Source organism: Clostridium sp. AM54-37XD (genome assembly GCF_003478225.1).
GTDB lineage: Bacteria > Bacillota > Clostridia > Lachnospirales > Lachnospiraceae > Coprococcus > Coprococcus ammoniilyticus.
This window is the reverse complement of sequence record NZ_QUEV01000012.1, coordinates 1-57,671: the sequence shown is the minus strand read 5'-3', so window position 1 is coordinate 57,671 and position 57,671 is coordinate 1. Positions and strand designations below refer to the sequence as shown.

The window sequence follows — 57,671 nt, the reverse complement described above, 5'->3', positions numbered from 1 at the left end:
CTTATGGAACTGATCGCAGATATTCCGGGTGGAGAAGGCTTCTATTACTGGGAGCCTGCATGGATTCCGGTTCCGGGATGTGGTTGGGCGACAGAAGCAGCACTCGCGTATACCGGAGAAAAAGGACCGGGAGGAAATGAGTGGGCGAATCAGGCATTATTCGATTATGATGGAAATGCCCTGCCTGCCCTTGCTGTGATCCGTGATTTTAACAGACTAAACTGTAAATGAAAAAAATATCAATTACGCAGTGGCAAGAAAACTGATATGACAGGTATGGAAAATCCATGATTTCTGTTGTGGATTTAAATATAATAAAAGGCTGAATGCTTTGTACATTTTTGTGCAAGACATTCAGCCTTTTGTTCTTTGGTGCTGCCTTTAGCGTCCGCTATTTTTGCTGCCGGTTGTTGTTCGGTTTGGCTTGGTATTATCCACAGCTTTCGTTTTGCTGTTTGCAGTAACCTTTTCGGCAGTCTTTGCCTTACTGATTGCAGTAACTTTCTCGGTACTCTTTGCTTTCTCGGCAGTTTTTGCTTTCTGTGCATTCTGCTTCAATGTTTGTTCCTGAACGGAATGCATATCATCAATCAGATGCTCGATACATTTCTTCTTAACATAGACATCGACGGACAACATAGATACCATACACATATCATGAAGATAAGCGTCTGTTTCCGGATCATACATATCGGATGCCTTATCATAGGTAGATAAAATGCTCTTGATAATATCGTTATAGTTATCAATCTCATAATTGAATAATTTGCGGTAGACCTCTTCGATATTGACCGGGGACTCGCCGTTATAGCAGTCGTTGTTATTCATCGGGGCAAGAAGTGTCTGGATATCAGTGATACTTACAAAGTTCTTGAGGTAGTAAATATACAACAGCATGATCAGATGATCCTTGGAGTAACGCTTCTTGTCAGGGGGCGGGAGAAGGTTGTTTTTCGTATAATTGTTGATCATGGTCTTCGTCATGGTCTTGTCTTCTTCGCTTCGCTTATTAGCGTTCAGCTTATCCTCCATAAAGGTTGTTAGCTGATCCATATATAGATCAATCTCGGGTATATCATCCGGATCAATGTAACTTAGAGAAGTTGCGATCTGTAATAATTTTTTTCTGCGAGTAATATTTTTATTCATTAGAATCTCTCCCAAACGTAACCAAATCTGTATGAATTCTATAGGAAAGTCCTGTTTTCATGTAAATGATATGAAATACAGGACTTTATAACCTTAGTATTCTATTATATAGGAATAAAAACCACAACACAAGCGTTTTGCCAGAATTTTTATAAATTACGAATTATATTGGAATCTGTATACCTGCACGATACCGGTATTTTAGTACAGGTAAAAGTCATATAAGACAAGACTTCATTATGCGTTGCCGTCATCATTGTCGGTATCCGGCTGTGGCAGGATTTCAAGAAGAACTCTGGATACACGTTTTTTATCCAGTTTTGTGACTTTACAGGAGATTGCTCCGTCGGATGCAGTATCACCGACCGAAGGAAGGTGATCTAATAACTGAATGATATAGCCACCGATGGAATCGTAATCTTCGGATTCAATATCCAGATCCAGAGCATCATTTAAGTCATCGAGCTTGATGCCACCATCGATGCTGTAGTGTGTATCATCTATTTTTACGATATTATTATGTTCTGCATCATCGTATTCATCCTTGATATCACCGATGATCTCTTCAATCAGATCCTCCATGGAGATCAGACCGACGCTGACACCGTATTCATCCAGAACGATACCGATGGAGTTAGAACTGGATTTCATATTGGTCAGAAGATCATTTGTCTTCTGAAATTCATACACATAGAGTGGTTCACGAATGATCTTTGCAACATCAAAATTGTTGATATCATGAGTTGCTTTATAAAAAAATAAATCTTTTACATGCAGAATACCGATGACATTATCACGGGAATCCTTATAAACAGGAAGTCTGGTGTAAGGAACCTCCATATATTGCTTCAGCAGTTCATCATAAGAAGCAGTAACAGGAACCATGGTCACATCGGCACGGGGAATCATAATATCACGTACACGGGAATCTCCGAAGTCCACTACATTTGTGATCATTTCCTTTTCTTTGTTCTCAATAACACCTTCTTCCTCGCTGACATTTACCATAGTGATCAGCTCGTCTTCGGTGATGGATTTGGCGCTTCCGTTTGTATCCATTCGTAAGATCCAGAAAATAACATGAGAGATCTTGTTTATGATGAACACAAATGGGGTAAAGATATATACCAGAAACCGTACGACGTCCACATAAAGTATTGACATTTTAACACTGTTATTTTGGGCAAGCGTTTTTGGTGTGATTTCACCAAATAACAGGATCAAGATGGTGAGAATTCCGGTTGCAATTCCGACTGCCTTGCTTCCGAATAAATTAGTGGTAAGTGTTGTTGCAAGAGCGGAAGCTGAAATATTCACGATGTTATTACCTATTAATATTGTGCTGATCAGTTTGTCACTGTTAGAGATCAGCTTAAGAACTCTGGTAGCACGTTTGTTCCCATTGTCAGCCATTGAGCGCAGGGTGAATTTATTGACGGTCGTAAGAGCTGTTTCGGCAGAAGAAAAGAATGCCGACAACAGGATCAATAGAATAATTGTAAATAACTGGATAATTGTACTGGGGTGCAAAAAAGATCATCTCCTAAAAATATTTTTGCTTTTGATTGTACAGAATAGAGGAAATCTTGTCAAGAACAGAACGGCTAAGAAATGATGACTTTACATAAACATTACACTATCCGGTAATGTTCGGAATAAATGACAGATAAGATGCAGATACTAATGCATGTAGATGATAATAGACAGTTATGCAGATATCATTGCCTGATGTTGTTGGTGCATGACCGGATCTATGAAATCTGCGAGAAAGACTGACAAATGTCAAGGAGGTAAGAACGATGAGAAGTTCAACAGAAACCTATCATGAGGTAGCAGAACGTTGTAGTGCTTATGAAAAGACATGCCATTGCAACAGCATGACCAACAAAGCGGATGGTGAAAAGAGTTGCTTAAACTGTTCCCATTTCAGCAAGGACGAACATTGTAAATTAGATCTTTATGATCCGATTGTAAAGAATCTGAAATAACAGGAAAACAGAACTGAAGGGTTCACCCCTGACCGGTCAGCCGGAAAAGACTTAGAAAATGAGCCTTTTCCGGCTTTTTCAGGCACATACGTTCTTTTCATAATTGACACATATTCAACTAATTGATATACTTTTAGATTAGAAAAATGGAAAGGTATGTGTATCGATGATAAGTGCAAATAACGTAACATTAAGATTTGGAAAGAAAGCTTTATTTGAAGATGTAAATATTAAATTTGTACCGGGTAACTGCTACGGACTGATCGGAGCAAACGGAGCCGGTAAATCAACCTTTTTGAAGATCCTTTCAGGAGAGATCGAACCATCAAAGGGCGATGTCACAATGGATGAGGGTGAGCGTCTGTCTGTATTACAGCAGGATCATTACAAGTTCGATGAATACACAGTACTCGATACTGTTATCATGGGAAACAAGCGTCTGTATGAGATTATGAAAGAAAAAGATGCGATCTATGCAAAAGAAGATTTTACAGATGAAGATGGTATCCGTGCTTCTGAACTTGAGGGTGAATTCGCGGATATGAACGGATGGGAAGCAGAATCCGATGCGGAGACCTTGTTAAATGGTCTGGGTGTAGACACAGAATATCATTATATGATGATGAAAGATCTGGATGGTGGACTGAAGGTTAAGGCACTGCTTGCGCAGGCGTTATTTGGCAATCCCGACGTTCTCCTTCTCGATGAGCCTACGAACCACCTGGATATGGATGCGATTGCATGGTTGGAGGAATTCCTGATCAACTTTGAGAATACCGTTATCGTGGTATCCCATGACCGTTATTTCTTGAATAAGGTATGTACTCAGATCGCCGATATCGATTATGCAAAGATCCAGTTATATGCCGGTAACTATGATTTCTGGTATGAGTCCAGTCAGTTGATGATCAAGCAGATGAAAGAAGCGAATAAGAAGAAGGAAGAGAAGATCAAGGAATTACAGGAATTCATTCAGAGATTCTCGGCAAATGCTTCCAAGTCCAAGCAGGCAACTTCCAGAAAGAGAGCACTGGAAAAGATCGAACTGGATGATATCAAGCCATCCAGCCGTAAATACCCATATATTGATTTCCGTCCAAAGAGAGAGATTGGAAATGAAGTATTGACTGTATCACATATCTCAAAGACGGTAGAGGGCGAGAAACTGTTAGATGATGTATCATTCACAGTAGGACATGATGATAAGATTGCATTTGTCGGACCAAATACAAAGGCAACGACAATGCTGTTCAAGATTCTTGCAGGAGAAGAAAAGCCGGATGAGGGAAGTTTTAAGTGGGGGGTTACAACTTCACAGGGCTATTTTCCGAAGGACAATACAAAGGAATTCGATAATGACCTGATCATCGTAGATTGGCTGACACAGTATTCGGAAGAAAAGGATGCAACTTATGTACGAGGCTTCCTTGGAAGAATGTTATTTGCCGGTGACGATGGTGTCAAGAAAGTAAAGGTTCTGTCCGGTGGAGAAAAGGTTCGTTGCATGTTATCCAAACTAATGATCATGGCTCCAAACTGCCTGATCTTAGATGAGCCTACAAACCATCTGGATATGGAATCTATTACAGCATTGAATAATGGACTGATCAAGTTCCCTGGTGTTATTCTGTTCTCGTCACAGGATCATCAGTTCGTACAGACAACAGCAAACCGTATTATCGAACTTACCAATACAGGTCTGATCGATAAGCAGACAACATATGATGAATATCTGGCAAATGATGAGCTTGCAAGAAAACGTCAGATCATGAACATGGATGTTGATGGAGAAGATTAAGACAGAGATTAAGATGGCAGACAGGGGATGTTTCATATGAAGATGAGATTAGAAAAGCCTGAGATTGCAAAGCGGGCAGGCGAAGAAGGAAAGATTTATTCGTTTGGCAAGGAAATATGGCGGTTTATCCTGGTATTCCTGGTCGGAAGCTTTATTGCAGGTTTGATTCCTGCAATATATGAAATGTACCTGTTCCTGTCAGATATGGAAATGTTTGACCAACTGCAGCGACTGTTCTTAAACGGAGATTCATCTTTTTCGGATATGATGGAACTGGCAACCAATATGACAGACGGAATGTATATACTTACATTATTCTGTACACTGATCCTGATCATTTCTGTTCTGATCTATTGTAATAAGATAGAAAAGCGTTCCTATTATTCTATGGGACTTGTTAAGAAAGATGGAGCAAAGCATTATGTACAGGGCTTGCTTATTGGCGCGGTATCCTTTTCTCTTTGCGTACTTGCAGGTGCTGCTCTTGGATTTATAAATATTAAGGGATGGAATCAGAACTGCAATCTGCTGATCGTGCTTTTGTATTTTATCGGATTTTTGGTACAGGGCTTCAGTGAGGAGATCGCATTCCGAGGATATTTTATGATAAGCCTGATGAAACGAAGCTCGGCAGTAAAAGCTGTTCTTGTGAATTCACTGGCATTTGCATTCTGCCATATGTTGAATCCGGGACTTACGATTCTGGCATTCCTCAACCTGCTGCTGATCGGAATATTCCTGTCACTGTATGTGATAAAAACAAATGACATCTGGGGTGCAGCGGGCTACCACAGCATGTGGAATTTTGTGCAGGGAACCTTTTATGGAATCTCTGTCAGCGGAACCAACGTAGGAAGTGCTGTTCTTTCCTCTGAAATCAAACCGGAAAATATATTCCTGACGGGCGGTAAATTCGGCATGGAGGGCAGCATCGTGGCAACTGTCGTGATGGCAGCAGTCTTAGTCCTCGGAATGCTTTACTATAATAGAAAAGAAACAAAACAGAATATAGCTGGATAGAAGAAGATCACACAGGGTTGTCTTCGGAGTGAATCCGTTATATGAATATACCCACTATAACATGACGTTTGCGAGGATTTCGTCGCAAGCAACACATTGCCAGTAAATACGGGTGCTTGTCTGAGCCGAAGGCGAGTTAGCACAGAAGTATTTACGAATCAGGCATGTGTTGCGAGCAGAAACCGCAGCAAGTCATTTATAGTGGGTATATTTATATTTGGATCACTTCAGAGACAGTCCTGTGTGATCTTCTTCTATATAGGTATTATTTATAGCTCCAATCCGAGATCGAAGATGAAGTTACAGATCTGCTTGACACGCTTCTGGTTGTCCTCGGATACGCCGGGAAAACAGATGTAGACATCGTTGTATCCCGGATTCAGTTTCTTTGCGAAGTCGGTATCGCTGATGTTAATTGCATATGGAGCACTCTTTCCTGTGTAAGCAGGAGAAGTTGTGATCTGGTCGTTGTAATCAGCGGTGAAAATATCATACAGATCGGAAGGCAATGCTTCACCCAGTGTATGAATGATCGAACTTTCACTTAAGTATTCCAGTCCCCGTTTATTTGTGATGATAATATCGTAGTAGTTTTCATCACAGAGAGTAGGAAATGCAATGTAGTTTCCGCTTTCGGCATCTTTGGATGCTTCGTTGGTGCTAATGCTTGGATCATACTTCAGATCCAGAACTTTCTGAAATTGATAATTGTCATCAAAACCATAGTAGTTCCAATAATCAGCTTCTATGACAGAGGTATCAAGTGCTTCCAGATCTTCACAGTTTACAACCGCATAGGAGAGTGCAATCGGTTTGTTGCCGCGGAAGAATGCAACTACGATCAGGCTGATTGCGATGATCACGATCAGCGGTAGCAGGATCTCCATCTTATACGCATATAAAAAGTATTGTAACTTCTGCACCAAGGTCATTCCTTCGGTCGTTTCCTTTAATCGTTTTCTTTTTGCTGCCCGACGCTCCTTACGGGACATGGTTGCAAATTCCAGTTTGTCCTCAATCTTAAGATCTTCCTTTGGTGGAACCTTGCGTGGATCTTTGAACTCGTGCGGCGGCTCCTGTTTGTTTTCGATAGTCTGTACCTTTACCGGTTCCTTCTTTTCGACGGCAGCCTGAGTATTGACAGTTTCCTGTTTAGTTTCGATATTTTGTGCCTTAGCCGGTTTTGCTGTTTGCACAGCAGTCTGCTTTTTTGCCTGTACATTGGAAGTTGCGGAGGTATGGTTGTTTTTCTTCTTTTTCTTTTTGCTGTTGCTCATAGTGTTTCCTTTTCTACTTATATAATAATGATAAGTATAACACAGATGGAAATGGATAAAAAGAAGCAGGCGTGGTAAAGAGTATGAAAAAAGAATGAAAATATAAGAAATGAAATATAAAGAATATGTATTTAGCAGGTCATAAAGACGTGTACCTTGAAAAAAACAGAATTAGCGATATGCGTTGTGGTAAAAACGTATACATTTTAACGAATCCGCAATGCACATTATATATAGATGGAGTTATACAGAAAGAGAACTGCAACTACGCGAAAAATGAGACAACGGAAAGATAAAGATTTAAATTGTATGTCAATTGAGCTAAAATTGTGGAAATAGTATAAATAAGCAGTGTCGCAAATTGGTAAATTTTTTTTAACGAAAATTTAAAAATGTACAAAAAAGATAAAAAAGAATAAAAAAGGGCTTGCCAAATTAGATAATATGTCCTATAATAAGCCTATGTTGACAAGGAAATTTGTCAATAATATCTTAAGAAAGCCACATACATAATCATGTTTGACATATTGTGCCAATGATAAGTCAATCAGATTGTGTATAATAAGTGGCAGGCATTCCAGTAAATAATACAGATGCAGATGTCAATCCGCAGAAGTATGAATGAAAGGAATAGCACACATATTTTAAAAGGAGGGTTTTTTTGTGAGAAAAATCAAAAAAGCATTGGCTCTTTCATTAGCACTTGCTATGGGATTATCACTTGTTGCTTGTGGTGACAAGACAGATAACTCAACAACAGAGTCAAAATCATCAGAAGCAACATCAGAGGCAGCATCATCAGAGGATGCATCATCAGAAGAAGCATCATCAGAGGACGCTTCAGGAGCAGCTAAGATCGAAGCTCCTAGTACAGATGGATGGGATGACAGCAAGAAGATCTACGCTTATTCATGGGATGAAGATTTCTCAAAGAAGCTGAACGTTGTTCTTGACAAGTTCCCAGAGTACAAGGATTACGTTGAGTTCGTAACACTTGGTCTTGGTGGAACATCAGATGACTACAAGACAGCTATTGATACAGCTCTTACAAGCGGAGACAAGTATCCTACACTTATCCCAGCTGATAACGATGTAGCTAAGTACTGGTCAGAAGATGATTCAAAGACAGCTAATCTGTATGACTTAGGTTTCACAGATGAGATGCTTGCTAACTCATACGACTTCGCTAAGCAGTATGGTACAACAGACGGCGAGCTTAAGTGCGTAACATGGCAGGCAACAGCAGGTTCTGTATACTACAGAAGAGACATCGCTAAGAAAGTTCTTGGAACAGATGATCCTGCAAAGGTTCAGGAAGCACTTGCTTCATGGGATAAGTTCTTCGAGACAGCTGAGACATTAAAGGCTGCTGGATACAAGATCGTGTCTGGTGCTCCTGATGTTAAGTATGCTATCTGGGATACTCAGTCACAGCCTTGGGTAACAGATGACGGTTCAAAGGAAACTCTTACACTTGACAAGTCAGTTACAGAGTATCTTGAGACAGCTAAGAAGATTTACGATGGTGAATATTCAAACAACACATCTATGTGGGATAATTCATGGGCAGCAGATATGAAGGATGATTCTAAGGTATTCTGCTACTTCGGATGTCCTTGGTTCATTGGTTCAATGCAGGGTAATGGTGCTACAGATGGTAACTGGGGAGCTGTTACAGGCCCTACATCTTATCACTGGGGCGGTACATATGTATGTGTAGGTAAGGATACAAATAACCCTGAGTTAGCTGCATTCCTTCTTTACGAATTAACATGTGATCCAGACGTAGGTGTTGAAATTACAAACCAGACAGGTGACTGTGTAAACAACAAAGAAGCTAATGCTAGACTTATCGCTGGCGAACTTAGCGCTGACAATGCAGCAGCTAAATTCCTTGGTGGCCAGAATCCTATCGAAGTATGGGCAGCATCAGCAGAAGGTATTAACCTCAGCAACTTAACATACCAGGATGCTTCAATCAAGGCATTTATTGATGAAGCTTCTACAGCATACAATTCAGGAACATACAAATCAGTTGATGAAGCTGTTAAGTATATCCAGGATAAGTGTGCATCAGAATTAGGTATTTCAGCTGAATAATCCCTAAAAACTGATTAAGTAACACAATTTGCACGCATCAGTAATGAAAGTTGCTGGTGCGTGTGTACTATAAACGATTAATTTTTAGGGGGTGCTCTTACACAATGAAAAAGAATAAGACAGTTGAATATGGAAAATATGGTTTACTTTTTCTCATTCCATTCTTTCTTGTATTCTTAGTTTTTCAGCTGTATCCTCTTCTTTATACTTTTTATAATTCATTTATCTATTCCGCTAAAAATGGTAGATATGTAACTGAGACGGTTGGTCTTGGAAACTTTACAAACTATGTATTTGCAAAGACTGGTAGCGAGTTCTGGCAGTCATTAATGGTAACAGTAGTTCTGTGGATCTTAAACTTCATTCCACAGATTTTATTGGCTTTACTTCTTGCTGCATGGTTTACAGACATCAAGATCAAGTTAAAGGGAAGCGGTATTTACAAGGTTATCATGTATATGCCTAACATTATTACAGCAGCTACAATCGCCGTATTATTCTACGGTATGTTCGAGGTTAATGGTCCTATCACGACTATTTTCAAAGACCTTGGCTGGTGTGATAAGGGTGGTATCTTAAATCATGGCTGGGCATCATTGATCATCATTGCTTTCATTCAGTTCTGGATGTGGTATGGTAACACAATGATCGTTCTTTGTGCAGGTATCTTAGGTATTAACCCATCCCTGTATGAGGCTGCAAGCGTGATGGTGCTTCATCTAAACAGCAGTTCTTCAAGATTACACTTCCATTGTTAAAGCCGATCTTACAGTATACACTTGTAACATCAGCTATCGGTGGTTTACAGATGTACGATATTCCTCAGTTGTTCAATGAGGGCGGTCCTGTAGTTGTAACAGGCAGTGGATCATCCGTTAATTCAACAACAACAGTCGTAATGCTGGTTAAGAAGTATGTAAGTGCCGGAGGTACACAGGATTATGGTAAAGCCGCTGCATATTCAGTTATGCTTTTTGCATTCACACTGATTATCAGCTTACTGTTCTACAAATTAACAGCAGAAAAATCATCAAAGGATGGAAAGTAGGTGAACAAAGTGGATCAGACAGAATCAAAAGTATCAGGAGGCAAGATTGTCAGATACGTCGTTTGTATCTTGCTTTGTTTCCTGTCAATATTGCCATTTTATATTTTGATCATTAACTCTACTTTAAAGTCAACAGAAATTGTTACAGGTATTAAATTGATACCGGGTGGAGAATTTATTACAAACTTCAAAGGTTTGTTAGCAGGTAGTGAAAAAACAAGTGGTGTTAACGTACTTCAGGCTATGTTAAACTCTTTATTGGTTACTGTTCCGGCTACAGTATTGCAGATCTATTTCGGATCATTAACAGCTTATGCAGTTACAGTATATAACTTCAAGTTAAAGAAGTTTGCATGGGGCTTTATTTATGCGATCATGATGATTCCTCAGCAGGTATCAATCGTTGGTTTCATTAAGATTTGTAACTTAACACACTTATACGGATCATTCTTAGCACTGATTATTCCGGCAATCGCTGCTCCTACTACTGTTTATTTCATGAAGCAGTACATGGAAACAGGTCTTTCAGTTGAGATCGTTGAAGCAGCCAGAATCGATGGATCGGGAGAAATGCATACATTCAATACGATTGTACTTCCGCTGTTGAAACCGGCTATGGCAACACAGGCGATCTTCGGATTCGTTGCATCATGGAATAACCTGTATACACCTTCAATTATTCTTGCAACAGAGAGACAGAAGCAGACAATGCCTATGTACGTTTCAGCGTTAAAGGCAAATGATAAGTCAAGAGACTGGGGTCAGATTTACTGTGGACTTTTCACTACAGTACTTCCAATTCTGGTTATGTACTTCTTCCTTTCTAAGTACATTATCGCAGGTGTAGCACTTGGTGGTGTAAAGGAGTAAATAGGTCTTTTATAAAATATAATGTAGGTATCGGAAGCCATGGGCGATCGATACCCACATTATATATACTGAATAAGTGAGGAGAAGCTGCGGTAGCAGGTTCTCTATATTTTTGTTTATGAGGATAATTTGATGAATGAAATGACAAACAATCAAGACAACAAGAATAGCGGAAGGGATAAAGAACCGTTTTTGAGACGGGCAATGGATGCATTTGGAACAATGTTTGCACTGAATATCTGTTTTGTAATAGGATGTATTCCGATTTTTACGATTGGTGCATCATTTACTGCATTGTATGCAATGTGCATCCGACTTCAGGAAGATGAAGAGGAAACTGTTGTTTCTGGTTTCATTCATGAGTTTAAGCGTAGTTTCAAACAATCTACGATTGCGTTTTTACTGTTGCTCGTTGCAGTTGCTGTAATGTTGGCTGAATATATTATGATCAAACGAGTAACAGGATTTATTTCAACATTTTATACATTTGTGCTTATAATTGAGGCAGTATTAGTTGCACTTGTTGTACCGTTTTTATTTCCATTAATTGCAAGGTATAATAATACGTTGAGTATCACGGTAAGAAATGCAATGGTACTTTCAATCACTTATCTGTGGTCATGGGTAAAGGTCGTTATCGCATGGTTTGTCCCGATATTTATCTGTGTGAAATATCCGGTTGTGTTTGTGAGTATCTGGTATATGTGGTTGTTGCTTTTATTTGGAGCAATTGCGTGGGGAACAACACATACGATGCGTAAGATATTCCGTTTGAATGAACAAAGGATCATTGACACTGCAGAGAAGGAGAGAAAAGCTGCGGAAGAAGCGGCAAAGGAAGCTGAACTGGATGAACAGGAATCAGTGGATGAAGAGGGAAAATAAAAGAAAAACAAATTGTATTCTTTCAAAATAAAATAAAGGAAAAAGAAAAAGTCTGTAGAATAATAAAATTGTACGGACTTTTTTGTTATATTCGTTATATTGACCATGGAGGATGGTGAAATATGCTGATTCGTGAAAAACAGGAGCAACAGGAACATGAGATTCTGAATCCTTATGCATCATTCAGTGATCAGAGCAGAGGCAGGGATCGGGAAGAAGAACAGTGCGATCTTCGGACAGTCTATCAGCGGGACAGGGATCGGATCATTCACTGTAAGGCGTTTCGTCGTCTGAAGCATAAGACGCAGGTATTTCTATCACCGGGAGATGATCATTACAGAACCAGACTGACGCATACCCTTGAGGTGGCGCAGATTGCAAGAACGATCGCAAGAGCACTTCGACTGAATGAGGATCTGACAGAGGCAATCGCACTTGGTCATGATCTGGGGCATACGCCATTTGGGCATGCAGGAGAACGGGCATTGTCCAGATGCTCCGGCAGGTCATTTCAGCATAATGAACAGAGTGTGCGTGTGGTGGAAAAACTGGAGAAAAAAGGAGCAGGACTGAATCTGACCTGGGAAGTCCGGGATGGTATGCTGAATCATAAGACCTCCTGTACACCGGCAACATTGGAAGGAAAGATTGTCCGCCTTGCAGATAAGATTGCATATGTAAACCATGATATGGATGATGCCATCCGCGGTGGTATTATGAAAGAATCGGATCTTCCGATCAGTATTGTAAAGGCTCTTGGAAGCAATACAAGAGATCGGCTGGATTGTCTGATCCATGACGTGATCGATACAAGCTATGGTACGGATACAGTTGAGATGTCGGAGGAGATCGGAGATGCATTATCAGCTCTCCGCAGATATATGTTTGAATATCTGTATACGAATCCGGTGGCAAAGAGCGAGGAAGTAAAAGCAGAAAAGTTATTAGAGATATTATATGATTATTACATGGAGGATCAGTCAAGATTGAACAATGAAAGTATAGAGATGCTCTATATGGGTGAAGATCTTGCGACGGTGATTTGTGATTATATAGCGGGGATGACAGACAACTATGCGATCGAGACATTTAAGGAGATTTATGTTCCGAGTGCATGGCAGGGTGTCTGAGATGAGACTGCAATCCGTAAGGAGGATGTGTTTAGACAGAACCTTATGGACGTATAGATAGAAAGTAGTTGAATTGGAAAGGAAGGGTAGTCGTTGTACTATTCAGATGAAGTTATAGATGAGGTGATATCCAGAAATGATATCGTGAATGTGATATCCGGGTATATCAGCCTCAGGAAAAAAGGAAGGACATTTGAAGCCTGTTGCCCATTTCATCATGAAAAGACACCGTCTTTTAAGGTGGACCGGGACAAGCAGTTGTATCATTGTTTTGGATGCGGAGCCGGAGGAAATGTATTTACATTTATCATGGAATATGAGAATATGTCATTTCCGGAAGCCGTCCAGTATCTGGCAGATAAGGCAGGCATGACGCTGCCGGAGAGTAATCAGTCCGGTCAGGATGCATCAAGAGAGAAATATAAAATATTGCTTCGGGATATGAATAAGACCGCAGCAGCATATTTTCATTACATCATGCGGCATACAGAGCATGGAAAGAAAGCCTATGAGTATTTTAAGGGCAGAGGTCTTTCGGATGAAACGATCAATCAGTTCGGTCTGGGATATGCAGACATTTACCGGGATGATCTGTATCGTTACTTGAAAGGAAAAGGATATACAGATGCAGAGTTAAAGGACTCCGGTCTGGTCGTGATCGACGAGAAAAATGGCGGATCGGACAAGTTCTGGAATCGTGCGATGATACCGATCCTGGATATCAATGGTAAGGTGATCGGATTTGGTGGACGAGTCATGGGTGATGGAAAACCAAAGTATATCAACACCAGTGATACAGTTGTATTTGATAAGAGCCGGAATCTGTTTGCGATGAATATTGCCAGGAGAAGCCGGCGAAAAGGGTTTATCTGCTGCGAGGGTTATATGGATGTCATATCCATGCATCAGGCGGGCTTTGATAATGCGGTAGCATCACTTGGAACTGCATTTACCTTTGGACATGCCAATATATTGAAGCGATATACAAATGAAGTATATTTGGCATATGACAGCGATGGTGCAGGTGTTGCGGCTACGCTGAAGGTTATATCGATCATGCGTGAAGTAGGTATCTCGGCGAGAGTCATTAATATGCGGCCACATAAGGATCCGGATGAATTTATTCAGACACTTGGCAGTGAAGCCTTTGAGGAGCGAATCAAGAATGCAGAAAGCGCGATCATGTTTGAGGTTCGTATGTTGTCGGAACAATACAATCTGAACGATCCGGAGGAGCGAACCTCCTTCCACAATGAGACAGCAAAACGACTGGCACAGATAGAAGAAGTGCTGGAGCGTAATAATTATATAGAAGCGGTATCGAACCTATACCATATTGACAAGTCAGGTCTTACAGATCTGGTACACAAATACGGAATTGCAGGTGTTCCGCGGTCAGAGATTGTAGAACGGGAAGAACGGCGGGCAGAGCATGAAAGCAGAGCTGCCGATCCGGCAAAGAATAAAGCAATGAAGCTGCTTCTGACATGGATGGTCAACGAACCGGGATTATTTCAGAAACTGGATGGAATCATTGATGAAACCTGTTTTGAAGATGGTGTTTACCGGGTAGTGGCTGATAAGCTGTATTCCCAGTATCGGGAGAATGGCAGGGTAGAGCCTGCGAGCATCGTGACGACATTTGAGTCGTTGGAGGAACAGCGGCTGGTGGCAGAGATGCTTCAGACGAACATCGGAATTGATATGACGCAGGAAGAAATTAACAATGCAGTGACCGATGTTGTAAAAAAGATAAGTTTAAGCAGTATAGAAGATAAGCTGGCAAAGACAAATGATATAAGCGAGATGCAGAGCCTCATACGTGCCAAAGCGAATCTTACAAAACTGCATATTTCCTTATAGAATGGATAAACTATTATATATTTATGGAGGATCATGATTTATGGAATCAAAAGAGAATAAAGAGCAGATTGAAGAGAAATTTCAGGCGAAGCTGCAGGGCCTGCTTGAGATGGCAAAAAAGAAAAAGATGGTAATTGAAGATACAGAGATCATACGTTACTTTAATGATGCAAAAGAAATTGAGCTGAATCTGGAACGGATGGAGCAGATCTTTTCATTTTTAGAGAGCCACAATGTAGATATTCTGACGATCACAGAAGAGGATGACGATGAGGAGCTTTTGTTAGAGGATCTGGAAGAGGATGTGGATGTAGATAAGATCGACATTTCTGTACCGGACGGTGTCAGCATCGAGGATCCTGTCAGAATGTACCTGAAGGAAATTGGTAAAGTACCTCTTCTGAGTGCAGAGGAAGAAATTGAACTGGCAAAACGTATGGAAGAAGGTGATGAGCAGGCAAAACAGAAGCTTGCAGAGGCAAACCTCCGTCTGGTTGTCAGTATTGCAAAGCGTTATGTCGGACGCGGTATGCTGTTCCTTGATCTGATCCAGGAAGGAAACCTTGGACTGATCAAAGCAGTAGAAAAATTTGACTACAGAAAAGGTTATAAATTCTCCACATATGCAACATGGTGGATCCGTCAGGCAATTACAAGAGCAATCGCAGATCAGGCAAGAACAATCCGTATTCCGGTTCATATGGTAGAAACGATCAACAAGCTGATCCGTGTATCCAGACAGTTATTACAGGAACTTGGCAGGGAGCCACAGCCGGAGGAGATCGCAGAAGTTATGGATATTCCGGTTGAACGTGTGCGTGAGATTTTGAAGATTTCGCAGGAACCGGTATCCCTGGAGACACCTATCGGTGAGGAGGAAGACAGCCATCTGGGTGATTTTATTCCGGATGATAATATGCCGGTTCCGGCAGATGCTGCTGCATTTACTTTATTGAAGGAACAGTTGGTTGAGGTACTTGATACGCTGACCGAACGTGAAAAGAAGGTACTTACCCTTCGTTTTGGTCTGGAAGATGGAAGAGCAAGAACACTGGAAGAGGTTGGTAAGGAATTTAATGTAACCAGAGAGCGTATCCGTCAGATCGAGGCAAAGGCTCTTCGGAAGCTCAGACATCCAGCAGAAGCAGAAAACTGAGAGATTATATATACTAAAATAGGGATGGAGAGCATATGATAGAACTGTCGAAACGGATGCAGTCGGTTGCAGATATGATACAGCCGTGTGATGCAGTCGGAGACATCGGCTGCGATCATGCATTTGTATCGATATATCTGGTAGAACAGCGCAGAGCAAAACGGGTGATCGCATCCGATGTCAGACGGGGACCGATTGCGATAGCAAAACGGAATATTGAAGCAATGAACCTGTCGGATCAGATTGAGATTCGTATGGGTGACGGGCTTGATACAATTGTGCCGGGCGAGGTAAACGCTGTTGTTCTGGCTGGAATGGGCGGTATGTTGATGATCGACATTCTGGAACGCGGCGAAGAGGTGGTTACACGTTGTGATCAGCTTGTGCTTCAACCACAGTCGGATATTGAAAAGGTCAGACGATATCTGGCAGAAAAAGGATATCATCTTGCAGATGAACAGATGCTGATCGACGCCGGAAAATATTATAACCTGTTGGATGTAAGGGTTCATGAGATGGTGCAGAAGGATGAATATGATTGTTCAAAGCTTGCTGATGACTGGTGCTATATGTATGGTGGAAGCCTGTTACGAAAGAAAGATCCGGTTTTACGGTCGTGGCTGGTAAAACGGCGGGATACAACGGCCGGGCTGATCAACAGCCTAAGTGGTAAGAATACGGAGAATGCGGCAAAACGGCTGAAGACAGTAAAAGCAGAACAAAAGACCATTTGTGCAGTTTTGAAGCAGGTATATGGCATAGATGGATGACAGAGATCGTGGATGATATGATCATCAGTGGCCTTTGTTGACAGAAGGGTTTTGGAGGTTTATTAGAAATATGAGCGAAAAAGCGGTACATAACAGCGTGCTGACTTTAAAAGAGCTTGCAAAGAAATGGGCAGTCCGTGTAGGGGCTGATTCGGTTGAAAAGATCAATGAGATCGTAGAAGCAGGGAAAGGCACGGAATTGATCCTTGTATGTGAAGCCATGCAGCAGAATGCGATCTATGATATAGCCAGAAGTATCCGCAGAGAGAAAAAAAGGATTGTGATGATCGCAGGACCAAGCTCTGCCGGAAAGACGACATTTTCACACCGGCTTAGTATACAGCTTTGTGCACTTGGACTGCATCCGCATCCGATTGCAGTTGATAATTATTTTATCAATCGGGAAGATAATCCAAAGGATGAAAATGGAAATTATAATTTCGAATGTCTGGAAGCTTTGGATGTAGAATTACTGAATCATGATATGAATCAGTTGTTATGCGGACAGACAGTTGAACTGCCGGAATTTGATTTTATGAATGGCAGAAGACTGTACAAAGGGGATAATTTGCGTATAGGGACTCAGGATGTTTTGATTCTGGAGGGAATCCATTCACTGAATCCCAAAATGTCATATGCACTTTCAGATGAGGATAAATATAAAATCTATATCAGTCCATTGAATCAGCTTATGATTGGATCAGAGGATAAGATTTCTACGCTGGACAGCCGGCTGATCCGCCGGATCGTCCGGGATAACCGAACCCGTGGCCATGACATAGAACGAACTCTTTCAATGTGGCAATCCGTCAGACAGGGAGAGGAACAGTATATATTCCCATATGAAGACAATGCGGATGTGATGTTTAATTCCGGATTGTTGTATGAATATTCTGTGCTGAAAAAACATATTGAACCACTGTTGATGGCAGTAGAAGAAACGTCTCCATATTATTCAGATGTCCTTCGGTTAAAAGAGCTGACTGATCGGTTTCTTCCATTGGAAGAAACTGTCGTACCACTAAACTCTATCTTACGCGAGTTTATCGGTGGAGGCTGTTTTAAAGTCTGAGGATGATTCTCACTTTGTATAAGTTAATGAACAGATAAATGGGCTGGCTATATATGTATGAAACAGACCTTTTTCTACGTCGGTACTTAGCGAGCCGCTTGAAAAGCGGAGAGTTTAGAACCGTTACGTAGAAAATAGAACGCGAGTGTTCTGTGAAATACATATATAGCCAGCCCATTTATCGTTGCTTAATATAAAAGCTGGACGATAAGCCGGGTTATGTCGAGAGTGATCATCTATCTAGGCTTTATGTTGCCATAAAGCTCAAGCGACCTACCTGAGACTTGACGGGCAGCCATTTGTCTCACAGCCGAAGCTGCTTTTTTGGTCTTGCTTCGAGTGGGGTTTACAGAGCCTGTTCTGTTACCAGAAGCAGCGGTGAGCTCTTACCTCGCCTTTCCACCCTTACCATATATATGGCGGTTTATTTCTGTTGCACTAGCCTGGGAGTTTCCTCCACCGGACGTTATCCGGCACCCTGCCCTGTGAAGCCCGGACTTTCCTCACCTGTCATATGACAGCCGCGATCACTTGTCCAGCTCATTACTTTTATAGCAGAATAGGGACGAAAAGTAAAGGGGAAAATATAGAAACAGAAACATGGTTTTTAAAACTACTTCTCATGGTATAAAAAATGGTTGAAGTGAATGGAGATGGGTGTTATAATCTCTCTATAGAAGCCTGATAATAAGTATTATCAAAGATTTGATATAAGAGGGTGAATAATATGGAGAATAATTATCTGTTAAATAAAGATTATATCAGAATAAAAAACATGAATACGATCAGCTATGGTGGTAATCAGTCATGGTGCAAGAGCAAGAAGATGCAGAAGGTAGGATGCGGAGTGATCGCACTGGCGGATATATCCATCTATCTTGCAGAACAGAATCCCGGACTTATGACAGATGCAATCCGCAAGATCAACAAGCCGAAGGGACTTTATAACAAAAATGATTACCTTGAATATGTGAAATGGTTCTATAAGCATTATGTATTTTTCCTGTGGTATAAAGGAATGACAGGCGTGACGATAATGAATACATTGAACCGTTATTTTATGCTGAATGATATTGGACTTCGTGCCAGATGGAGACTGTTTTTATCTGATGAGGAAATGATGAAACAGATCAGGCATTTGATCCGTAAAAATAAGCCGGTTGTATTATCAATTGGTCCGAATATACCAAATGTATTTGGAAATAAAGGAATCCATATGTATGTGGAAAAGGATGGGCGGATGCTTGCTTCCATGAAGAAAAATGTTCACAGCCATTTTGTTGTTGTGACAGGAGTAGAGGAAATAGCAGGTCATGAATACCTGATCGTTTCTTCATGGGGTAAGAAATACTACATCAGCTACGAAGAGTACCGTGATTATGTAAAACATTCCGGCGGAAGAATTACAAGCAGCATCCTGTACATCAAAGGAATGATCTAATACGGAAATGTCCTTCTGTAGTTTGTGCGGATATTGTTATTTATTACAAAACATATACAAGGGGTTCTGCCCCGGATACAGACAACCACTATAATATGACTCGCTGCGGTTTCGATTCGCTGCACATGCCTGATTCGTAAATGCTTCTGCGCTAACTCGCCTTTGGCTCGAACAAGCGCTCGCATTTACTGGCAATGTGCATCTTATTTCGAAATCCTCGCTTATGTCATATTATAGTGGTTGTCTGTATCCGGGGCAGAACCCCTTCTGTATGTTTATAAGGAATAACAATATCAGCGCAAAGTTAAATTAAAAAATTTTCTGTATTAATGCCTGTAACTCGGTTTCTGTCAGTTCGCGGAATTCGCCGGGAGCGAGGGCTTCGTCCAATGCCAGACTACCCATGGACAGGCGTTTTAAGTAGGTGACTTTCATGCCGAGGGCTTCAAAGGAGCGTTTGACCTGATGGTAACGTCCTTCGGTGATCGTCAGAAGAATTTCAGAGGTGCTGGTATCAGGATTGGTGCTTTTTATGACCAGAGTGCCCGGCTTGGTTGGCTTATCATCTCCGATATCCAGACCTGCCTTGAATGCTTTGATATGTTCTTCTGTTACCAGCCCGTCGATACGGGCAAAATATGTTTTTGCTACATGCTTGGATGGGGATAAGAGATTGTGGGACAGTTCTCCATCATCTGTGATGAGCAGCAGCCCTTCTGTATCAATATCCAGTCTGCCGACAGGAAACAGATTTTTTACAGAAACAGAACCTTTTAACAGATCCAGAATGGTTGTGTGCAGATTGTCATTGGTTGCGCTGACACAGCCTGCCGGTTTGTTCAGCATGTAATAGTGGTGCTTTTGATAGCCAATAACCGTTCCGTTGTAAGAAATCTGGTCTGTATTTTCATCAATCTTCTGTTCAGGAGATTTGCAGACCGTTCCATTTATTGATATCATTCCCTTTTTAATATATTGTTTTACCTGGGATCTGGAGCCGATGTCCTGATTTGCCAGAAATTTATCAATTCGCATAGCTGTTACCTGCCTTTTGTTCATTTGTTGAGTCTAAAACCATGCCTGCTGGCTGACGATTTTTCACCATTATAGCATGGATTTTTCGTTGCTGTGGAATAAATTCAGTAAATTTCAGAATATGGCTGGTATTGTGCGAAAATGTTATAATAAATCTGTAATTATGACGGAAATGTTAAGTGTGTGATTACAAAGTAATATTACAGCAGATTATATAAAATAAACAAAAAAATCCTTTGTTTATTCACAAAAAATTAATACATTTTACTATAAAAAGTTGATGTGGGGGACATATGCGTATTGACATGAAATCAAAATTAGAGTATTATTTTTAACAGAAATGTAACATTTTGTCATGGTTTTTAATAAATAGGTACGAAAAGATGAGAATTAACAGAAAAAATAATCGTTTTTCCCATATGAGAAGAGGTTTATTCAGTTATAGATATATGAAACGTAATCTGCTTGTAGCAGCAACTACGGTCGTTACGGTAGCAGGAATCGGACTTGTTGTTAAGTATGGGGAGGCGTTGGATCACAACCCTGCTTACCTGAACAGTCAGACCATTCAGACTGTTGAAGTGGAGACAACCAGTGAAGAGACTGCTTCTGTCGATACGACTGCACATCAGAACAATAGTACAACCAAGAAGGCAGCACAGAAGAAGACAGTAGTAGCAAAAGCAGAAGAGAAGTCCGAATTTGATGGTAAATTTATCGCCAAGATTGACGATACATTAAATATCCGTAAGGAAGCATCGACGGATTCTGATATTGTTGGAAAGCTGTTTGATGGTAATGTAGGTGATGTTCTGGAAACAGATGGTGACTGGGTGAAAATTTCCTCCGGTGATGTAACGGGATATGTAAACAGGGATTATATTCTGACCGGTAAGGATGCAGAGACATATGCGGCAGATTATAAGAAAGTGCTTGGAACAGTAACGGATGATACCGTCCGTGTACGTGCAGAGAAGTCAACAGATTCTGATATTCTTGAGCTGGTAGCAAAGGATACGGTTCTTCCTGTAGAGGAACAGGATAAGAACTGGGTTCAGGTAACACTGGCAAATGATGTTACCGGGTACATAGCAGCAGATTATATCACAGTTGCAGAGTCTTATGAGTACGCAATGACAATCGATGATTATACAGCAATGGTTGATGCAGAGACACAGAAAACAATAGAAGTTGCATCTGCAGAAGAAGAGGTTGCATCTGAAGAAGCATCAGAACCTGAGGTTATGTCAGTAGATGAGCCGACAACGGACGATACGACAGAAACACCGACGACAGAAGAGGTGACCACAGAGGCTCCGACAACGGAAGAACCTGTTACAGAAGCACCAACAACAGAGGAAGCGACGACAGAAGCATCTTCTGTAGATCCATCTCAGTATGATGATGCTTATCTGCTTGCCTGTCTGGTCAGCATGGAAGCTGGATATGAGCCATACGAAGGTCAGCTTGCAGTTGCAAATGTGGTTCTGAATCGTGTAAAGAGTGGTAGCTGGGGCAATTCAATCTCATCTGTAATTTATGCACCAAATCAGTTTCCGATGGCAACCGGAAGTGTGATGCAGGGATATCTGCAGAACGGACCGCTGTCTACTGCACAGCAGGCTGCAGATGATGCATTAGCAGGAAATAATAATATTGGATCTTTTATGAGTTTCTTGAATGTGAATTATATTGATACGGATTCCTTATCCGATTATACGGTTATTGGAAATCATTGTTTTTATTAATAAGTGAATGGATGTAAGAGATATGTTGAGGCAGATGAATGTAAAAGATAATTATAACGATGCTCAGACAACTCAGAAGAACAGAAGGTACATGCATGGTATGATGTACCTTCTGTTGTTTCTGTTTTGTCTGGGCTTTTATATTGTAAATATGATAATAAACGGACAGTATCCATTTGGAAGCCACAGCTTTCTGTATCAGGATGCATATGATCAGTATACAGGAATGCTGCAGACCTTTCTGGAATGGCTGCATTCCGGAGATAAAAGTACCTTTTTGTGGGATCATGGTCTGGGAATGGACATGCTTTTAAATATGTTTTATTACTGTATGAGCCCGTTTAATATCATAGCAGTAATATGCGGATCCGGACATGTGGAGCTGGCAATGGTTATTATGATCGTTGTCAAAGCTTCTCTGCTTGCTCCTTCGGGACTGTATTTTTTCAGACGTACAGAGTTGAAACGGTATGCAGATGAAGAAACTGGTCGTGGCTGGCAGACAGCAGTTGAAATTGTTTTGTCTCTGTCGTATGCACTGTGCGGATTTGTGCTGGTATATGAGCACAATGTAATCTGGCTGGATGGTCTGATCCTTGTACCGTTTCTTGCGATCGCAGTAGAACGGATGGCTGCCGGTAAGGGAAAGATTGCTTATACAGTGCTGCTTGCGGTTGGATTTATCGTGAATTTTTATTTTGCCTTTTATCTGTGCCTGTTTATCGTGCTGTATTTCCTGTTACAGGACTGGAAAACTCTTCGTGAATTTGGCAGGGGGATTCTCCGGTTTCTGATCTGGTCCGTTATCGCAGGGATGATCGCAGGTGTGGTACTGGTTCCTGCTTTTTATGCAGTGTTGCATTTGTCCGGGGCAGGAAGTATGGATGATAAGCTGCCGTGGTATCAGCTTGGTAATATCGGTAATTTTATCAATTCATTTTACCCGTTGAATAAGGTGACGACAGGCAATCTGTTTAATCATAATAATTATTGCGGCACACTGATTGTATTGCTGGTGATCCTGTTGTTCTTTATGAAGAAGATAGAATGGACCTGGAAGCTCCGGTATCTGACAGTTCTGATATTTCTTGCATTTGCAATGAATCAGGCAGGACTGAATTATGTGCTTCATGGATTCGCAGTCACACACGGTATGGGAAATCGTTTTGCATTTATCTGGACATTTTTGCTGCTTGGGGCAGCCTATGTATGTCTGTTGAATATAAAGAAGATCTGGATGTGGCAGGCAGGAGTAGCATTTGGAAGCTGCCTTGTATTGTTTCTGCTGGAGCTGTTCTTCAATCGCGATGAAACAAATCCAAATTCCTATGTAGCGGTACTCATATTTATCGTTGCTTATTTTGGTTTGTTTGTCTTTGCACTCCGGAAAAGCATCAAATGGAAGACCTTTTATATATGGGTGGTCAGCCTTTGGATCATAGAGCTGGTGTTAAATGGCAGCTATGTACTGAGTGCAAAGGGAAATAACAGAAGTCTTACAGATGATATAAAACAGACATCCAGGGAAACAGCATATGCAGAATGTGATCTGGAAGCCGGAGAACGTAAGGCGGCATTGTATTCCTATGATAATCTGCAGTTATCAAATACAAACTGCTATTCCTCCATGGCAAATGGTTCTGCATTGATTCCTTTGCTAGTCTTGGATTATCACATTATCAGAATATAGAGTATACCTACAGAAGAACGACTCCGGTTACAGCACTGATGTATAATGTCCGGTATATTATGACAAATGAATTAGGAGCAGCAGGTGGATATCATATGGTGGCAGCACCGGATGGAACATATGGATATCTGTATGAGGCGGATGCTCTTGCAGGGATGGGCTTCCTTCTGGATGAGGACATTCTGAACTGGAGTGGAGAGAAGAGTGCAGCCGAAAATCAGAATGAACTGGTAATGCTTGGAATGGATCAGCCGGAACTGGAAGATCTGTTTGAGAAGAAGACTCTTACAGATGATATGATCTCATTTACCGGTCTGGATGCAGCAAAGCAGGGCGATGGTGTCTATGCTTATACAGCTCAGGCGGATATTGCAACCTCCATGATAGTTTCCTATAAAGCAGAACAGGCAGAGGATCTGTATGTAGAGTGTTCGGACACAAGACTGCAGGGTGTTGATGTTTATGTGAATGATCAGCAGGTTGTGAGTTCGGTTTATCCGGAATCAGCAGGCATGATACATATTGGAAATGTAAATGCCGGAGATGAGGTTAAGCTGCGGTTTGCTACGGCTGCTGTTAGGAATGAGTCGGGCATAAAGACAGTTGCCTTGTATGCGATAAATGAGGAAACGGTTCAGGCATTTAAAGAGTATGTGTTAAAGAATACAATGGAATTTGATGGGTATGACGGCAATTGCTTAAATGGGCATATAACAGCGGACAAGGCTGGAATCCTGTATTTGGCGGTTCCGTACAATGAAGGCTTTACGGCTGCTGTAGATGGGAAAAAGGTAGCTCCTGTAAAGATTGGAACCGGCTTGATGGGCGTTCCGGTAGAAGCAGGGGAACATGTGATTACACTGACCTATCATACACCATATCTGATGGCGGGTATATGTCTGTCTGCGATTGGAATATTAATATTGGCAGGATATTTGATTATCCGTCGAAAAAAATCATCCGATAAATAATGGACATAAATTATTTGTTTATAAAATGCAGATTTTGAAAACAGATTATAATAAATTCTTATAATAAAAACAGGCAACCTGAGTGCGGTCGCGCAGGTCAAGCTTCATAAGGATATTACTGAGATAATTGCGGACGGTTCCTTCCGAGAGGAAGAGCTGCTCTGCAATTTCTTTGTTATTCAGACCATCGGCAATCAGCCGGATCAGTTCAAATTCTTTTTCTGTCAGATTGTAGGACGGATAATCAAAACGATCTTCAGCCTGTAACAGGGTAGGGATCTTGTTCATGATCTCATTTCCAAAAACAGTTTGTCCGTTGTGTACGGCGGTGATCGCAGATGCAACGGTCTCAAAATCCTGTTTTAAGATGTAACCCTTTGCGCCGGTCCGGATGGCTTTGATGATATAGTCATCATCGGCGAAGGTAGTAAGTAACAGAATCTTTGCGTCAGGGTGTCCGGTGATGATCTCTTTCGATGCGGTCAGACCATCCATGCCCTCCATACGGATATCCATTAACAGAACATCGGGGATGTAAGTATCGTACAGGGAGATGGCGTCGTGACCATTTGCTCCGGTCGCAAGTACGGTAATATCTGAGTAGGATTCTAAGATGATCTTTAATGATGCGCTGACAAATGCATCATCATCAACAATTATAATATTCATGCAGTTCTATCTCCTTTTTGTGTATGCTTTGGAATACTGACAAACAGGCGGAATCCGGAATTGGTTGTGATCTGTAAAGTACCGGATAAGGATTGGACTCGTTCCCGGATGTTGGTAAGTCCGATACCAGGGGTGTCTGTAAGGTGAATGTCTGTTCCATTGTCATGAATCGTCAACTGATAGAACCCCGGATGTTCCCGGATCAGAATCGAGAGCTGATCGCCGTTACTGTGCTTTACAGCATTTGTGATCGCTTCTTTGGCAATACTGATAAGACAGTACTTGATATCCTTTGGAACAATGTTGCTCATATCATATTCAAATGAAGTATGAAAGCCTGTTATATCATTTAACATATCCTGAATGGCAGCTTCCATATCAATGGATTCATCGTGAAGGTCGTGGACACTTGATCGTATACTGTTCATGGCAGTATCCAGCGTAGTGCGGAGATCAGAAAGCGGATTTGTAAGGATTGGTTCTTTGTTGATCGTCTGGATTGCACCTACCTGAAGAATGGATCTGGTGAGCATGTGACCGACATTATCATGGATTTCTCTGGCGATACGATTTCTCTCTTTCAGGGTTGCAGTATAGATCCTGTTATCCTGTTCCTTCCGGATCATACGGATTCGTTCTTTTGCCAGAAGTTCATTTGTCTCTGATGTATCTGTAAGGTGCTTCATCTGTTGATGAAGGGTGGCAAGCTCTGTGGTCAGATATCCGTATAACATGCTGCACAGGCAGAGAACACATATTAAAAGAAGTGTTTCTACAGAAAATTTTGTTGTAGCCAGAATGATAGCAAGGATCCCGATGGGAGCAGTATAACAGACCGGCCGTCTGCTCAGATAGAAGCAGAAAAGCGGAAGAAATACAACAAGTTCAGGAATCATACAGCACAGAATAAATATGCCTGCATGGATCAGAGTCAGAGATGCAGGTGAGAGTCTGTCAGCAATCAGCATCGTGCCAAAGGCTAGAATGATCGTAAGCAGGATATATATTACGCTGTGTGTGGATATCGAAAAAGTGTGAATACACATAATACAGCATATTGCAAATATAAGCAGTCGTGTCAGAATTTGCTTCATAACTTCCCCTTGTATATGGACCGGTCACGCGAGGGTCAGGTAATTGCGTGAACCGGATCGGATTCATAAGTGACGATATTAGTATACCTGTTGAAAAATACAGCGTCAATTGACTACAGTTGAAAAACTCCGGATTTTAAAAGAATGTGACAAATGTCATATTATGGATGTGAAGATTGGCACTGAACAGAATTGTCCTGGTATGGTAGAATGACAGCATAACATAGAAAACATGCGATGGGTTTCAGGTGCGATGCCGGAAGAAACGATAGCATCCGAATAGAAAATGAATGAGGAGACAGTTATGGAATATGCGATTGAAGTAAAAGATCTGGTGAAACGATATAAAGATTTTGTGGCATTATCACACTTTGATCTGGAGGTAAAAGAGGGCGAGATCTTCGGTCTGCTTGGACCGAATGGATCGGGCAAGACGACGACGATCAATTGTATCTTGTCGCTGCTTACATATGATCAGGGCGATGTCCGGGTATTTGGTAAGAAGATGACATCGACGAGCTACGATCTGAAACGGGAGATTGGTGTTGTAATGCAGAATGTGGCTGTATTTGACGAAATGACGGTATATGAGAATATTGATTATTTCTGTGGACTGTATATCAGGGATAAAAAGATGAGAAAACAGTATGTAGAGGATGCGATCGCATTTGTCGAGCTTCAGGACTATAAGAAGTTCCTGCCGAAAAAGCTGTCAGGAGGACTTCTCAGACGATTAAATATTGCGTGTGGAATCGCACACAAACCGAAGCTGATCTTTTTTGATGAACCGACGGTGGCGGTAGACCCACAGAGTCGGAACAAGATCTTAGAGGGAATTGTGGAGCTTAATAAGAAGGGTGCAACGATCATCTACACTTCTCATTATATGGAAGAGGTAGAACAGATCTGTAGCCGTATATTGATCATGGATAAAGGCCAAAAGGTCGCTCTTGGCACGAAGGAAGAACTGAAAAAAATGATAAAGAAGACGGAGAGTATCTTCATAGAAGCTCCGGCACTGACAGATGAACAACTGCTGGAGCTGAGACAGCTTCCGCATGTGTATGACAGTTCATACCAGGATGGAATGTTGAAACTGATCTACTCCGGTGGAAATCACAATCTGATCCGGGTTATGGAATATATGAAGGAGCATGCGGTATTATTTGGAAAAGTATATACCGAGCTTCCGAGTCTGAACGATGTGTTCCTTGAGATCACCGGAAAGACGCTTCGGGATTAGGAGGGGTGGATATGTTTTGGCATAATTTTAAATATGCAGGTAAAATGCTGATAAAAGGAAAAGATACACTGTTCTGGACGATATTGTTTCCGATTGCATTATTCACATTCATGTACATGGCATTTGGAAATATCATGGAAAAGGATGAAATGTTTAAAGATATCCCGGTTGCGGTTGTGAGGGATGGCGAGAACGATACAGCACTTATGATGGTGCTGTCTACGCTCTCCATGGACGGCGAAGATAAACGGATCGACATGGAGGTGCTCAACGAGAAAGAAGCGCTTCAAAAGTTAAATGATGAAGAAGTGACCGGTGTGATCTATACATCGGATGCGAGCCTGACAGTGAGGCAGAGTGACATCAAGGAGTCGATACTGGAATCAATCCTGAATCAGTATAAGCAGATGGAACAGATGTATCTGAATCTGATGCAGAAGGATCCGGAGGCTGCATCGGAGATCATTCAGAAGGCAGTGCAGAGTGATGCGGTATATTATGAAGAGATTTCTACATCGGACGGATGCCAGAATGAGTATTATAATTATTTCTATGCAGTGCTTGCTATGAGCTGTCTGTTTTCTTCTTTTGCCGGAATCACAAGAATGCACAAGCTGCAGGCAAATGAAAGTGCGCTTGGAATGCGTCGTTGTCTGTCACCGAATCCTAAACTTGTGACTGTTCTGGCGGAGTATCTAGCATTACTGCTGGTTCAGTTTGCCGCGGAGGTTATCACTGTGATCTATATGCGGCTGTTCGGTGTACAGTTTGGTACGAAATATCCGGCTATTTTACTGGTGCTTTTTATTGCATGTAATATCGGTATTGCCGGGGGAATGCTGCTTGGTTCCTGGTCAAAATGCTCATATGGAGGAAAGATTGGAATTGCGGTAGCGGCCAGCCTGACGTTCTCTTTTATGGCGGATCTGATGGTTCATGGAATTAAAAACAGTATTGAAGATAAACTTCCGATTCTGAACCGGATCAATCCGGCAGTGTTGGTAACGGACTGCCTTTATGCACTCAATGTATACGATAATTACGATCGTTATTTCAGAAATATCCTGATCTTAACCGGTATGGCTGTCTGTCTGCTTGGAGCGAGTATTCTGGTCTTAAGGAGGAACAAATATGCAAGTGTTTAAATCCTATTTTAAAATCTTAAATAAGAAAAAAGGCTCAATGCTGATGTATATTGGGATCTTTGCAGGCATTATATTTGGATTTATATTGCCAAATTCCGGTAAAACAGAAGATGAATATAAAAGCATGAAGTGTAAATTCGCCTGGTTTGATTATGACCAGACGGCAGAAAGTGAAGAACTGTTTTCGTATCTGGATCATGCACATAAACATGCTGAATTAAAAACAGATACAACGGAAGCGATGCAGGACAGTCTGTTTAACCGGAATACAGACTGTATCGTCCGCATTAAAAAGGGTTATGCGGATCATCTGGATAAGGAAGATCTGTCCGATTATATCGAGATCGTTGCAATTCCGAACCGGAGCAAGGTGGAACTGTTTGAATCGGGCGTGAATAAATACATCTCTTATCTGAATGCATATTTTGCAGCCGGATATGACCGGGCGGAGGCAGCAGCTCAGGTAAATGAACTGTTTCAGATCAGAACGAACGTAACAATGACAAGCGAAGACCATGGCGGAAAACATAGTACGAGATATACATTTTTCAGTTATCTGGGATGGATATTTGTGGTCATGATGATCGAAGGTGTAAGTCCGGTATTGATCGTATATGACAAAAAAGAATTAAGAGAACGGATCGCAAGCTCGGCATATAAATATTCCAATATGACAAAAGAAATCCTTCTTGGAACGATCGTAACAGGATTTCTTGGATGTGCTGTATTTGCGGTTGGAGGATGCTTTGTATTCAGAAAAGAAATGTTTACGGCAGCAGGACTTGGGAATCTGCTAAATATGGTCTGCTACATGTTTGTAGCCATGGCACTTGCCTTTCTTGCAAGTAAGATTGCCCGAAACGAGGAAGGTTTCAGTATGATCGGCAATATAGTGTCCCTTGGTATGGCGTTCCTGTCCGGCATCTTTGTTCCGGTGGAATTCCTTGGAGCAGGGGTCATTAAGCTGGCACATTTTCTTCCGGCTTACTGGTATGTCAAAGTTGTTGATCTTCTGGACTATGAGGCAAAGATACCATCGGAAGCATTCGTATATATGGGAATCGAGGTGCTCTTTGCAGCCGCCATCATCACGATCGCAATCGTGATCGATCGTACCAGAAACCACCGTCTGGTGGCGTGAAAATATCTAAAAAATGGAAGCGGTATTCCTGTTGTGAAGGAAACATATCTGGAAATCGATATATAAAACAAAATGGGAAATAGCATTACTATTATGAAGCAAGCCTTTTTTAACGCCGGTTCTTAGCGAGTCGCCATGGGCGAGGAGCTTAGCACCGTTGCATTGAAATAGAGTGCAAACGACTTGCGGAATAATATGTAATGCATCTTCCATTTTTATTTAATCATTTAGGATATAACCTTGCGTAATACCTTGTGTGTGGTGTGATGTTGCACGGTAGTTTATCATTTATGGAATTTTTCGTCCTAAAAATTATTTGTCGTTGTTCTTGTTCTTCTCGTTCATCATTGCGCGGACTTTCATGGACAGGCCGAACAGGTTGATGAATCCGGTTGCATCCTTATGGTCATACAGCTCACCGGTAGTGAAGCTTGCAAGACTCTCAGAATACAGAGAATATGGAGAAGTTGTTCCGGCTTTGATGATATTTCCCTTGTACAGTCTCATCTTAACCTGACCGGTAACTGTCTCCTGTGTCTTTTCAACAAATGCCTGAAGTGATTCACGAAGAGGGCAGAACCACTTTCCTTCGTATACAAGATCGGCAAACTTGGTTGCTACGAGCTTCTTGTATGCAAGTGTTTCACGATCCAGAGTCAGCTCCTCTAACTGCTTGTGAGCTTCCATCAGAATTGTTCCGCCGGGAGTCTCATAAACACCACGGGACTTCATGCCGACAACACGGTTCTCAACGATATCGATAATACCGATACCATGCTTTCCGCCTAAACGATTTAATTCACGAATGATATCAGAAACTTTCATCTTTGTACCGTTAATAGCAGTTGGGATACCCTTTTCAAAATCAAGTGTCAGATATTCATCCTCATCCGGTGCCTTTTCAGGGGTAACACCGAGAACCAGAAGATCATCGTAGTTTGGTTCGTTTGCAGGATTCTCCAGTTCCAGACCTTCATGGCTGATGTGCCAGATATTACGGTCACGGCTGTAAGAATGAGCAGCATCAAATGGAAGATTAATACCATGTGCCTGACAGTATGCGATCTCCGCATCCCGGGAATCCAGCTTCCATTCCGGCTGTCTCCATACAGCGATAACCTTGATGTCAGGAGCAAGAGCCTTAATTGAAAGCTCAAATCTTAACTGATCATTTCCTTTTCCTGTTGCACCATGACAGATCGCAACAGCACCTTCCTTACGTGCAACCTCAACTAATTTCTTAGCGATCAGAGGTCTTGCAAAAGAAGTACCAAGTAAATATTTATTCTCATATACAGCATCTGCCTGAACGGTTGGCATGATGTATTCATCACACAATTCATCAACAACATCCAGAATGTATAACTTGGAAGCTCCTGAATATTTTGCTCTTTCGTCCAGCCCTTCCAGTTCACTTTCCTGTCCTACATCGATGCAGGCGCAGATAACATCGTAATCATAAGTTTCTTTTAACCAAGGGATGATAGCTGTTGTATCAAGACCACCTGAGTATGCAAGAACAACTTTGTCTTTTGCCATTTCTAAATCCTCCTTAAATTCATAAAGTTTTACCTGCAAATAAATATATAACGGTAATGAATATTATGCAAGTATTTTTGGAAAATGCTGGTCTGAAAATCGGACTTTGAAAGGAATATTGGTTGTAAATTGCACTTTTTTATTGTATCATGTAAATAATAATGTCGTAAAATAAGTTGCAGAGAGGATGTCTTTATTTATATGGATAAGAAGACTACACAATTCGATCAACGTCTATCCGAATATCGGGACAGACTGTTACAACGGAATAAGGAAATGACGACTGACGATGATGACCGGATCGATGCGATCATCAATGGAAGTGCAGATACAGAGGAAATGGAGGCTCCTGCGGGTATGAATGAGATACAGGAGCAGTCGGAGGCATCGGAGAAGGAAGATACACAGAGAGCGCCGGAACCGGTGTCGGAATCGTATAAAGAGTATGCGGACAAGCTGGAATCTGTATTACAGGAAGTCGGCGTATCAAAGAAACCGGAGAAAAAGGAAGAAAATAAAAAAGAAGAGAAGAAAATCGAAAAGAAAGCTGAAAAGAAAAATGATATTGAAGCTGCGGCAGAACGGGAACGGAAACGGCTGGCAAGAAAGAATGCAGGACTTGACCAAGAAGAGACTTTGGAACTGACAGAAGAGCCGGAACCGGAAGAACCTGATTATGATGATGACTCTTCGGATGATTTTATGGAAGAAGATGGCGGACGCACATCAGCAGCCAAGGAGAATCTTCAGAATATATTGTTTGGCGCCGGCCGGGCATTTCAGAATCTGAAAAAGGAACAGGAAGAGAAAGAGGATAAGGACAGGGAACGGAAACAATCTGGAACTGTATCTGTTGTTAATCGTTGGCTGATCGTTGGAGTTGTCCTTTTGATTGTCTTTATCGTGCTGACGATAAGTTATATTGGAGCAAACAAATCATACAAATATAACCAGATGGATATCCGTCCGATTGCGGAATCAGACCTGACAGTGAATGATGGCGTGGAAGATGCGACGAAAGGATATACAACGATCGCATTGTATGGTGTGGATTCCAGAGACGCCAATCTGAATACAGGAACCAACAGTGATACGATCCTTCTTGTCAGTATCAATAATGACACAAAGGAAGTAAAGTTGGTATCCGTGTACAGAGATACATTGTTTGAGATCCAGGGTGAGACACCGGTTACACAGAAGGTAAATTACGCATATCAGTTGGGCGGAGCATTAATGTCCATTAACACACTGAACACGAATCTGGATCTGAAGATCACAGATTATATAACGGTAGATTTTAATGCGATGTCAAGCATCATCAATGCACTTGGTGGTGTGGAGATAACGATTGAAGAGGAAGAAGTCAACAGCCTGAATAAGAATCTGGCAGAACAGATCGCAATATCAGGAGAATACTCCAATGGTGTTCATTCTGCGGGGAAACAGCTCCTGAATGGTCAGCAGGCAGTAGCCTATACCAGGATCCGGAGCAATGCAAAGGGTGATATTACCAGAACCGAACGACAGAGAATCGTTCTGTTAGGCTGATCAGCAAGCTGGGAAATGCAGGAACCGATACGATCCGCAATCTGCTGGATGTATCCTTTAGCTGTATCTCTACCAGCCTTACAAAGACAGAGGCGGAGAAGCTTGCGAAGAATGTTGCTTCTTACAAGATCACAGGCAATACGGGCTTTCCATTTGCCTACAGCTTCGCATCCCTTGAGGATAAGGGCAGTGTGATCGTGCCTGCAGATATGGCGGCAAATGTAACAGCACTTCATGCATGGCTGTATGGAGACAGCGGATATTCGGTATCGACAACGGCGGCTGCGATCAGTAAAACGATTGCTGATGAAACCGGTGTGGCATCAGCAGGCAGCATTGATATCGAGCAGGCGGTCAGTGAAGTTACGACTGAGTCGACGGAGTCTGCTTCAGAAGCTGGAGACGGTACAGAAGAAGATGATTCATCGGATGTGAAGACGATCACAACACCTCCGGAGGGTATGATAGAAAATGAATAGTCGGCAGATGCCGGGTAAATAGATTCAGACAGAGAACCTGAGAACTGTATCCGATGCGGTTTTCAGGTTCTTTTTCACAAGAACGAAGAAAGACAGGTATCATGCATATGAGAAAACGATGGTGGATATCCGGGATTCTGACTGTTGTTCTGACAGCAGGATTTGGAATCGGAAATGCCGGAAACGGTAACCAACAACTGAATATGGTAGAGCAGGATGCAATCACCCATGTATACGCGGCAGAGCTTCCGGATGAAGAAACAGAGATCATTCCGTTTCGTGGAAGAGAAAGTTATATCTTGTCAGAGTGGGAACTGGAAACAGAAGGTAAGCTGGAGCAGGCAGCTATGGTAAAACAGTACATATCTACGATGACACTGTGGGAGAAGGTGTGCCAGATGATCATTGCCGATCCGGAAAATCTGGTCACAACACATGATGTCACAAAAGTGGATGCAGAAATGAAGCAGGCACTTGCAGACTATCCGGTAGGCGGGATCATGCTGAAGTCCAGAAATATCGAAAACAAAAAGCAATTAAAGAAACTGCTTAAAAATTTGCAGAAGCAATCGGAGATCGCATTATTCCTTGCGGTTGATGAAGAAGGCGGAAATGTCAGCCGGGTACTGTCGAACCTCGGAAACCGGGAAGGCGGGACGATCGATCCGATGTATGAATATAAGGATGATGGTACGGATACGGCATTTGAAAATGCGAGGGAGCTTGGTAGCAATCTGGCATATTATGGGTTTAATCTGGATTTCGCACCGGTGGCTGATGTGTGGTCGAATCCTAAGAATACCGTGATCGGAAAACGGGCATACAGTGATGATTATGAACAGGCGGCGGAGCTGATTCCGTATGCAGTGGAGGGCTTTCATGCCGGTGGCGTGATGTGCACCCTGAAGCATTTTCCGGGACACGGGGATACCGTTGAGGATTCCCATTATGGAACGGCATATGTAAGGGGAACGCTGCAAGAACTGGAAACGCAGGAGTTTGTTCCGTTTCGGGCAGGAATCCGGGCAGGAACTGATTGTGTTATGATCGGGCATCTGGTAGTGCCTGACATATCAGATCAGCCGGCGGATCTCTCGGAAACACTGGTTACAGACTGCCTGCGAAACGAGCTGGCCTTTCATGGATTGATCATCACAGACTCCTTTCAGATGGAAGCGATCACGGATCATTATGAACCGGGAGAAGCAGCAGTGCTGGCAATCCAGGCAGGGGTGGATCTGATCCTTGAACCGGAAGAACTTGGGGAAACGGTTGAAGGGATTCTGACTGCGTTAGACAAGGGAGAACTGACAGAGAAGCGGATCGATGAAAGCGTGGAACGGATACTGATGGCAAAACAGGTAAATGGAATCCAGATAGATCATAAAATTGAGAAACAATAGTAACACAATTCAAAAACATGATATAAAATGATGAAAATATCAGAAAAAATTATGAGTAAAAATGCAATTCATGGGGATAAAACCACTTGAGTTGCATTTTTTAATATATAAATATGATAAATTGTAAATACAAAATACTTTACAAAATTAAGTTTACAAACTATCTGACAATTTGACGAAAAAAGTTGTTTACAAACGGGAAAAAAGATAGTATGATTACAAATCATAAAAACACAGAGCTGTATTTGAGAAATACTATCAGATGATCGGGCAGTAGGATCTCAACAGGCACTGGCAATAAGTTGGAAAGGAAAACGAGCATGGAAGATAACAGAAATGTAGAAAATCCAGGGTTATACCGTGAAGAATATGAACATGATAACTGCGGTATCGGTGCTGTTGTGAATATCAAGGGCATTAAGACACATGAGACCGTAAATAATGCGTTAAAGATTGTTGAAAATCTGGAACACAGAGCAGGAAAAGATGCAGAAGGAAAAACCGGTGACGGTGTAGGTATCCTTCTTCAGATCTCACACAAGTTTTTCAGAAAAGCCGTTGCAGAACTCGGATATGATCTGGGGAAGGAACGGGATTATGGTGTTGGTATGTTTTTCTTTCCACAGGATGAACTGTCAAGAAAACAGGCAATGAAGATGTTCGAGGTTATTGTCGAGAAAGAAGGACTGGAGTTCTTATGCTGGAGAATGGTTCCGACGACTCCGGGTATCCTCGGTAAGAAAGCTATTGATGTTATGCCATGTATCATGCAGGCATTTATCAAGAGACCGGCAACCGTAAAAGCAGGACTTGATTTTGACCGGAAGCTGTATTTTGTCAGAAGAATATTTGAAGAAAGTAACGATGATACCTATGTGCCATCACTTTCCAGCAAGACGATCGTATATAAAGGTATGTTCTTAGTTGGAGAGCTTCGTAAGTTCTATAACGACCTTCAGGATCCGGATTATGAATCAGCAATCGGACTTGTACATTCAAGATTCTCAACGAATACAACGCCTAGCTGGCTTCGTGCACATCCATACCGTTATCTTTGTCACAATGGTGAGATCAATACGATCCGTGGAAATGAAGATAAGATGATCGCCAGAGAAGAGACAATGGAATCCACGATCATGCAGGATGAGATGTACAAGGTTATGCCTGTACTTGATCCAAATGGTTCCGATTCCGCCAGACTGGATAACTGTCTGGAGTTCCTGGTATTAAATGGCATTCCGCTTCCACTTGCCGTTATGATCACGATTCCGGAGCCTTGGGAGAATGACCGATTTATGAGTCAGGAGAAAAAGGACTTCTATCAGTATTATGCAACTATGATGGAACCTTGGGACGGACCTGCATCGATCCTGTTCACAGACGGAGATATCATGGGGGCAGTGCTCGATCGTAACGGACTCAGACCTTCCAGATATTATATAACAGATGATGATTACCTGATCCTTTCCTCAGAGGTTGGTGTATTAGAGGTCGATCCGTCAAAGATCGTAAAGAAGGATCGTTTAAGACCGGGACGTATGCTTTTAGTTGATACGGTAAACGGCCGTCTGATCTCTGATGATGAGATCAAAGAAAAATATGCAAAGGCAAAACCATATGGTGAATGGCTCGACAGTAATCTGGTCAAGTTAAATGACCTGAAGATCCCGAACATCCGTGTAGAGGAATATACCGATGAAGAACGGGCAAAGCTTCAGAAAGCATTTGGTTATACATTTGAGGACTTTAAGAATACGATCTATCCAATGGCTGAAAAAGGTGCAGAAGCGATCAGCGCAATGGGAACGGATACTCCGCTTGCTGTACTTTCAAACAGTGACAAGCCATTGTTTAACTATTTCAAACAGTTATTTGCTCAGGTAACGAATCCTCCGATTGATGCGATCCGTGAGGAGATCGTTACATCAACTTCCGTATATCTTGGAAAGGATGGCAACATTCTGGAAGAGAAGCCGGAAAACTGTCATGTATTAAAGATCCATAATCCAATCCTTACAAATACTGATATTTTAAAGATCAAGAACATGAAGGTAGAAGGATTGAAGGTCGGCGTTCTTCCAATCCTTTACTATAAGAATACATCACTGGAAAAAGCGTTAGACCGGTTGTTCGTAGAAGCAGACAAGCTGTACCGTGATGGTGTAAATATCCTGATCCTGTCAGACCGTGGTGTCGATGAAACACATGTTGCGATTCCTTCCTTATTAGCAGTTTCGGCTATGCAGAAGCATCTGGTAAGGACCAAGAAGAGAACTTCGGTTGCAATCATTCTGGAGAGTGCTGATCCTAGAAATGTGCATCATTTTGCAACCCTGCTTGGTTACGGTGCCTGTGCTGTCAACCCATATCTGGCAATTGAGACGATCAAACAGATGGTAGACAGTCATCTGTTAAATAAGGATTTCAATGCGGCTGTTGATGATTACAATGCAGCGATCATGCATGGCATCGTAAAGATCGCATCCAAGATGGGCGTATCAACGATCCAGTCTTACATGGGATCCCAGATCTTTGAATGTATCGGACTTTCCAAAGAGGTCGTTGATAAATATTTCACAAATACAGTAAGCTGCGTAGGCGGTTCCGGTATCAAGGAGATCGAGAAGACAGTGGATGCCCTTCATTCATCTGCATTTGATCCGCTTGGCCTGGATACTAATCTTGCACTGACAAGCATCGGTGCACATAAGTTCAGAAGCGGTAAGGAAGAGCATCTGTATAATCCACAGACGATCTACCTGCTGCAGCAGGCGACCAGAAGAGGAGATTACAGCCTGTTCAAGCAATATACCGCATGTCTGGAAGATGAGACAAAACCATTCCATTTGAGAGGACTGATGGAATTCAAATATGCTGAGAATCCAATTCCGCTGGAAGAGGTAGAACCGGTAGAATCCATTGTAAAACGTTTCAAGACCGGAGCAATGAGTTATGGTTCCATTTCACAGGAAGCACATGAATGTATGGCGATCGCAATGAATACGATCGGTGGTAAATCCAATTCCGGTGAAGGTGGAGAGTCGATCGACCGATTAACAATAGGAAAAGACGGTAAGAACCGTTGCTCCGCGATCAAGCAGGTAGCATCTGGACGATTCGGTGTTACATCCAGATATCTGGTCAGCGCAAAAGAAATCCAGATCAAGATGGCACAGGGCGCAAAGCCGGGTGAAGGTGGACATCTTCCTGGTGGAAAGGTATATCCATGGATCGCAAAGACTCGGTTATCTACTCCGGGTGTCAGCCTGATCTCACCACCACCACATCATGATATTTATTCGATCGAGGATCTGGCACAGTTGATCTACGATTGCAAGAATGCAAACCGTGATGCAAGAATCTCTGTAAAACTGGTATCAGAAGCCGGTGTTGGTACAGTTGCAGCCGGTGTTGCAAAGGCAGGAGCACAGGTTATCCTCATCTCCGGTTACGATGGTGGTACCGGTGCAGCACCAAATAACTCCATTCATTATGCAGGACTTCCTTGGGAGCTTGGTCTGGCAGAGACACACCAGACATTGATCAAGAATGATCTTCGTAACAAGGTTATCCTTGAAACCGATGGTAAGCTGATGACCGGACGTGATGTTGCAATCGCAGCCATGCTTGGTGCAGAGGAATTCGGATTTGCAACAGCTCCGCTGGTAACCATGGGCTGTGTAATGATGCGGGTATGTAATCTGGATACCTGTCCGGTTGGTATCGCTACACAGAATCCGGAGCTTCGTAAGAGATTCAAAGGCAAACCGGAATATGTCATCAACTTTATGAAATTTATTGCAGAGGAGCTTCGTGAATATATGTCGAAGCTTGGTGTCAGAACGGTGGATGAACTGGTAGGACGTTCCGATCTGTTATATGCAGGAAAGGGAGCAGAGGACAGAAATGTTGATCTGTCACTGATCATCAATAATCCATATATTGACGCACCTCAGAATAAGATCAAATATAACGAGAAGCATCCATATGACTTCCAGCTTGAAAAGACGATCGATATGCGTGTTCTGTTAAAGAAACTTGGACCTGCTCTTGAAAAGGGACAGAAGAAGAGTATCGAGATCGATGTTGTGAATACCGATCGTTCCGTTGGTACGATCTTCGGATCAGAGATCACAAAGCGCTATGGAGATACCTTGGAGGATGATTCTTACCTTGTAAAATGTAATGGTGCAGGTGGACAGAGCTTTGGTGCATTTGTACCAAAGGGACTTACCTTAGAGCTTGTCGGAGACAGCAATGACTACTTCGGAAAAGGACTTTCCGGTGGTAAGCTGATCGTATATCCGCCTCGTTCCGCAAAATTTGTCCATGAAGACAATATTATTATCGGTAATGTAGCACTTTACGGAGCAACCAGTGGCAAGGCATATATCAACGGCGTTGCCGGTGAGCGATTTGCAGTTCGTAATTCCGGAGCAACCGCAGTTGTTGAAGGTGTCGGCGATCATGGTTGTGAATATATGACAGGTGGTAAGGTGGTAGTCCTTGGACGCACCGGAAAGAACTTTGCAGCCGGCATGAGTGGTGGTATCGCATATGTTCTTGATATGGAGAATGACCTGTATAAGCGTCTGAATAAGGAAATGATCCATGTGGAAGCAGTATCCGACAAATATGAGATCGGTGAACTGAAGCAGATGATCATGGATCATGTAAATTATACAAATTCAGAGATTGGAAAACGAATCTTGGATAAGTTTAATGAGTATCTTCCAAAATTCAAGAAGATCATTCCAAAGGATTATGAGAAGATGATGAACACCATTGTTGCGATGGAAGAAAAGGGTTTGACCAGTGAACAGGCAACGATCGAAGCATTCTACAAGATTAAAAATGGAGGTAAATAGATATGGGAAAGCCAACGGGATTTTTAGAATATGAAAGAGAAACCAGTATAGAGATCGCTCCGGAAGAAAGAATTAAGAATTTCAATGAATTCCATATACCATTAAGTCTTGAAGAACAGAAGATCCAGGCTGCCAGATGTATGGACTGTGGTGTTCCATTCTGTCAGGCAGGTATGATGATCGGCGGTATGGCATCCGGTTGTCCGTTAAATAATCTGATCCCTGAATGGAACGATATGATCTATAATGACAACTGGGAACATGCTTATGCCAGACTGAGCAAGACCAATAATTTCCCTGAATTTACCAGCCGTGTATGTCCGGCTCTCTGTGAGAAGGCATGTACCTGTAATATTAACGGTGATCCGGTATCCGTAAGAGAAAATGAACGTGCGATCATTGAATATGCCTATGCAAATGGTCTGGTAAATGATCAGCCTCCAAAAGGAAAAACTGACAAAAAAGTTGCCGTGATCGGTTCCGGTCCATCCGGACTTGCTGTAGCGGATATGTTAAACAGCCGTGGACATGACGTCACTGTATATGAGAGAAGTGACAGACCGGGCGGACTTCTGATGTATGGTATTCCAAATATGAAACTGGAAAAAGAAGTCATCGACCGTAAGATCGCATATATGGAAAAGCGAGGCATCCGTTTTATATTAAATACAGAAGTGGCAACCGGAAAGTCCACAGCAAAGTCACCGTATCCAAAGGATGACCAGATCACAGGATATCTGAAGAATCCAAATCAGAAGTATGTAAAAGCAGAAGATCTGTTAAAGGAATATGATGCAGTTGTACTTGCCTGCGGCGCATCCAATCCAAGAGATATCAAGGCAGCAGGCAGAGATGCGAAGGGAATCTATTTTGCAGTTGATTTCTTAAAGACAACGACAAAGAGTCTTGTAAATTCAAAGTTTGCAGATAAGCAGTTCGTGAACTGCAAGGGTAAAAATGTTCTGGTTATCGGCGGCGGTGATACCGGTAATGACTGTGTGGGAACTGCCGTCAGAGAAGGAGCAAAGAGTGTTACCCAGCTTGAGATGATGCCGAAGCTTCCGGATCAGAGAGCAGAGAATAACCCATGGCCGGAGTGGCCGAGAGTCTGCAAGACCGATTATGGTCAGCAGGAAGCAATTGCAGTATACGGACACGATCCTCGTATCTATGAGACGACCGTTAAGGAGTTCTTAAAGGATAAGGATGGTAATGTGAAGGGGGCCAAGTGCGTAAAACTTGACTGGCAGAAGGATCCAAAGACCGGCCGTATGAATATGACAGAGGTACCGGACAGTGAGTATGTGATCGACTGTGAAGTCGTTCTGATCGCAGCCGGATTTCTTGGCAGCCAGAAGTATGTAGCAGACAGCTTTGGCGTAGAATTAAATGAACGTACGAATGTGAAGACTGCATGCCCGAAGTCCTATGCAACAAATGTGCCAAAGGTATTTGTTGCAGGTGATATGCACAGAGGCCAGTCGCTGGTCGTATGGGCGATCCATGAAGGTAGAGAAGCTGCTGTTGCAGTAGATTCGATGTTGGTTGGATATACAAACCTGAACAGCTAAATATATTTATAGAAGAAACTGTTATGCAGATGTCCGGAGTAAGGATGTCTGCATGGCAGTTTCTTCTGTTAAATATGTGCAAATTTTCTAATTTTTTGGGTTTTCTTTTATACTTATTGACAGAAAAACCGGGGACGTTTAAAATAGATGTTATCTAGGTGAACTCTGCCCGGGACGATGTTTTAACAGAACAAAATCAGGCAGATGAGTAAAAAGAAGGAGAGTAAACTATGAGAAAAGGTAAGAAATTTATCTCAGCGGCACTAGGGTTTGCGCTGGTATTCCAGTCGTTTGCCGGAATTGGTCCGGTAGCTGTCGCTGCAACGGGAGATGTAGATATCAATTCGACATTTACCGACGCGAACTTTCGGTCATATGTATCATCGAATTTTGATACAAATAAAGATGGCACGTTGTCAGAAAAAGAAATTGATGCGGTAACATCACTGAATGTAAGTATCAGTACATATTCAAAGAAGATATCAAGTCTTGCAGGCGTGGATGTATTTACGTCACTGGAATATCTGGACTGTTCCGGTCAGGCAATTGGAAGTCTGGATGTAGCGGATCTGGAGAATCTGAAATCTATTAATGCATCGAGCGACCAGTTGACGACATTTACATTACCAAAGAAAGCAGAACAGCTTGCTTCTGTTAATCTTTCCTATAATCAGATCACAGATATCACATTCCAGACGACTTATGCAGCTCTGAAAGAATTAAATGTATATGGAAACCAGTTGACTTCAATCGATCTGTCAAAGCTGCCGGCACTTGTGCGGTTGAATGTTGGTTACAACGCTTTGTCGGTACTGGATCTGAGCAAGAACACGAATCTGGAATTCCTGCACTGTCAGAGCATGACAAAGCTGCAGACGTTAGATATATCAAGCAACAGTGCGGATCATACAAAATTAGCCTATGTTGATTGTTCCCATATGTTGTCGGGTGGTCAGGGTGCGATCAAAGAACTGGATGTTACAGGTGATACCGGCCTTAAGACACTGATCGCAGATGATAACTCCATAGATGTATTAAATATGGATGGAGCAACGTCACTACTGACACTGAGTGTAGCAGGAAATAAGATCAAGTCGATCGATGTGTCCAAAGAATCCAGTCTGGAAACATTGAACCTGTCCAATAACAGTATCCAGTCTGTGGATGTCAGCAAGAATGCGGTCCTGAAATATCTGAATCTTGGAGCTATGCAGTTAAGCACGATCGATGTTACAAAGAATCCGTTACTGGAGAAGCTGGATCTGAATTCCAACCAGCTCATGGAGATCAATGTGAGCAAAAACACAGCACTGACAGAGCTGGATCTTTCGAATAACCGGTTACAGAGAATTGACGTTAAGAATAATACAGGTTTAACTACATTGAAGCTGGATAATAATGCTTTGGTTGCAATCGATGTATCTTCCTGTCCTGGACTGTTGGAGGGTGAGTTTTCCTGTACAAATAACAGCAGACATATTTCTCTTTCAGAGCCAAACTACATCTTTAATATGGCGGATTTGGTAGCCGATGGATATCAGTCAGAGTATTCCGGTGTAGACCGTAAGGATGATACGATCGGATATGCATGTATCCGTACGACGGATCAGAATGGTAATAATCTGATCAAGAATGCAACACTTCAGGGATACACCTTATATACAGACGTTACCAATGAAAAGACACAGAATGTTGAATACAGCTACTATATCGGACTTGGAAAACAGACAGCAAAGTTTAAATTAATTGTGGATAATCCATTATCCTTAATTGTATGGTATACCTCAAATGGCAGTATTGTGAACAGTGGAAATGCAGAGTTAAGCCTTCGTGTCGGTGATACCACAACATTAGTTGCAAAGGATAAGAAGGAAAACGAATATTCCAAGGATATCATTTCCTGGAGCTCCAGTGATCAAAAGGTATTTAAGGTAGATAATGATGGTACGCTTACCTGTGTTGGTGCAGGAACAGCAACCCTTTATGTAAATATCAATAACAAAGCAAGAGCTTATATGACGATCAGCTGTCATAAGCCGGTAACAAAGGTTGTATTAAAAGACAAACAGAATGTTGAATATAATGATGGTGATACGATCGACCTGGTAGCAGGAAGCTGGGTTGGCGATGACCTGAAAACAAAAACACTTACAGCAACCTGCTATACAGATGAAGGCGTAGCAGACAAAGAGTATTCAGGCGTTACTTATAAGGTTACAACAACAGCAGATAAAGACAGCGCATCAAATTATAAAGTTGCAACTTGTACCAATGCAGGCGTGTTGACAGCAAAGGGGGCAGGTACAGTATACTTACATTGTATTTCAAAGGATTCAGGTGTAGATACAGTGTTAAAGGTAAATGTTTCCCAGATGGGCGAAGGTGTAACACTGTCAGAACAGAAGACAACGATGTTCACAGGTGTATCTAAGACATTCACAGCAACAGTAACACCGGATACCGCAACAAACAAAGAACTTGTATGGTCATCCAGTGATGAAACCGTAGCGCAGGTTGACCAGAATGGTAAGGTAACAGCAATTTCTGAAGGAACTGCTACTATATTCTGTAAGCTGAAGGCAAATCAGGGAATATATGCAAGAGCAGAGATCACAGTATATACAAGTGCAAATGGTGTAACCTTAAATCACACAGAATATACCCTGATCAAGGGAGCAACTGCAGAGGAAAGAAGAGTAACACTTGTTGCAAAGATCCAGGCAGAAGATACATCTTTATTTAAACCGAAATACAGCAGCAGTAATCCGGAGATAGCAACCGTAGGAACAACCACGGGTATTGTAAGTGCAGTAGCACCGGGAGAAGCCATTATTACCTGTACGATTGCAGATGGTATATCAACCGAGTGCAAGATCACAGTTATACAGAGAGTAACCGGAATCCAGATTGTAAGAGAAGGAACTGTTATGAATTCCGGAGAGAAGATGAAAGTAACAGCAAATGTTATGCCTGCAGATGCAAGTAATCCGGATGTAGAGTGGTCATCTTCGGATGAGAACATTGCAGCAATTGCTGCTGATGGAACGATCACCGCATTAAAGCAGGGTAAAGTAATCATTTACTGCAAGGCTCTTGATGGAAGCGGTAAACAGTCACAGTTTAATCTTACAATTAATGAACTTGCAAAAGATATTACCGTTGATCAGACAAATGTAGTCGCATATATTGATAAAGATACGGTTGTAAAAGCAAAGGTAACACCGGATACAGCAACCAAAAAGACACTGTCCTGGTCATCGGATGATACATCCATTGCAACCGTTTCGGGTGGAACAATGACAGTAGATGGAATCTCATATACGATCGGAAGAATCCGTGGTGTTGCACCGGGAACAACAACGATAAGATGTACAACACAGGATGGAAGTAATATTGAAAAAGAAATTAAAGTCACAGTTGTACAGCAGATCACAAATATCACACTGGATAAGACAGCAGTTGAGATCAATGCAGGCGAAAAAGCTTCGATCGCAGCATCTGTATTACCGGCAAATGCAGGTAATAAGAAGGTTGTATGGTCATCGTCCGATGAGAAGATCGCAAAAGTAGATCAGAAGGGTATGATCACAGCGGTTGGAAGAGGTACAGCCGTAATCACATGTAGTGCTGCAGACGGAATGGGTGCTAAGACAACCTGCCGTGTAACGGTTAAGCAGAGAGTTACATCAATCAAGTTAGATGCAACGACAATGAAATTATTTGTGGGCAATAAACAGTCCTTAACACAGACGGTATTACCGGAAAATGCGAATATGGCTACTGTAGAGTGGAGCTCCTCAAATGCAAAGGTTGCACAGGTAACATCTTATGGTCAGGTTACTGCAATGGCAGCAGGAAAGGCAGTTATTACATGTAAAGCAAAGGATGGAAGCGGCGTATTCGCAACCTGTAGTGTTACGGTTGTAAATCCGGTACAGACCATCAAACTGAATCAGACACAGAGAACAATCTTAAAGGGTAAGAAATATACCTTAAAAGCAAAGGTTGGACCAAAGAATGCAACCAGCAAGGCTGTAACCTGGAAGTCTTCAGACAAAAAGATTGCAACAGTAAGCTCAAAGGGTGTTGTAACTGCTAAGAAAGCAGGTCGTGTAACGATTACATGTACTGCGAAGGATGGAAGCAATGTTTACGCAACCTGTTCTGTAACCGTTGCAAATCCGGTTAAGACGATCAAACTGAATAAGAAAAAGGTTACGATCAAGAAGAAGGGAACATATTTGTTAAAAGCTACTGTAGGACCAAAGTCAGCAGGTAATAAGACAGTAAAGTGGACATCTTCAAATAAGAAGGTTGCAACTGTATCTGCATCCGGTCTTGTAACAGCTAAGAAGAAGGGCAAAGTAACAATTACTGTGAAGGCAAAGGATGGCAGCAAGAAAACTGCAAAATGTATTGTAACAGTAAAATAAATATAAGGATTTGGTGAACATGACCGGTATTTCCGGAGCATGGGAACAGTAAAAAGCAGGATATCCAATACCTCCGATAAGGAGTGAGGATATCCTGCTTTTGTTATCTTAGGCTTTTGAATCTATTGGGCATATTGTGCATGAGATCCTTGAGGCGAAATAAATATTCGTGAAAGAAAGGACAGAGCTATAGAAAATATGCGCAGTCCGTATAAATTAAATAAGCCCTTCTCAAAAGAAAAGGGCTTATCTAATATCTTCAACAACAAAGAAAAAAATTATGAATTAAGAACTGTCTATATAATAACGATAAATTATGAACAAATTATGACCATAAAAACAACGATTTGCAAATTAAAAGTAAGTTTTTTTTGACATATTTTCATACGTTGTGCGTTTTATACAAAAAAATCCATGCGCATTGTTTATCTTGATGAATTCACCGGACGCATGGATTTTTGATTGTATTTTTTGATGTACAGGCAATTAATGTAATAAGTGATCGACCGGAAGATATACAGGAAGTCCATCTTTATACTGTAATGAAACCTCACCGATGATCAGAGGACGAAGATAGTCGATCATTTCGTCTGTGACATCATTTCCTGCTTCATTGATCCATTCAACCGGAACGGATTTTGCTTCGTTTGCAATATCAGCAACATCGGCGGATTTGATCACCCACTGATACGGATCGTTTGAGATTCGTTCGATCGCAGCCATGATACCGGTCTTGCCTTCAGCAGCATATTTGACTGCTGCCTGGCCAAGAGAAAAAGATTCTGTAATATCGGTTCTGGATGCAATATGACCGGCACAACGCTGTAATACATTCAGCTCGATGGAACGTACTTTAACACCGATTTCATCACGAACCAGATATTCCAGAGCCTTGCCGGCACCGCTTAACTGTGCATGACCGAATTTGTCTGCAACAGCAGAATCTGAGCTGATGTAGTTGCCGTCAGCATCGTGAATACCCTCCGAAACAGCAACAATAACCGTTTTCTGTTTTGTAAGTTTATCTTTAACATCGGCTAAGAACTGTTCTTTTGAAAATGCAACCTCCGGAAGATAGATCAGATCCGGAGCCTGACTGTAGGTTGTTCTGGCCAGAGCGGAAGATGCAGTCAGCCAGCCGGCATCCCGACCCATAATTTCGATGATGATAACTGCCGGAATCTTATAGATATAAGCATCATGTGCAATCTCTAATACGGTGGAAGCCACATATTTGGCAGCAGAGCCAAAGCCCGGTGTATGGTCGGTTGCAAACAGATCGTTGTCGATCGTCTTTGGTACTCCGATGATCTTAACATCTGACTGGATGGATTTGGCATAGTTGCTGAGCTTTAAAACTGTATCCATGGAGTCATTTCCACCGATATAAAAGAATGCACTGATTCCATATTCTTCAAAACGTTCAAATATCTGCTTATATGGAGCGGGATCCTCGGTATAATCCGGGAGCTTGTAACGACAGGAGCCAAGATACATGGCTGGTGTAAGCTCCAGTGTATTCAACATAGGAAAATGGGAGAGTGCCATCAGTGACATATCCATCATATTATTTTCCAGAACACCGGTAATACCATGCAAAGAACCATAGATTCTTGTAAAACTACCGGATTTTCGAACTCCATCGATCACACCGGCTAAAGAAGCGTTGATTGCAGCGGTAGGACCGCCGGATTGAGCTACGATACAATTTTCTTTTTTCATTTTTGTCTCTCCATTCTTTTGTTCTATCAATTACTCAGTAGTGCTGTCAGATTTCAGCTAACTGAATGATTCCTTTTTTATAGAGGATATCCGGAACGTAGGACATCTTAGACTTACGAAGTCCGGGAAGTCCGAGATCCTCTTCGCGGTTTACATAGGTATAAGCCTGAAGCTCATGCGTGACAAATGACTGATTGATCATAGGATAGATGCCGTCAATACTGTCATCTGCTTTCTCAAAATGTACGTCAAAGGTATCTGCGGTCAGCGGTTCCCCTAAGGTAAATGCAGACGGGATGTGATTGACGTAGATGATTCCTCCGGTCATCTGAAGTTTTTTCCTGTTTGCAAGAGCTTTCCGGATGATATTATATTCATAAGCATGTTCTTCTGCAAGATCCGGCTGCAGGACATCGTGTTTTTCCACCCAGTATCTGGCGACTGCAAGACAGGCATCGATGTGCTCATCTGTGATTGTATAGTATTCATAATCCGGGTAATTACGCAGAAAGCTGTTGATATGATTCCGTTTGCCATGCAGCTTCTTTCCATGCAGACCGGTCAGCTTTTCTACTGTGTAGATATAGTCAAAATCACCTGGATCCAGAGTATAAGAGAAGTTTTTGCCGTACCAGCCGGAGATGATTTCATACATTTCCAGTGTCGCACAGTGGACACTGGGGGTTACACCCTTTGACTGAAACCAGGCACAGATTTCTTCAAATACGGCTTTTGCATTCTGAAGATAGACAGGATCCTGAAGATCTTTCACAAAATCTTTGCCTTTGCCGAGCGGAAACGTAAAAGAAGAAGGTTTTCCGCCTTCTTCTGATATAAATACAAGCATACCAGAGAGGATTGTATAGGATACATGGTATTCCTCTGCCCATAAGATGGCATTTCCAGGACAGAAACCACAGTCTCTGATACTGGTACCTCTCAGATACGGAGTTAAAATGTCAAGTTGCGATAAAGTTGGTTTTATAAGTTCCATGTATATGTCTTTCTAATTCTTAATTCTTCTACTATATTTTTATTCAGGACTATAGAGCAGGGTTAACAGATTCTTACGACCGTAGGTCATAAGGCCGTCAATGATCGCTTTTTTATTGTCCGCTGAAGTCCTGATCTCAACAAGCTGCAGCAATGCATTTACATAGCTGGTCCAGCGTTCATAGATCTTGCGCTGTGCATCTGTCGATACCGGAGGAAGCGAGGTGACTGGAGCATCGTCATCATCCGAGGATACGCCTGTTATATGGAATACAGGAGAGTCCGGTGTCAGGGCTTCAATTCCGTATGCGATCATATAGAGCTCTTCGGTTCGCACCAGACCGCAGTCATACATTTCCACAACCAGATCATTGATACATTCTTCCAGTTTGTTGAAATGATGTTCGCAGCGGAGACGGGTGATCGCATCGCCATCTTCCATATCCTCTTTGTTATACCAGTAACCCATATCGGCCTCTGTGTCACCTTCCAGTGCCTCTTCATATTTCTTTTTCACAGCAGTTGTCCGGCGGCTTCGTTTGTTTGCCATTTTTTCCTTTGATACCTGGATAGACCAGACGATCAGAGCGATAAATGCAAGAAGAAGTAATATGCCAAAAACAACTGTCAGAATCGATTTGATCATAGTTCATTACCTGCCATATTATTGATTGGATCTGCATAAAATGCAATAAAAAAAATCATACCTACAACATATTATACTACAGAGTGCCATTCCTTTTCAATTCTTCTATTTGAAAAAATGAAGGCAATAACCAAATTTTAGGGCTTGCATGAGTAGTATGCCTATAGTATAATTACGTTAAAGCTGAGATGTACTAAGCTTCTTGCGATTTTGAACCTACATTTGAATAAAAGGGATTCCTATATTGCTGTTTGCGATGTCAGGCCTCTTCAAACGTGGAAGGCAGAGATTCAGTTGCGGTTGCCCACCTAGCATTGGCTAGGACTCAAAATGCAGGAACGCATTTCAGTTTTCAACAAATGATAAAGAGAGCAGCATCTATGATGCTGCTTTTTCTTTCGATATACATGTGCAGCAGAGCACATGTATAAATAAATTATGCCACAGGAACTGGAATTTTATGAAAAATTTTTTAAAATTTTTAACCTTTTGTGTGATGATCCTGTTGGTCGTTTTGATCATTTATGCAGGAAAATATGCTGTAAAAGAAAAAGAAGAAATACCGGAAGAATATAAGCAGACCGATATTTCCATATTATCAAATCTTCGGGATTCAGCAGGTGCCGGTGTTGTAAAAGAGTCGGATAGTCAGGCAGATAAACAGGCACGGGAAGCCATGCAGACCGATCATACAGCGGAGCTTCCTGTTTTGTCGGAGCAGAACATGCCAGATACGATCCGTGTTCTGTTGTCCGATGACGGAAGCTACTGGCAGTCAGAAGTCCGGGTGAGCAGTGATTCGGATCTTCGTGTTGTCTGCGGGCAAACAGAAACAAGCTATAAGAAAGGAACGGAGATTGATCTGGCAGAGCTTACCGGGGACGCAGATCCGGTTTCCCTGACGATCATTCCGGAAAAACAGGGAAAACTGACAGTAGAGAGTCTTCATAAATCAGAAGGAGCACCGTCCTATCGGGGAAAGCTGCAGATAAAAAAACAGGAAAATAAATACTGTATTGTAAACGAACTGGCGTTTGAGGAATACCTGTATGCGGTTGTTTCCAGTGAGATGCCTTCCTCATATGAGAAAGAGGCGCTGAAGGCACAGGCGGTATGTGCAAGAAGCTATGCAGTTAGAAGGATCCAGGATGGTGCATTTGAAGAATATGGGGCGGATCTGGATGACACAACTGCCAGTCAGGTATATAACAATGTATTTGAAACAGAGAAAACGATTCATGCAGTACAGGAAACCAAGGGACAGATTCTGACCAATGACGGGGATGTGGTAAATGCATATTTCTTTTCAACCTCCTGTGGAACGACATGCCGGAATGATGACGTCTGGGGTGGAGAGAAGTTAGATTATCTGAATGATCAGTTGGAGATTTATACAGAGGCGGATCGGAAACGGTTAGGAGATGCAACTGTTATGCTCGATCATGGATATTTTCAGATAGGGGATGGCAGATTGTCAACGGAAGAGGTATTCCGTGCATTTATCGATCAGACGGTCTATGTGAACAGTATTGAGAAAGAAGAACCATTTTACCGCTGGCAGGTTACGCTGACGGCAGATCAGATACAGACACTTGCGGGTGCAGATATCACAGATCAGACCGGAGAGATTGAGAAAGTCCGGATCACGAAAAGAGGAAATAGCGGAATTGCCCGGAATATGGTATTATACGGGAAAAAGAGTTCTGTTACGATTGAAGGACAGATGGAGATACGTGAACTTCTCTGTTCGCCGGATGTTGTGATCCGGAAACAGGATGGAAGTGAAACATCAGGTTTTGATCTGCTGCCAAGTGCGTATTTTTATATTACGCAGGATAAAGAGGGAAATTATCAATTGCATGGTGGCGGCTTTGGTCACGGAGTCGGCATGAGCCAGAACGGGGCAAATGATCTGGCAGAAGCAGGATATGGATATGAGGAGATCCTGTCTCATTATTATAATGGAACAGAACTTGAGAAATTGAGAGAAACGGGAAATAAAACAAATGAAGAATAAAGTAAACCGGGTGAAAGAGAAAATCGAATGGATCCAGAATCTTACAGTTGTACGGATGGTTCAGGGAGCAATGAGGATCAACAAGGATAATCAGTTGTCTGCGTTTGCGGCACAGGCGGCTTTCTTTCTGTTGCTTTCTTTTTTTCCATTTGCAATGATGCTCCTGATCGGCATTCGTTTTCTTCCGGTAACACAGGCGGAGTTTATAGAGCTGGTAGCGGAGATGATACCGGGAAAGATGGCAGAGACACTCAGCTTTATGGTCGATGAAATCTACAGTACGCAGGTTGGAACGACGATGATCGTGTCAGCAGTCGTAGCAGTCTGGTCGGCGGCAAAAGGAACGATGGCGATCGAACGAGGACTCAATTTTATGGATCGGACGAAGGATACCAAGAATTATATATTACGAAGACTGACAAATGCATTATATACGCTGATATTCTGCGTGATGCTGATCGCACTGGTCGGTGTATACGTTCTTGGCAATACGATCATGGAAGATATTCTTGCAAAGACAAACTGGGTGGATTATTCCGAGAAGATCTTCTTTTATTCCAGACTGTTAACTGCGCCGGTGCTGGTATTTGCAGTTATTTTACTGATCTATTGTCGTCTGCCGGATAATCATCTGCGTTTGAAGACAGCAATACCGGGGGCGGTATTCACAACTGTCTGCTGGGTATTGTTATCAGCGGCATTTTCATCCTATCTTACTTATTTTGGAATCAATACGTATATGTATGGCAATCTTGGAGGCATGGTCATCGCAATGCTCTGGCTGTATATCTGTATGTATATCCTGCTTTTGGGGGCAGAGTTGAATCTGTTCTTCCGTGATGAAATCTGGGCTGTATTCCGGAAAATCCACACAGACCTTCATAAAAAAAGAACAAAAAAAGATTAAAATTTTATAAAAAATAGTTGAAAAAACGACAGGAGAGAAATATACTAAGCGTATATGAGACGAGGGGAAATCGTTCAATAAATGGAGGAAAGTTTAATATGAAAAGAAGAACATGGAAGAATTCAGGTTTTTCACTTGTAGAGCTGATCATTGTGATCGCGATCATGGCAATTCTTGCAGGTGCACTCGCACCGGCACTTATCAAATATGTAAAAAAATCCAGACTGCAGGTATATCTTGATACGGCATCAGAGATTGAGAAATCCGTTGTTAATATGGTGGTTGATGCAGAGGAAGATGGCTATGCGATCCGTGCTGTGACATATAAAGGTTCAACGAATGGTGGTTCAGGATCAGGAACGTTGATCTGTGCAACTGCTTCCGGTTACGCAGACATGGCGAATTCTTCAGATAAATCAAAGTATTTTTCTGAAATGTTTCAAGCAATGGGAATGGGCAGTATCACCCTGTATATGAATGGTGGAATTCCACTTCAGATCGCATTGTCAGAAAATGGAAAAGTCGTTGCCTCAGATCCGGCAACAGGTGTGAGTTCTGAGATCCTGTTATCTGACCGGCATGGGAATCTGAAGGCAAAACTTGTCTATTCAACAGAAAAATCTGAATGGGTGATCGCAGAAAGTTATTGACACATATTAAAAATGTGCTATATTTAAGTATAGTTTTAACCATCTTGCCTATGATGTGGATGGAAGAGAAGACGTTGAAGATGCAAAAGATGGGATATGTCTGACAGAGAGATCGGGTCATCGGCTGGAAGCCTGATTGAGCACCATATTTCATTTAATTTCACATCCGAGTTTTATCTCTGAGAATTCTTTAAACGGAAGAGTAGGAGATAACGGGTTATGACCGTTATAACATAGAATGAGTGCTGACAGCGCCGGGAAGACCGGATGTCAGAATCAGGGTGGTATCGCGGTTGCTCCGTCCCTTTGTGGACTGGGGCTTTTTTTGTGTACATCATCGAGCCGGGAGGCAGGAGGGTGTATCCCAAGCAGGAGTATTCCGCATGTTTATTCACAAATATTGAGAAAATATAAATAAGGAGAATGAAAGATGAAAGACAGATTAGAGGCAATCAAAGCAGCAGCACTTGCCAAGATCAATGAAGCAGATGTGCTGACATCCTTAAATGATGTAAAGGTATCTGTACTCGGAAAAAAAGGTGAACTGACCCAGGTATTAAAGGGTATGAAAGATGTAGCACCTGAAGACCGACCAAAGGTTGGACAGATGGTAAATGAGGCACGACAGGCAATTGAGACAGCCTTAGAGGAAAAGTCAAAGAAGATCAATCAGTCACTTCGTGCAGAGAAGATGAAGCGCGAAACGATCGACGTTACTTCCGGGAATCAAGAAAATCGATGGACACAGACATCCGAATCAGATCGCTCTTGAAGATCTGGAACGTGTCTTCATCGGTATGGGCTACGAGATCGTAGAAGGCCCTGAAGTTGAATATGATAAATATAATTTCGAATTATTAAATATCCCTGCAAATCATCCTGCAAAGGATGAACAGGATACCTTCTATATTACAAAGGATATCCTGCTCCGTACACAGACATCTCCGGTACAGGCAAGAATCATGGAGAAGGGCAACCTTCCGATCCGTATTCTTTCACCGGGACGAGTATTTAGAGCTGATGAAGTAGATGCAACACATTCACCATCCTTCCATCAGGTAGAAGGTCTGGTTATTGATAAGAACATTACGATGGCTGACTTAAAGGGAACTTTACAGCAGTGGGCAAAGGAATTCTTTGGTGAGAACACAAAGGTTAAGTTCCGTCCACATCATTTTCCATTCACAGAGCCATCAGCAGAGATGGATGTAACCTGTTTCAAATGTGGCGGCAAGGGCTGTCGTGTATGTAAGGGTAGCGGCTGGATCGAGATTCTTGGCTGTGGTATGGTTCATCCGAAGGTACTTCATGACTGTGGCATTGATCCGGAGGAATATTCAGGATTTGCATTTGGTATCGGTCTGGAGCGTGTAGCACTGTTAAAATACGAAATCGACGATATGCGTCTTCTTTACGAAAACGATGTACGTTTCTTACAGCAGTTCTAAAAAACAGGAAAAGGAGATAGAAAAATGAATACACCACTTTCATGGATAAAAGTATATGTGCCTGATCTTGACGTAGAGGCACAGGAATTTGTCGATGCAATGACACTTTCCGGTTCACATGTAGAAGGTTTTGAGAAGAAAGACAAGAATCTTGAAAAGATCGTAGTTGGTAAGATCGTTAAGATAGAAAAGCACCCGGATGCTGACAAACTGGTTGTATGTCAGGTCGATATCGGAGCAGATGAGCTGCTTCAGATCGTAACCGGAGCACCAAATGTAAAAGAAGGAGATCTGGTTCCTACCGTACTTGACGGAGGTAAAGTAGCAGGCGGACACGATGGCGGAGAGCTTCCTGCTGATGGAATCAAGATCAAGAAAGGAAAACTTCGTGGCGTGCCATCTTATGGTATGATGTGTGCGATTGAGGAGCTTGGATCATCCAGAGAACTGTATCCGGAAGCACCGGAAAACGGTGTCTATGTATTCCCTGCGGAAGCAGATGTAAAGCCGGGTGATGATGCGGTAAAGGCACTGGGACTGGATGATGTTGTTGTAGAATATGAGATTACATCAAACCGTGTAGACTGCTTTTCCATGATCGGTATGGCAAGAGAGGCTGCTGTTACATTTGACAAGCCATTCTACCCACCGGTGATCAAGAAAACAGGAAATGATGAAGATGTAAATAACTATGTATCTGTAGAAGTTCAGGACACAGATCTGTGTAAGCGTTACTGCGCAAGAGTTGTAAAGAACTTAAAGATCGGCCCATCACCAAAATGGATGAGAGAGAGACTTGCTTCACAGGGAATCCGTTCGATCAACAATCTGGTTGATATCACAAACTATGTAATGGAAGAATATGGACAACCAATGCATGCGTATGATCTGTCCACAATTGCAGGAAATAAGATCGTTGTCAGACGCGCAAAGGATGGCGATACATTTGTGACGCTTGATGGTCAGGAAAGAAAGCTGGATAAGGATGTTCTGATGATCTGTGACGGAGAAAAAGAAGTTGGTATCGCAGGTATCATGGGTGGTGAGAACTCCATGGTAACGGATGATATCCAGACCTTATTATTTGAAGCAGCCTGTTTCGATGGAACCAATATCCGTCTGTCATCCAGAAGACTCGGACTTGCAACAGATGCTGCATTCAAGTTTACAAAGGGACTTGATCCAAATCTTGCAGAAGAAGCAATTAACCGTGCATGCCAGCTGATCGAAGAAATGGGTGCAGGTGAAGTTGTTGGCGGTATGGTTGATGTATATCCGGATCCTGTACAGCCTAAGGTGCTTCCGTTTGAGCCTGAAAAGATCAACAAGCTTCTTGGTACCGATATTGATGAAAAGACCATGCTTGATATATTTGGTAAGCTGGAATTAACATATGATGAAGCAGCAAAGACACTTACTGTTCCAACCTTCCGTCAGGATTTAAACTGCATGGCAGATCTGGCAGAAGAAGTTGCCCGTTTCTATGGATATGATAAGATTCCGATGTCACTTCCAAAGGGTGAAGCTACCGTAGGAAGAAGCCATACAGCCATAGAATCTATGACATTGCAAGAAACATTTTGGAAGGAAACGGATTCTCCGGTGGTATGTGCTATTCATTTGAAAGCCCGAAGGTATTTGACAAATTACTGCTTCCTGCCGATTCCATTTACAGAAAGGCGATTACGATCGCAAATCCGCTGGGTGAGGATTTCAGTATCATGAGAACGGTATCCTTAAATGGTATGCTGACTTCTCTTGCAACGAACTTCAATCGTAAGAATAAGGTTGCACGTCTGTACGAGTTCGGAAATGTATATCTTCCAAAGCAGCTTCCACTGACAGAGCTTCCGGAAGAACGTATGAAGCTCACGATCGGTATGTACGGCGAGGGTGATTTCTTCAACTTAAAGGGTGTGATCGAGGAGTTATTCGATAACCTTGGTATGAAGAATATCTGTACCTATGTTCCTACAACAGAGCATCCGTTCTTGCATCCGGGTCGTCAGGCAAATATCGTAAAGGACGATACCGTTGTTGGTTATCTCGGTCAGCTTCATCCGGAAACCTGTGATAACTATAATTTAAAGGGTGAGATATATGTAGCAGTTCTTGATATGCCAAATGTCGTAGCACTGTCGTCCTTCGATATCAAGTATGAAGGTATCGCAAAGTTCCCTGGAAGTACCAGAGACTTAAGTATGGTTATGGACAAGAGCATCTTTGTTGGTCAGGTAGAAGAACTGATCAAGAAGTGTGGCGGCAAGCTGCTTGAAAGCTATAAGCTCTTTGATGTATATGAAGGCGAGCAGATCGCAGCCGGTAAGAAGTCTGTTGCTTACACGATGACTTTCCGTGCAAAAGACAGAACCTTAGAGGCCGGAGAAGTCGATAAGATCATTGAGAAGCTTGTAAAAGAATTAGGAAAGCTGGGCATCGAACTCAGAGCCTAATTTACAGGTTGGAATAATTCTGGTATTATGAATCGGAGAATATTTGTTATACAAGTATTCTCCGGTTTGTTATATCAGACAGTCAGATATTTTTTGTTACAGGGAGAAGAAGGAGAGAAGATGGGAAAAAGAAGGTTACGAATGATGGCGGTAGCTATGGCTTTGGTCGTGGCAGCAGGGCAGTCCGGAGCAGGCTTTGTCAGTGGTATGGGATCTGTGCAGAGACGGAAGATACAACGGAGCAGGAATATATAACAGCAGATGGCTGTTATACATTATGGATGGTGGTAAAGCAGACGGAGCGTTCAGACAAGCTGGTAATCGTGAATCATGTATTACTGGATGGAAGAGCATGCAAAGGGAAAACCCCTGTCCATTTCAAAATCTATTCCATCATAGATTCGGAAATGGACAGGGGTTTTTGTTATATTCTATGAGAGTAAGAGCTGCTATTTATTTAACGATGCCAGCTGAGTCTTTAACGCCGCAATCTCTGCATCCTTTTCAGACAGAGCTGCATCTTTCTCAGATAAAGCAGTAATCGCTTCATCCCGTTCTTTTTTCAATTCATCGATCATGTAATTGACGGTATTTTCATCCAATTTTCGTAATGCTTCAGAAAACATGGTAACAACCTCCTCCGGGTGATACAGATATTCTGACATATCCATGCAGATGGCTTCCATCCACG

At 42.1% G+C, this 57,671-nt stretch carries 40 protein-coding genes, 1 other RNA gene and 4 pseudogenes (1 of these 45 running past the window's edge); 33 read left to right on the top strand and 12 right to left on the bottom strand.

Annotated elements, in window-relative coordinates:
* On the top strand, positions 1 to 231 hold the 3' end of the coding sequence (locus DXA07_RS14155) for a glycosyl hydrolase 53 family protein (RefSeq protein ID WP_348980825.1). Its footprint begins 282 nt before the window's first position; 231 of the gene's 513 nt are visible here — the last part of the coding sequence; the start codon falls outside the window, past its left edge; its stop codon occupies positions 229 to 231.
* Positions 232 to 381: 150 nt separating this feature from the next.
* Here DXA07_RS14155 and DXA07_RS11115 read toward each other — a convergent pair whose 3' ends face one another.
* Both DXA07_RS11115 and DXA07_RS11110 read right to left on the bottom strand, forming a co-directional pair.
* Positions 382 to 1,149, bottom strand: a complete 768-nt coding sequence (locus DXA07_RS11115) for a DUF1836 domain-containing protein (RefSeq protein ID WP_243013958.1) — start codon at positions 1,147 to 1,149, stop codon at positions 382 to 384.
* Positions 1,150 to 1,386: 237 nt separating this feature from the next.
* The gene (locus DXA07_RS11110; protein ID WP_118484650.1) at positions 1,387 to 2,679 is read right to left on the bottom strand and encodes a hemolysin family protein; all 1,293 of its coding nucleotides are present in this window, start codon (positions 2,677 to 2,679) and stop codon (positions 1,387 to 1,389) included.
* A gap of 269 nt (positions 2,680 to 2,948) precedes the next feature.
* On the opposite strand from DXA07_RS11110, the gene DXA07_RS11105 reads away from it, so the two are divergent.
* From DXA07_RS11105 to DXA07_RS11095, 3 genes are all read left to right on the top strand, one after another.
* The gene (locus DXA07_RS11105) at positions 2,949 to 3,137 is read left to right on the top strand and encodes a hypothetical protein (protein WP_021943509.1); all 189 of its coding nucleotides are present in this window, start codon (positions 2,949 to 2,951) and stop codon (positions 3,135 to 3,137) included.
* A gap of 166 nt (positions 3,138 to 3,303) precedes the next feature.
* Positions 3,304 to 4,935, top strand: a complete 1,632-nt coding sequence (locus DXA07_RS11100) for an ATP-binding cassette domain-containing protein (protein ID WP_008401240.1) — start codon at positions 3,304 to 3,306, stop codon at positions 4,933 to 4,935.
* Between the two features lie 36 nt (positions 4,936 to 4,971).
* Positions 4,972 to 5,955, top strand: a complete 984-nt coding sequence (locus tag DXA07_RS11095; RefSeq protein WP_173784124.1) for a CPBP family intramembrane glutamic endopeptidase — start codon at positions 4,972 to 4,974, stop codon at positions 5,953 to 5,955.
* A gap of 269 nt (positions 5,956 to 6,224) precedes the next feature.
* Here DXA07_RS11095 and DXA07_RS11085 read toward each other — a convergent pair whose 3' ends face one another.
* Positions 6,225 to 7,232 (bottom strand): hypothetical protein, encoded by a 1,008-nt coding sequence (locus DXA07_RS11085; protein WP_118484648.1) that lies wholly within the window; start codon positions 7,230 to 7,232, stop codon positions 6,225 to 6,227.
* A 663-nt stretch (positions 7,233 to 7,895) separates the two neighbouring features.
* On the opposite strand from DXA07_RS11085, the gene DXA07_RS11080 reads away from it, so the two are divergent.
* From DXA07_RS11080 to DXA07_RS11040, 10 genes and pseudogenes are all read left to right on the top strand, one after another.
* Positions 7,896 to 9,332, top strand: a complete 1,437-nt coding sequence (locus tag DXA07_RS11080) for an ABC transporter substrate-binding protein (protein WP_117823275.1) — start codon at positions 7,896 to 7,898, stop codon at positions 9,330 to 9,332.
* A 104-nt stretch (positions 9,333 to 9,436) separates the two neighbouring features.
* Positions 9,437 to 10,090 (top strand): sugar ABC transporter permease, encoded by a 654-nt coding sequence (locus DXA07_RS11075; protein ID WP_243015447.1) that lies wholly within the window; start codon positions 9,437 to 9,439, stop codon positions 10,088 to 10,090.
* Positions 10,084 to 10,380 (top strand): hypothetical protein, encoded by a 297-nt coding sequence (locus tag DXA07_RS13585; RefSeq protein ID WP_243013955.1) that lies wholly within the window; start codon positions 10,084 to 10,086, stop codon positions 10,378 to 10,380. The genes DXA07_RS11075 and DXA07_RS13585 overlap by 7 nt, the downstream gene beginning before the upstream one ends.
* Positions 10,381 to 11,250: a carbohydrate ABC transporter permease gene (locus tag DXA07_RS11070; RefSeq protein WP_117823278.1), complete on the top strand. Its 870-nt coding sequence runs from the start codon at positions 10,381 to 10,383 to the stop codon at positions 11,248 to 11,250.
* A gap of 132 nt (positions 11,251 to 11,382) precedes the next feature.
* Positions 11,383 to 12,135: a YesL family protein gene (locus tag DXA07_RS11065; RefSeq protein WP_118484646.1), complete on the top strand. Its 753-nt coding sequence runs from the start codon at positions 11,383 to 11,385 to the stop codon at positions 12,133 to 12,135.
* Between the two features lie 122 nt (positions 12,136 to 12,257).
* Complete coding sequence (locus DXA07_RS11060; RefSeq protein ID WP_117823282.1) at positions 12,258 to 13,265, top strand: deoxyguanosinetriphosphate triphosphohydrolase; 1,008 nt, start codon at positions 12,258 to 12,260, stop codon at positions 13,263 to 13,265.
* A 93-nt stretch (positions 13,266 to 13,358) separates the two neighbouring features.
* Positions 13,359 to 15,128 (top strand): DNA primase, encoded by a 1,770-nt coding sequence (gene dnaG / locus DXA07_RS11055; protein ID WP_118484644.1) that lies wholly within the window; start codon positions 13,359 to 13,361, stop codon positions 15,126 to 15,128.
* A gap of 40 nt (positions 15,129 to 15,168) precedes the next feature.
* Positions 15,169 to 16,301 (top strand): annotated as a pseudogene (gene rpoD / locus DXA07_RS11050) (RNA polymerase sigma factor RpoD).
* An 18-nt stretch (positions 16,302 to 16,319) separates the two neighbouring features.
* Positions 16,320 to 17,054 carry a class I SAM-dependent methyltransferase gene (locus tag DXA07_RS11045; RefSeq protein WP_117808764.1) on the top strand — a complete coding sequence of 245 codons (735 nt, stop codon included), beginning with the start codon at positions 16,320 to 16,322 and terminating at the stop codon, positions 17,052 to 17,054.
* Between the two features lie 70 nt (positions 17,055 to 17,124).
* Positions 17,125 to 18,126 (top strand): nucleoside kinase, encoded by a 1,002-nt coding sequence (locus DXA07_RS11040; protein WP_118484642.1) that lies wholly within the window; start codon positions 17,125 to 17,127, stop codon positions 18,124 to 18,126.
* 192 nt (positions 18,127 to 18,318) lie between these two features.
* On the opposite strand, the gene rnpB is transcribed toward DXA07_RS11040, so the two are convergent.
* An RNA gene (gene rnpB, locus DXA07_RS11035) (RNase P RNA component class A) lies at positions 18,319 to 18,669 on the bottom strand.
* Between the two features lie 184 nt (positions 18,670 to 18,853).
* On the opposite strand from rnpB, the gene DXA07_RS11030 reads away from it, so the two are divergent.
* On the top strand, positions 18,854 to 19,567 hold the full coding sequence (locus DXA07_RS11030; protein ID WP_021943496.1) for a hypothetical protein: 714 nt from the start codon (positions 18,854 to 18,856) through the stop codon (positions 19,565 to 19,567).
* 309 nt (positions 19,568 to 19,876) lie between these two features.
* Here DXA07_RS11030 and DXA07_RS11025 read toward each other — a convergent pair whose 3' ends face one another.
* Positions 19,877 to 20,602 carry a pseudouridine synthase gene (locus tag DXA07_RS11025; RefSeq protein WP_117808762.1) on the bottom strand — a complete coding sequence of 242 codons (726 nt, stop codon included), beginning with the start codon at positions 20,600 to 20,602 and terminating at the stop codon, positions 19,877 to 19,879.
* A gap of 383 nt (positions 20,603 to 20,985) precedes the next feature.
* Here DXA07_RS11025 and DXA07_RS11020 point away from each other — a divergent pair, with 383 nt between their 5' ends.
* Genes DXA07_RS11020 through DXA07_RS13780 form a run of 3 tightly spaced genes read left to right on the top strand, consistent with a single transcriptional unit; the run spans position 20,986 to position 25,011 of the window.
* Positions 20,986 to 22,350 carry a cell wall hydrolase gene (locus tag DXA07_RS11020; protein ID WP_118484640.1) on the top strand — a complete coding sequence of 455 codons (1,365 nt, stop codon included), beginning with the start codon at positions 20,986 to 20,988 and terminating at the stop codon, positions 22,348 to 22,350.
* 22 nt (positions 22,351 to 22,372) lie between these two features.
* On the top strand, positions 22,373 to 24,040 hold the full coding sequence (locus DXA07_RS13785; protein WP_182427541.1) for a YfhO family protein: 1,668 nt from the start codon (positions 22,373 to 22,375) through the stop codon (positions 24,038 to 24,040).
* A complete protein-coding gene (locus DXA07_RS13780; RefSeq protein ID WP_118484637.1) occupies positions 23,953 to 25,011 on the top strand; it encodes a YfhO family protein in 1,059 nt (352 codons plus the stop codon). Before DXA07_RS13785 ends, DXA07_RS13780 begins: the two co-directional genes overlap by 88 nt.
* Before the next feature lie 45 nt (positions 25,012 to 25,056).
* On the opposite strand, the gene DXA07_RS11005 is transcribed toward DXA07_RS13780, so the two are convergent.
* On the bottom strand, positions 25,057 to 25,680 hold the full coding sequence (locus DXA07_RS11005) for a response regulator transcription factor (protein WP_117808759.1): 624 nt from the start codon (positions 25,678 to 25,680) through the stop codon (positions 25,057 to 25,059).
* The gene (locus tag DXA07_RS11000) at positions 25,677 to 26,774 is read right to left on the bottom strand and encodes a histidine kinase (RefSeq protein ID WP_118484635.1); all 1,098 of its coding nucleotides are present in this window, start codon (positions 26,772 to 26,774) and stop codon (positions 25,677 to 25,679) included. The genes DXA07_RS11005 and DXA07_RS11000 overlap by 4 nt, the downstream gene beginning before the upstream one ends.
* 304 nt (positions 26,775 to 27,078) lie before the next feature.
* Between DXA07_RS11000 and DXA07_RS10995 the strand changes: the two genes are divergently transcribed.
* From DXA07_RS10995 to DXA07_RS10985, 3 genes are read left to right on the top strand one after another with little or no spacing between them, the layout of a single operon-like run.
* Positions 27,079 to 28,017: an ABC transporter ATP-binding protein gene (locus tag DXA07_RS10995; RefSeq protein ID WP_226801119.1), complete on the top strand. Its 939-nt coding sequence runs from the start codon at positions 27,079 to 27,081 to the stop codon at positions 28,015 to 28,017.
* An 11-nt stretch (positions 28,018 to 28,028) separates the two neighbouring features.
* The gene (locus tag DXA07_RS10990; protein ID WP_118484633.1) at positions 28,029 to 29,162 is read left to right on the top strand and encodes an ABC transporter permease; all 1,134 of its coding nucleotides are present in this window, start codon (positions 28,029 to 28,031) and stop codon (positions 29,160 to 29,162) included.
* Positions 29,149 to 30,303, top strand: a complete 1,155-nt coding sequence (locus DXA07_RS10985; protein ID WP_118484631.1) for an ABC transporter permease — start codon at positions 29,149 to 29,151, stop codon at positions 30,301 to 30,303. The genes DXA07_RS10990 and DXA07_RS10985 overlap by 14 nt, the downstream gene beginning before the upstream one ends.
* A gap of 312 nt (positions 30,304 to 30,615) precedes the next feature.
* On the opposite strand, the gene DXA07_RS10980 is transcribed toward DXA07_RS10985, so the two are convergent.
* Entirely contained in the window at positions 30,616 to 31,842 is a 1,227-nt protein-coding gene (locus DXA07_RS10980; protein ID WP_021944730.1) for an argininosuccinate synthase, read from the bottom strand.
* 201 nt (positions 31,843 to 32,043) lie between these two features.
* Here DXA07_RS10980 and DXA07_RS10975 point away from each other — a divergent pair, with 201 nt between their 5' ends.
* From DXA07_RS10975 to DXA07_RS10950, 6 genes are all read left to right on the top strand, one after another.
* Entirely contained in the window at positions 32,044 to 33,390 is a 1,347-nt protein-coding gene (locus tag DXA07_RS10975; RefSeq protein ID WP_118484629.1) for an LCP family protein, read from the top strand.
* A 191-nt stretch (positions 33,391 to 33,581) separates the two neighbouring features.
* A complete protein-coding gene (locus DXA07_RS10970) occupies positions 33,582 to 33,869 on the top strand; it encodes a hypothetical protein (RefSeq protein WP_118484627.1) in 288 nt (95 codons plus the stop codon).
* 107 nt (positions 33,870 to 33,976) lie between these two features.
* Positions 33,977 to 35,272, top strand: a complete 1,296-nt coding sequence (locus DXA07_RS10965; RefSeq protein WP_182427540.1) for a glycoside hydrolase family 3 protein — start codon at positions 33,977 to 33,979, stop codon at positions 35,270 to 35,272.
* 320 nt (positions 35,273 to 35,592) lie between these two features.
* The gene (gltB, locus tag DXA07_RS10960; RefSeq protein ID WP_117823308.1) at positions 35,593 to 40,140 is read left to right on the top strand and encodes a glutamate synthase large subunit; all 4,548 of its coding nucleotides are present in this window, start codon (positions 35,593 to 35,595) and stop codon (positions 40,138 to 40,140) included.
* Positions 40,141 to 40,142: 2 nt separating this feature from the next.
* Positions 40,143 to 41,711 (top strand): glutamate synthase subunit beta, encoded by a 1,569-nt coding sequence (locus DXA07_RS10955; protein ID WP_021944726.1) that lies wholly within the window; start codon positions 40,143 to 40,145, stop codon positions 41,709 to 41,711.
* 230 nt (positions 41,712 to 41,941) lie between these two features.
* A complete protein-coding gene (locus DXA07_RS10950) occupies positions 41,942 to 46,144 on the top strand; it encodes an Ig-like domain-containing protein (protein WP_118484623.1) in 4,203 nt (1,400 codons plus the stop codon).
* Between the two features lie 486 nt (positions 46,145 to 46,630).
* Here DXA07_RS10950 and DXA07_RS10945 read toward each other — a convergent pair whose 3' ends face one another.
* Genes DXA07_RS10945 through DXA07_RS10935 form a run of 3 tightly spaced genes read right to left on the bottom strand, consistent with a single transcriptional unit; the run spans position 46,631 to position 49,505 of the window.
* On the bottom strand, positions 46,631 to 47,866 hold the full coding sequence (locus tag DXA07_RS10945) for a 6-phosphofructokinase (protein ID WP_021944724.1): 1,236 nt from the start codon (positions 47,864 to 47,866) through the stop codon (positions 46,631 to 46,633).
* 46 nt (positions 47,867 to 47,912) lie between these two features.
* Complete coding sequence (locus DXA07_RS10940) at positions 47,913 to 48,860, bottom strand: phosphatidylglycerol lysyltransferase domain-containing protein (protein WP_117808751.1); 948 nt, start codon at positions 48,858 to 48,860, stop codon at positions 47,913 to 47,915.
* Between the two features lie 39 nt (positions 48,861 to 48,899).
* Positions 48,900 to 49,505, bottom strand: a complete 606-nt coding sequence (locus tag DXA07_RS10935) for a hypothetical protein (protein ID WP_118484621.1) — start codon at positions 49,503 to 49,505, stop codon at positions 48,900 to 48,902.
* 460 nt (positions 49,506 to 49,965) lie between these two features.
* Here DXA07_RS10935 and DXA07_RS10930 point away from each other — a divergent pair, with 460 nt between their 5' ends.
* The 6 genes and pseudogenes from DXA07_RS10930 to DXA07_RS13775 all read left to right on the top strand — a co-directional run bounded on the left by DXA07_RS10930 (position 49,966) and on the right by DXA07_RS13775 (position 57,235).
* Entirely contained in the window at positions 49,966 to 51,522 is a 1,557-nt protein-coding gene (locus DXA07_RS10930) for a SpoIID/LytB domain-containing protein (protein ID WP_118484619.1), read from the top strand.
* Complete coding sequence (locus DXA07_RS10925) at positions 51,512 to 52,429, top strand: YihY/virulence factor BrkB family protein (protein WP_117785156.1); 918 nt, start codon at positions 51,512 to 51,514, stop codon at positions 52,427 to 52,429. Before DXA07_RS10930 ends, DXA07_RS10925 begins: the two co-directional genes overlap by 11 nt.
* Positions 52,430 to 52,527: 98 nt before the next feature.
* Positions 52,528 to 53,079 (top strand): type II secretion system protein, encoded by a 552-nt coding sequence (locus tag DXA07_RS13575; RefSeq protein ID WP_226801118.1) that lies wholly within the window; start codon positions 52,528 to 52,530, stop codon positions 53,077 to 53,079.
* 430 nt (positions 53,080 to 53,509) lie between these two features.
* Positions 53,510 to 54,527: pseudogene (pheS, locus tag DXA07_RS10915) on the top strand (phenylalanine--tRNA ligase subunit alpha).
* Positions 54,528 to 54,551: 24 nt separating this feature from the next.
* Positions 54,552 to 56,980 (top strand): annotated as a pseudogene (gene pheT / locus DXA07_RS10910) (phenylalanine--tRNA ligase subunit beta).
* A gap of 120 nt (positions 56,981 to 57,100) precedes the next feature.
* On the top strand, positions 57,101 to 57,235 hold the full coding sequence (locus tag DXA07_RS13775) for a hypothetical protein (RefSeq protein ID WP_264293249.1): 135 nt from the start codon (positions 57,101 to 57,103) through the stop codon (positions 57,233 to 57,235).
* Positions 57,236 to 57,429: 194 nt separating this feature from the next.
* Here the strand turns inward: DXA07_RS13775 and DXA07_RS10905 are convergent.
* Positions 57,430 to 57,671: pseudogene (locus tag DXA07_RS10905) on the bottom strand (hypothetical protein); the annotation flags it as partial.

What these genes read in the sequence shown, in the direction of transcription:
- DXA07_RS10965 (WP_182427540.1), top strand. Translation starts at nt 33,977, where the DNA reads ATGAGAAAACGATGGTGGATATCCGGGATTCTGACTGTTGTTCTGACA.
- DXA07_RS10985 (WP_118484631.1), top strand. Translation starts at nt 29,149, where the DNA reads ATGCAAGTGTTTAAATCCTATTTTAAAATCTTAAATAAGAAAAAAGGC.
- DXA07_RS11040 (WP_118484642.1), top strand. Translation starts at nt 17,125, where the DNA reads ATGAGCGAAAAAGCGGTACATAACAGCGTGCTGACTTTAAAAGAGCTT.
- DXA07_RS11025 (WP_117808762.1), bottom strand. Translation starts at nt 20,602, where the DNA reads ATGCGAATTGATAAATTTCTGGCAAATCAGGACATCGGCTCCAGATCC.
- DXA07_RS10975 (WP_118484629.1), top strand. Translation starts at nt 32,044, where the DNA reads ATGGATAAGAAGACTACACAATTCGATCAACGTCTATCCGAATATCGG.
- DXA07_RS11020 (WP_118484640.1), top strand. Translation starts at nt 20,986, where the DNA reads ATGAGAATTAACAGAAAAAATAATCGTTTTTCCCATATGAGAAGAGGT.
- DXA07_RS11045 (WP_117808764.1), top strand. Translation starts at nt 16,320, where the DNA reads ATGATAGAACTGTCGAAACGGATGCAGTCGGTTGCAGATATGATACAG.
- DXA07_RS10995 (WP_226801119.1), top strand. Translation starts at nt 27,079, where the DNA reads ATGGAATATGCGATTGAAGTAAAAGATCTGGTGAAACGATATAAAGAT.
- DXA07_RS13775 (WP_264293249.1), top strand. Translation starts at nt 57,101, where the DNA reads ATGGGAAAAAGAAGGTTACGAATGATGGCGGTAGCTATGGCTTTGGTC.
- DXA07_RS10925 (WP_117785156.1), top strand. Translation starts at nt 51,512, where the DNA reads ATGAAGAATAAAGTAAACCGGGTGAAAGAGAAAATCGAATGGATCCAG.
- DXA07_RS10945 (WP_021944724.1), bottom strand. Translation starts at nt 47,866, where the DNA reads ATGAAAAAAGAAAATTGTATCGTAGCTCAATCCGGCGGTCCTACCGCT.
- DXA07_RS11060 (WP_117823282.1), top strand. Translation starts at nt 12,258, where the DNA reads ATGCTGATTCGTGAAAAACAGGAGCAACAGGAACATGAGATTCTGAAT.
- DXA07_RS11000 (WP_118484635.1), bottom strand. Translation starts at nt 26,774, where the DNA reads ATGAAGCAAATTCTGACACGACTGCTTATATTTGCAATATGCTGTATT.
- DXA07_RS11085 (WP_118484648.1), bottom strand. Translation starts at nt 7,232, where the DNA reads ATGAGCAACAGCAAAAAGAAAAAGAAGAAAAACAACCATACCTCCGCA.
- DXA07_RS11095 (WP_173784124.1), top strand. Translation starts at nt 4,972, where the DNA reads ATGAAGATGAGATTAGAAAAGCCTGAGATTGCAAAGCGGGCAGGCGAA.
- DXA07_RS11100 (WP_008401240.1), top strand. Translation starts at nt 3,304, where the DNA reads ATGATAAGTGCAAATAACGTAACATTAAGATTTGGAAAGAAAGCTTTA.
- DXA07_RS11115 (WP_243013958.1), bottom strand. Translation starts at nt 1,149, where the DNA reads ATGAATAAAAATATTACTCGCAGAAAAAAATTATTACAGATCGCAACT.
- DXA07_RS10955 (WP_021944726.1), top strand. Translation starts at nt 40,143, where the DNA reads ATGGGAAAGCCAACGGGATTTTTAGAATATGAAAGAGAAACCAGTATA.
- DXA07_RS11005 (WP_117808759.1), bottom strand. Translation starts at nt 25,680, where the DNA reads ATGAATATTATAATTGTTGATGATGATGCATTTGTCAGCGCATCATTA.
- gltB (WP_117823308.1), top strand. Translation starts at nt 35,593, where the DNA reads ATGGAAGATAACAGAAATGTAGAAAATCCAGGGTTATACCGTGAAGAA.
- DXA07_RS13575 (WP_226801118.1), top strand. Translation starts at nt 52,528, where the DNA reads ATGAAAAGAAGAACATGGAAGAATTCAGGTTTTTCACTTGTAGAGCTG.
- DXA07_RS11075 (WP_243015447.1), top strand. Translation starts at nt 9,437, where the DNA reads ATGAAAAAGAATAAGACAGTTGAATATGGAAAATATGGTTTACTTTTT.
- DXA07_RS11065 (WP_118484646.1), top strand. Translation starts at nt 11,383, where the DNA reads ATGAATGAAATGACAAACAATCAAGACAACAAGAATAGCGGAAGGGAT.
- DXA07_RS10930 (WP_118484619.1), top strand. Translation starts at nt 49,966, where the DNA reads ATGAAAAATTTTTTAAAATTTTTAACCTTTTGTGTGATGATCCTGTTG.
- DXA07_RS13785 (WP_182427541.1), top strand. Translation starts at nt 22,373, where the DNA reads ATGTTGAGGCAGATGAATGTAAAAGATAATTATAACGATGCTCAGACA.
- DXA07_RS10990 (WP_118484633.1), top strand. Translation starts at nt 28,029, where the DNA reads ATGTTTTGGCATAATTTTAAATATGCAGGTAAAATGCTGATAAAAGGA.
- DXA07_RS10940 (WP_117808751.1), bottom strand. Translation starts at nt 48,860, where the DNA reads ATGGAACTTATAAAACCAACTTTATCGCAACTTGACATTTTAACTCCG.
- DXA07_RS11105 (WP_021943509.1), top strand. Translation starts at nt 2,949, where the DNA reads ATGAGAAGTTCAACAGAAACCTATCATGAGGTAGCAGAACGTTGTAGT.
- DXA07_RS11030 (WP_021943496.1), top strand. Translation starts at nt 18,854, where the DNA reads ATGGAGAATAATTATCTGTTAAATAAAGATTATATCAGAATAAAAAAC.
- DXA07_RS10950 (WP_118484623.1), top strand. Translation starts at nt 41,942, where the DNA reads ATGAGAAAAGGTAAGAAATTTATCTCAGCGGCACTAGGGTTTGCGCTG.
- DXA07_RS10935 (WP_118484621.1), bottom strand. Translation starts at nt 49,505, where the DNA reads ATGATCAAATCGATTCTGACAGTTGTTTTTGGCATATTACTTCTTCTT.
- DXA07_RS10980 (WP_021944730.1), bottom strand. Translation starts at nt 31,842, where the DNA reads ATGGCAAAAGACAAAGTTGTTCTTGCATACTCAGGTGGTCTTGATACA.